The 57,671-nt window shown below is 55.2% G+C and carries 53 protein-coding genes (1 of these 53 only partly in view); 24 read left to right on the top strand and 29 right to left on the bottom strand.

The features are described from left to right. Nucleotides 1–252: 252 nt before the first annotated feature. The 5 genes from ptsP to N909_RS23990 all read left to right on the top strand — a co-directional run bounded on the left by ptsP (nt 253) and on the right by N909_RS23990 (nt 8,466). Nucleotides 253–2,736 carry a phosphoenolpyruvate--protein phosphotransferase gene (ptsP, locus tag N909_RS0116845; protein WP_029917228.1) on the top strand — a complete coding sequence of 828 codons (2,484 nt, stop codon included), beginning with the start codon at nt 253–255 and terminating at the stop codon, nt 2,734–2,736. Then, the gene (pfkB, locus tag N909_RS0116840; RefSeq protein WP_029917226.1) at nt 2,733–3,686 is read left to right on the top strand and encodes a 1-phosphofructokinase; all 954 of its coding nucleotides are present in this window, start codon (nt 2,733–2,735) and stop codon (nt 3,684–3,686) included. The genes ptsP and pfkB overlap by 4 nt, the downstream gene beginning before the upstream one ends. A 12-nt stretch (nt 3,687–3,698) precedes the next feature. Beyond that, complete coding sequence (locus N909_RS0116835; protein ID WP_029917224.1) at nt 3,699–5,486, top strand: PTS fructose-like transporter subunit IIB; 1,788 nt, start codon at nt 3,699–3,701, stop codon at nt 5,484–5,486. Nucleotides 5,487–5,658: 172 nt separating this feature from the next. Continuing rightward, nucleotides 5,659–7,056 (top strand): MATE family efflux transporter, encoded by a 1,398-nt coding sequence (locus tag N909_RS0116830; RefSeq protein WP_211253969.1) that lies wholly within the window; start codon nt 5,659–5,661, stop codon nt 7,054–7,056. 153 nt (nt 7,057–7,209) lie between these two features. After that, entirely contained in the window at nt 7,210–8,466 is a 1,257-nt protein-coding gene (locus N909_RS23990) for a GGDEF domain-containing protein (protein WP_162179133.1), read from the top strand. Nucleotides 8,467–8,603: 137 nt separating this feature from the next. On the opposite strand, the gene N909_RS0116820 is transcribed toward N909_RS23990, so the two are convergent. Beyond that, the gene (locus tag N909_RS0116820) at nt 8,604–9,878 is read right to left on the bottom strand and encodes an NRAMP family divalent metal transporter (RefSeq protein WP_029917216.1); all 1,275 of its coding nucleotides are present in this window, start codon (nt 9,876–9,878) and stop codon (nt 8,604–8,606) included. A 345-nt stretch (nt 9,879–10,223) separates the two neighbouring features. On the opposite strand from N909_RS0116820, the gene N909_RS0116815 reads away from it, so the two are divergent. The 3 genes from N909_RS0116815 (at nt 10,224) to N909_RS0116805 (ending at nt 12,876) form a co-directional block, all read left to right on the top strand. Further along, on the top strand, nt 10,224–11,195 hold the full coding sequence (locus N909_RS0116815) for a TAXI family TRAP transporter solute-binding subunit (RefSeq protein ID WP_029917214.1): 972 nt from the start codon (nt 10,224–10,226) through the stop codon (nt 11,193–11,195). A gap of 90 nt (nt 11,196–11,285) precedes the next feature. Then, a complete protein-coding gene (locus N909_RS0116810) occupies nt 11,286–11,867 on the top strand; it encodes an LOG family protein (protein ID WP_029917212.1) in 582 nt (193 codons plus the stop codon). Nucleotides 11,868–11,919: 52 nt separating this feature from the next. Further along, entirely contained in the window at nt 11,920–12,876 is a 957-nt protein-coding gene (locus tag N909_RS0116805; RefSeq protein ID WP_029917210.1) for a rhomboid family intramembrane serine protease, read from the top strand. 135 nt (nt 12,877–13,011) lie between these two features. On the opposite strand, the gene N909_RS0116800 is transcribed toward N909_RS0116805, so the two are convergent. Genes N909_RS0116800 through N909_RS0116790 form a run of 3 tightly spaced genes read right to left on the bottom strand, consistent with a single transcriptional unit; the run spans nt 13,012 to nt 16,115 of the window. Continuing rightward, nucleotides 13,012–13,869 (bottom strand): polyphosphate kinase 2 family protein, encoded by an 858-nt coding sequence (locus N909_RS0116800; protein WP_036683259.1) that lies wholly within the window; start codon nt 13,867–13,869, stop codon nt 13,012–13,014. Between the two features lie 36 nt (nt 13,870–13,905). After that, nucleotides 13,906–14,799, bottom strand: coding sequence for a universal stress protein (locus N909_RS0116795; protein WP_029917205.1), 894 nt, complete (start codon nt 14,797–14,799; stop codon nt 13,906–13,908). A 2-nt stretch (nt 14,800–14,801) separates the two neighbouring features. Next, nucleotides 14,802–16,115, bottom strand: a complete 1,314-nt coding sequence (locus N909_RS0116790) for an Nramp family divalent metal transporter (protein ID WP_245613613.1) — start codon at nt 16,113–16,115, stop codon at nt 14,802–14,804. A gap of 188 nt (nt 16,116–16,303) precedes the next feature. Between N909_RS0116790 and N909_RS0116785 the strand changes: the two genes are divergently transcribed. The 6 genes from N909_RS0116785 (at nt 16,304) to N909_RS0116760 (ending at nt 22,833) form a co-directional block, all read left to right on the top strand. Continuing rightward, nucleotides 16,304–17,851 (top strand): FMN-binding glutamate synthase family protein, encoded by a 1,548-nt coding sequence (locus N909_RS0116785; protein WP_084167752.1) that lies wholly within the window; start codon nt 16,304–16,306, stop codon nt 17,849–17,851. 90 nt (nt 17,852–17,941) lie between these two features. Then, a complete protein-coding gene (locus tag N909_RS0116780; RefSeq protein ID WP_029917199.1) occupies nt 17,942–18,625 on the top strand; it encodes a response regulator in 684 nt (227 codons plus the stop codon). Then, nucleotides 18,622–20,001: a sensor histidine kinase gene (locus tag N909_RS0116775; protein ID WP_051689851.1), complete on the top strand. Its 1,380-nt coding sequence runs from the start codon at nt 18,622–18,624 to the stop codon at nt 19,999–20,001. The genes N909_RS0116780 and N909_RS0116775 overlap by 4 nt, the downstream gene beginning before the upstream one ends. Nucleotides 20,002–20,236: 235 nt before the next feature. Beyond that, nucleotides 20,237–20,959 carry a glycosyltransferase family 2 protein gene (locus tag N909_RS0116770; protein WP_029917194.1) on the top strand — a complete coding sequence of 241 codons (723 nt, stop codon included), beginning with the start codon at nt 20,237–20,239 and terminating at the stop codon, nt 20,957–20,959. Then, entirely contained in the window at nt 20,946–21,242 is a 297-nt protein-coding gene (locus tag N909_RS0116765; RefSeq protein WP_029917193.1) for a lipid-A-disaccharide synthase N-terminal domain-containing protein, read from the top strand. The genes N909_RS0116770 and N909_RS0116765 overlap by 14 nt, the downstream gene beginning before the upstream one ends. Continuing rightward, complete coding sequence (locus tag N909_RS0116760) at nt 21,223–22,833, top strand: ArnT family glycosyltransferase (protein ID WP_029917191.1); 1,611 nt, start codon at nt 21,223–21,225, stop codon at nt 22,831–22,833. Before N909_RS0116765 ends, N909_RS0116760 begins: the two co-directional genes overlap by 20 nt. Before the next feature lie 127 nt (nt 22,834–22,960). Here N909_RS0116760 and N909_RS24825 read toward each other — a convergent pair whose 3' ends face one another. Continuing rightward, the gene (locus N909_RS24825; protein ID WP_084167750.1) at nt 22,961–23,521 is read right to left on the bottom strand and encodes a c-type cytochrome; all 561 of its coding nucleotides are present in this window, start codon (nt 23,519–23,521) and stop codon (nt 22,961–22,963) included. Between the two features lie 142 nt (nt 23,522–23,663). After that, nucleotides 23,664–24,635, bottom strand: a complete 972-nt coding sequence (locus N909_RS0116750) for a glutathione S-transferase family protein (RefSeq protein WP_029917186.1) — start codon at nt 24,633–24,635, stop codon at nt 23,664–23,666. A 159-nt stretch (nt 24,636–24,794) separates the two neighbouring features. Between N909_RS0116750 and N909_RS0116745 the strand changes: the two genes are divergently transcribed. The 3 genes from N909_RS0116745 (at nt 24,795) to N909_RS0116735 (ending at nt 26,204) form a co-directional block, all read left to right on the top strand. Continuing rightward, on the top strand, nt 24,795–25,397 hold the full coding sequence (locus N909_RS0116745; RefSeq protein WP_029917181.1) for an HD domain-containing protein: 603 nt from the start codon (nt 24,795–24,797) through the stop codon (nt 25,395–25,397). 256 nt (nt 25,398–25,653) lie between these two features. Continuing rightward, nucleotides 25,654–25,815 (top strand): hypothetical protein, encoded by a 162-nt coding sequence (locus N909_RS25780; protein WP_155005967.1) that lies wholly within the window; start codon nt 25,654–25,656, stop codon nt 25,813–25,815. A 116-nt stretch (nt 25,816–25,931) separates the two neighbouring features. Beyond that, on the top strand, nt 25,932–26,204 hold the full coding sequence (locus tag N909_RS0116735) for a sll1863 family stress response protein (RefSeq protein WP_029917180.1): 273 nt from the start codon (nt 25,932–25,934) through the stop codon (nt 26,202–26,204). A 30-nt stretch (nt 26,205–26,234) separates the two neighbouring features. Here N909_RS0116735 and N909_RS23985 read toward each other — a convergent pair whose 3' ends face one another. From N909_RS23985 to N909_RS0116705, 6 genes are all read right to left on the bottom strand, one after another. Then, nucleotides 26,235–27,053: a response regulator gene (locus N909_RS23985; RefSeq protein ID WP_084167749.1), complete on the bottom strand. Its 819-nt coding sequence runs from the start codon at nt 27,051–27,053 to the stop codon at nt 26,235–26,237. Continuing rightward, on the bottom strand, nt 27,038–29,023 hold the full coding sequence (locus tag N909_RS24820; protein WP_051689849.1) for a sensor histidine kinase: 1,986 nt from the start codon (nt 29,021–29,023) through the stop codon (nt 27,038–27,040). The genes N909_RS23985 and N909_RS24820 overlap by 16 nt, the downstream gene beginning before the upstream one ends. Nucleotides 29,024–29,246: 223 nt before the next feature. Next, nucleotides 29,247–30,119 (bottom strand): HDOD domain-containing protein, encoded by an 873-nt coding sequence (locus tag N909_RS0116720; RefSeq protein ID WP_051689848.1) that lies wholly within the window; start codon nt 30,117–30,119, stop codon nt 29,247–29,249. Nucleotides 30,120–30,263: 144 nt separating this feature from the next. Next, nucleotides 30,264–30,905 carry a nitrogen regulation protein NR(II) gene (locus N909_RS24815; RefSeq protein ID WP_051689847.1) on the bottom strand — a complete coding sequence of 214 codons (642 nt, stop codon included), beginning with the start codon at nt 30,903–30,905 and terminating at the stop codon, nt 30,264–30,266. Continuing rightward, nucleotides 30,883–32,013: a cobalamin B12-binding domain-containing protein gene (locus N909_RS0116710; protein ID WP_029917171.1), complete on the bottom strand. Its 1,131-nt coding sequence runs from the start codon at nt 32,011–32,013 to the stop codon at nt 30,883–30,885. The genes N909_RS24815 and N909_RS0116710 overlap by 23 nt, the downstream gene beginning before the upstream one ends. A gap of 43 nt (nt 32,014–32,056) precedes the next feature. Then, nucleotides 32,057–34,240 carry an EAL domain-containing protein gene (locus N909_RS0116705; protein WP_029917169.1) on the bottom strand — a complete coding sequence of 728 codons (2,184 nt, stop codon included), beginning with the start codon at nt 34,238–34,240 and terminating at the stop codon, nt 32,057–32,059. Between the two features lie 506 nt (nt 34,241–34,746). Here N909_RS0116705 and N909_RS0116700 point away from each other — a divergent pair. After that, nucleotides 34,747–36,165, top strand: a complete 1,419-nt coding sequence (locus tag N909_RS0116700) for a sigma-54-dependent transcriptional regulator (RefSeq protein ID WP_029917167.1) — start codon at nt 34,747–34,749, stop codon at nt 36,163–36,165. Nucleotides 36,166–36,185: 20 nt separating this feature from the next. Here N909_RS0116700 and N909_RS0116695 read toward each other — a convergent pair whose 3' ends face one another. Continuing rightward, complete coding sequence (locus N909_RS0116695) at nt 36,186–36,617, bottom strand: RpiB/LacA/LacB family sugar-phosphate isomerase (protein WP_029917166.1); 432 nt, start codon at nt 36,615–36,617, stop codon at nt 36,186–36,188. A 37-nt stretch (nt 36,618–36,654) separates the two neighbouring features. Continuing rightward, nucleotides 36,655–37,890: a cation:proton antiporter gene (locus tag N909_RS0116690; protein ID WP_029917164.1), complete on the bottom strand. Its 1,236-nt coding sequence runs from the start codon at nt 37,888–37,890 to the stop codon at nt 36,655–36,657. A 382-nt stretch (nt 37,891–38,272) separates the two neighbouring features. Here N909_RS0116690 and N909_RS25365 point away from each other — a divergent pair, with 382 nt between their 5' ends. The 3 genes from N909_RS25365 (at nt 38,273) to gabD (ending at nt 40,583) form a co-directional block, all read left to right on the top strand. Then, on the top strand, nt 38,273–38,629 hold the full coding sequence (locus N909_RS25365) for a SpoIIAA family protein (RefSeq protein WP_051689846.1): 357 nt from the start codon (nt 38,273–38,275) through the stop codon (nt 38,627–38,629). 25 nt (nt 38,630–38,654) lie between these two features. Continuing rightward, nucleotides 38,655–39,035: a hypothetical protein gene (locus N909_RS0116680; protein ID WP_029917160.1), complete on the top strand. Its 381-nt coding sequence runs from the start codon at nt 38,655–38,657 to the stop codon at nt 39,033–39,035. An 81-nt stretch (nt 39,036–39,116) separates the two neighbouring features. Continuing rightward, a complete protein-coding gene (gabD, locus tag N909_RS0116675) occupies nt 39,117–40,583 on the top strand; it encodes an NADP-dependent succinate-semialdehyde dehydrogenase (RefSeq protein WP_029917158.1) in 1,467 nt (488 codons plus the stop codon). Nucleotides 40,584–40,681: 98 nt separating this feature from the next. Here gabD and N909_RS0116670 read toward each other — a convergent pair whose 3' ends face one another. The 5 genes from N909_RS0116670 to N909_RS0116650 form a co-directional block, all read right to left on the bottom strand. Then, nucleotides 40,682–41,197, bottom strand: coding sequence for a ferritin-like domain-containing protein (locus tag N909_RS0116670; protein WP_029917155.1), 516 nt, complete (start codon nt 41,195–41,197; stop codon nt 40,682–40,684). 36 nt (nt 41,198–41,233) lie between these two features. Then, nucleotides 41,234–41,806, bottom strand: coding sequence for an isochorismatase family protein (locus N909_RS0116665; protein WP_029917153.1), 573 nt, complete (start codon nt 41,804–41,806; stop codon nt 41,234–41,236). A gap of 331 nt (nt 41,807–42,137) precedes the next feature. After that, on the bottom strand, nt 42,138–42,323 hold the full coding sequence (locus N909_RS0116660) for a 4Fe-4S binding protein (RefSeq protein ID WP_029917150.1): 186 nt from the start codon (nt 42,321–42,323) through the stop codon (nt 42,138–42,140). Nucleotides 42,324–42,791: 468 nt separating this feature from the next. After that, nucleotides 42,792–43,277 carry a PaaI family thioesterase gene (locus tag N909_RS0116655; protein WP_029917147.1) on the bottom strand — a complete coding sequence of 162 codons (486 nt, stop codon included), beginning with the start codon at nt 43,275–43,277 and terminating at the stop codon, nt 42,792–42,794. A gap of 38 nt (nt 43,278–43,315) precedes the next feature. Next, nucleotides 43,316–43,981, bottom strand: coding sequence for a response regulator (locus N909_RS0116650; protein ID WP_029917145.1), 666 nt, complete (start codon nt 43,979–43,981; stop codon nt 43,316–43,318). 216 nt (nt 43,982–44,197) lie between these two features. Between N909_RS0116650 and N909_RS25775 the strand changes: the two genes are divergently transcribed. Beyond that, the gene (locus N909_RS25775) at nt 44,198–44,374 is read left to right on the top strand and encodes a hypothetical protein (RefSeq protein ID WP_155005965.1); all 177 of its coding nucleotides are present in this window, start codon (nt 44,198–44,200) and stop codon (nt 44,372–44,374) included. 49 nt (nt 44,375–44,423) lie between these two features. Here N909_RS25775 and N909_RS0116640 read toward each other — a convergent pair whose 3' ends face one another. The 3 genes from N909_RS0116640 to N909_RS0116630 are packed head-to-tail and all read right to left on the bottom strand — an operon-like array spanning nt 44,424 to nt 47,817. Then, the gene (locus N909_RS0116640) at nt 44,424–45,170 is read right to left on the bottom strand and encodes a substrate-binding periplasmic protein (protein ID WP_051689845.1); all 747 of its coding nucleotides are present in this window, start codon (nt 45,168–45,170) and stop codon (nt 44,424–44,426) included. Beyond that, entirely contained in the window at nt 45,167–47,014 is a 1,848-nt protein-coding gene (locus N909_RS24805; RefSeq protein ID WP_051689844.1) for a hybrid sensor histidine kinase/response regulator, read from the bottom strand. Before N909_RS24805 ends, N909_RS0116640 begins: the two co-directional genes overlap by 4 nt. Further along, nucleotides 47,011–47,817 carry a substrate-binding periplasmic protein gene (locus N909_RS0116630; RefSeq protein ID WP_051689843.1) on the bottom strand — a complete coding sequence of 269 codons (807 nt, stop codon included), beginning with the start codon at nt 47,815–47,817 and terminating at the stop codon, nt 47,011–47,013. The genes N909_RS24805 and N909_RS0116630 overlap by 4 nt, the downstream gene beginning before the upstream one ends. A 263-nt stretch (nt 47,818–48,080) precedes the next feature. On the opposite strand from N909_RS0116630, the gene N909_RS0116625 reads away from it, so the two are divergent. Next, the gene (locus tag N909_RS0116625) at nt 48,081–49,319 is read left to right on the top strand and encodes an MgtC/SapB family protein (protein ID WP_051689842.1); all 1,239 of its coding nucleotides are present in this window, start codon (nt 48,081–48,083) and stop codon (nt 49,317–49,319) included. A gap of 344 nt (nt 49,320–49,663) precedes the next feature. Here N909_RS0116625 and N909_RS0116620 read toward each other — a convergent pair whose 3' ends face one another. Further along, entirely contained in the window at nt 49,664–50,245 is a 582-nt protein-coding gene (locus N909_RS0116620; RefSeq protein WP_029917136.1) for a DJ-1/PfpI family protein, read from the bottom strand. 502 nt (nt 50,246–50,747) lie between these two features. Further along, complete coding sequence (locus N909_RS0116615) at nt 50,748–51,461, bottom strand: aspartate/glutamate racemase family protein (protein ID WP_029917134.1); 714 nt, start codon at nt 51,459–51,461, stop codon at nt 50,748–50,750. A 131-nt stretch (nt 51,462–51,592) separates the two neighbouring features. Between N909_RS0116615 and N909_RS0116610 the strand changes: the two genes are divergently transcribed. Next, nucleotides 51,593–53,032 (top strand): aminotransferase-like domain-containing protein, encoded by a 1,440-nt coding sequence (locus N909_RS0116610; RefSeq protein WP_029917125.1) that lies wholly within the window; start codon nt 51,593–51,595, stop codon nt 53,030–53,032. A 21-nt stretch (nt 53,033–53,053) separates the two neighbouring features. On the opposite strand, the gene N909_RS0116605 is transcribed toward N909_RS0116610, so the two are convergent. The 5 genes from N909_RS0116605 to N909_RS0116585 form a co-directional block, all read right to left on the bottom strand. Further along, nucleotides 53,054–53,998 carry a proline racemase family protein gene (locus N909_RS0116605; RefSeq protein ID WP_036683945.1) on the bottom strand — a complete coding sequence of 315 codons (945 nt, stop codon included), beginning with the start codon at nt 53,996–53,998 and terminating at the stop codon, nt 53,054–53,056. 298 nt (nt 53,999–54,296) lie between these two features. Beyond that, on the bottom strand, nt 54,297–55,007 hold the full coding sequence (locus N909_RS0116600) for a FadR/GntR family transcriptional regulator (RefSeq protein WP_029917119.1): 711 nt from the start codon (nt 55,005–55,007) through the stop codon (nt 54,297–54,299). A gap of 50 nt (nt 55,008–55,057) precedes the next feature. Further along, a complete protein-coding gene (locus N909_RS0116595; RefSeq protein WP_084167791.1) occupies nt 55,058–56,329 on the bottom strand; it encodes a TRAP transporter large permease in 1,272 nt (423 codons plus the stop codon). Next, nucleotides 56,329–56,850 (bottom strand): TRAP transporter small permease, encoded by a 522-nt coding sequence (locus tag N909_RS0116590; RefSeq protein WP_029917114.1) that lies wholly within the window; start codon nt 56,848–56,850, stop codon nt 56,329–56,331. Before N909_RS0116590 ends, N909_RS0116595 begins: the two co-directional genes overlap by 1 nt. A gap of 97 nt (nt 56,851–56,947) precedes the next feature. Beyond that, a protein-coding gene (locus N909_RS0116585; protein WP_029917111.1) for a TRAP transporter substrate-binding protein crosses the window boundary here: on the bottom strand, nt 56,948–57,671 show its 3' portion. 323 nt of this gene lie beyond the right edge of the window; the window shows 724 of its 1,047 coding nt (coding positions 324–1,047); its start codon lies beyond the right edge, outside the window; the stop codon is at nt 56,948–56,950.

The following is a 57,671-nucleotide window of genomic DNA, read 5'->3' as shown; positions in this document are numbered from 1 at the left end:
CAGCAGCTCCCGGTGGCGGAAGGCGTTGTCACCCCAATTCTCTCATGCTGCTAAGGTTCGGTGACCACGGCTGGCCATATAGATTGGCATAGAAGGCTTGGTCAGGGGTTGCCATTTCACTATAAAAGTAACCGATATCAAGCAATAATCTGTTATTTATCAGCTATAATTTAGTGGAACGATATTTTGTTTGACACAGAAAATGTAATCGATTACATTTTCTGTGTCAAACCCTTTCAGGAGGAAGCTCTTATGAAACTTGACCGGCAAACCATTGTCCTTGGCGCCAGGATCGTCGATAAGCGCGCCGCGATCGAAGCCGTTGGCAAAATTCTGGTTGAAAACGGCTTCATCCAACCGGGCTATATCAACAGCATGCAAAAACGGGAAGAGGTGGCAAACACCTTTCTCGGTAACGGCATTGCAATTCCCCATGGCTTGCCGGAAGATCGTGAACTGATTAACCGGACCGGTATCGCGGTATTACAAATTCCGTCCGGAGTGACCTGGAACCCGGGCGAAACAGCCTCCCTGGTGATAGGTATTGCGGCCAAATCAGATGAACACATCGGCATCCTCACCAACCTGACCCGGATTCTGGATGATCCGCAAACAACCGCCCGTCTGGCCCAGACCACCGATCCGGCAAGCATTATCGACGTGCTGTCCGGCCCGGCCGCCAGCGACCAGCCAACCGTGCCGGAAATCAACCTGGAAGGTTTTTCCTCGGTTGTCGTTCAAGTCAGCGGCGAACATGGTCTGCATGCCCGCCCGGCGACGGCTTTTGTCGAGACGGCAAAACAGTTCGCGGCCGACATCATCGTGGTCCACGGTGACCGCTCCGGGAACGGAAAAAGCCTGGTGGACCTGCTCAAACTGGGCGTCTCCAGTGGACACAGCATCCAGATCCATGCCCGCGGGGAAGACGCAGCCGCCGCGCTGGCGGCACTTCAGGCAGCGGTTGCAGCTGGGCTCGGTGAAGAGCATGAGCCTTCCACTCCGGACGCGGCGCTCAATCATGGCTGGCAGCCGCAAAATGTCGCCGCAACCATCCCCGGGATCAAGGCATCGCCGGGGTTGGCCATCGGCCCGGTCCGCCAGTATGTTCATGAACGTATCGTTGTCGATAAGAACAGCAATGACCCCGAGGCGGAAAAGAAACGACTCCGCCAGGCGGTCGCCGCCGCCAAAGAAAACCTCCAACAACTGTATGACGAAGTACGCGCCAAAACCGGCGCGGCCAAAGCGGCGATTTTCAAGGCCCATCTGGCGTTTCTGGACGACCCTGAACTGCAGCTCGAAGTCCGTGACCGGATTGATGCCGGCAGGAGTGCCGGTTCAGCCTGGCAACAGGCGATTGATGAACGCATCAGGGATCTTGAACAACATGAGGATCCGGTGCTGGCCGGCCGGGCCATGGACCTGCAGGATGTCGGCAGGCGGGTCTTGAAACATATCGCCGGAGTCATTCAGGAACAGCCATTTATTCCGACCGAGCCGGTGATTCTGGTCGCCGAAGACCTGACCCCGTCGGATACCGCAGCGCTTGATCCCGCACTCATTCTGGGATTGTGTACAGCCGGCGGCGGTCCCACCTCTCATTCCGCGATCATCGCCCGTTCCCTCGGCATTCCGGCAATGGTTTCCGCAGGTCCTGCCGTGCTCAAAATCAGCGACCAGACCCTGGCCATCCTTGATGGCGACAGCGGTACCCTCTACCTGGAGCCGAGTGAAGAGGACCGCAACACCGCCGCTCAGGCCAGACAAGAACTCGATTCGCTGCGGGACGAGGAATTCCGCCGCCGCTTTGAGCCGGCCCTGACCCTGGATGGTCAGCGCATTGAAGTCGTCGCCAACATCGGCACCGCCGCAGAAGCTGAGCAGGCCGTCAAAGCCGGCGGCGAAGGAGTCGGCCTGCTACGCACCGAATTTATGTTTCTGGGGCGGGACGCACCGCCCGATGAAGAAGAACAGTTCAAAAATTATACGGCCATGCTGGCCAGCCTCAACGGTCTGCCGATGATTGTCCGAACCCTCGATATCGGCGGCGACAAGGAAGTCCCCTATCTTGACCTGCCGGCCGAGGACAATCCGTTTTTGGGAGAACGCGGCATTCGCCTCTGCCTGAAGCGCCCCGACCTGTTTTCAGCCCAGCTCAGGGCGATTTATCGAGCCTCCCTGCACGGCCCCTTAAAGATCATGTTGCCGATGGTCTCCACCCTTGAAGAATTGGCGGCAGCCAAACAGCTGGCCGAGCAAGCCCGGCTGGCAGTGGGTGCCGAACCGGTCGAGATCGGCATTATGGTCGAGGTCCCTTCCGTCGCGGTCATGGCCGATGCTTTTGCCACGCAGGTCGATTTTTTCTCGGTCGGCACCAACGACCTGACCCAGTACGTGCTGGCGATGGATCGCCTCCATCCGACCCTGGCCGCCAAGGCTGACAGCCTGCACCCGGCGGTATTGAGAATGATCGATATGGTCGTCAAAGCAGCGGATCAGGCCGGGATCTGGGTCGGCGTCTGCGGCGGCCTGGCCGGAGAGCCGCTGGGAGCGGTCATCCTTGCCGGACTGGGGGTTCGGGAACTGAGCATGGTGGTTCCCAGCATTGCCGCCATCAAGGCCCGGCTGCGCAATATCACCCTGGAAGACGCCCGCGCCCTGGCCCGCCAGGCCCTCGCCTGCCCCGATCTTGAACAGGTCCGCAAACTGCAGCTCCCCACAGGAGAACAGCGATGAATGCCCAAGCGACCACCCTGGTCACCGTCACTTTGAATCCGGCCATCGACCTGTCCTGCACTGTTGCCGACTTTACTCCCGGACAGGTCAACCGCGTTAGCGCGTCGCAATCGGATGCCGGGGGAAAAGGGGTCAACATCGCCAGGCTACTGCGCCAGTTTGCGCTGCCGGTCACCGCGACCGGTTTCCTCGGCCAGGCGAATCCGCATCTGTTCCAAAAATTGTTTAGCGAAAGCGGGATCAACGATGCCTTTGTCCGCGTGCCGGGGGAGACCCGCACCGGGATCAAGATCCTTGATCCGCTCAGCCAGGAGACCACGGACATCAATTTCCCCGGTTTTTCACCGACAGCAGACCATCTGCAAGAACTGCACAACGTCCTGGAACGACTGGCGGCAACAGCGGCGACGGTCATTATCGCCGGCAGTGTTCCGGGAGCCATGGAGCCGGCGACAATCGCGCAGCTGGTCCAAACGGTCAAAGCACAAGGAGTGCCGGTCTATGTCGACACCAGCGGCCCGGCCCTGCAGCAGGCCATCGGCGCAGGACCGACCCTGATCAAACCCAATCAGGAAGAATTGTCAGCCTTCCTCGGTCGCCCCTTGACCACGCAGCGAGAGATCGTTGCAGAAGCGCGCCGCCTGATCGAGCAGGGAATCACCACGATTGTGGTCTCCCTCGGGGCGGCGGGGGCGTTGTTCGTGCAGCGCGACCAGGCCTATATGGCTGTCCCGCCCCGGGTCAAGGTGATCAGTACCGTCGGCGCCGGCGATGCCATGGTCGGCAGTTTGGCCGCAGGCTTCCGCCAGGGACTGTCGCTGCATGACTGCGCTCGCCTGGCCACTGCGGTCTCTGCTGCGGTGGTCACGCAAGCCGGACCGGGTCTGGCATCCTTGGCCGCGGCGAAAGCTATCGAAGATCAGGTCGAAATCCATCGGTTAACTTTCTAAAGGGAGGAGAAAATGGGGAGAATAGTTGCGGTAACGGCATGCCCGACCGGAGTTGCCCATACCATCATGGCCGCCGAGGCCCTGAAAAAGGTCGGTGCCGCCATGGGGCACCAGATCGAGGTTGAAACCCAGGGCGCCGAGGGCGCAAAGGATATTCTGACTGCGGAGGCCATCAACGCCGCAGAGGTGGTCATCATTGCCGCGGATATCCATGTGGAGCAAAGCCGGTTTGCGGGAAAACCCCTCTTCACCATCAGCACCAGCAAGGCGATTCGCGACACCAGAGAAGTCATCGAAGCTGCAGCGGCCCTGGCCGGGGGCGCAGTCGTCCCGCCTGCCCCGCCAGCCGGCAGGGAAGCGGCCACCAAACCGGAACAAAGAGCCGCCGGCAAATATATCATCGGGGTCACCTCCTGCCCGACCGGAATCGCCCACACCTTCATGGCGGCGGAAGCCCTCAAAAAAGCGGCCGAAGAACTTGGTTATGAAGTCAAAATCGAAACCCAGGGGTCGGTTGGCGCAAAAAACGTCCTCAGCGCAGCCGATATCGAGCGCGCCGATGCGGTGATCATCGCCGCCGACGCATTTGTCGATAAAAGCCGGTTTGCCGCCAAACCGCTCTATGAGACCTCCACCAAGGAAGCCCTCCACCACGGCCGCCAGGTGATTGAAGCCGGGCTGGCCGCGCAACCGGAGGCAAGCTCCAGTCTCTCCGGCCAGGTCGAGGAGTTGAAGAAAGAACGCTCGGCCGCACGCAGCGGTCCGTACCGCCACCTGATGACCGGGGTTTCCTATATGCTGCCGGTGGTCGTGGCCGGCGGGCTGTTGATCGCCCTGGCTTTCGCCTTTGGCGGGATATATGCCGGCGATCAGAAAGGGACGCTGGGCTGGGCCCTGATGCAGATCGGCGGCGCTACCGCTTTCGCCCTGTTTGTTCCGGTGCTGGCCGGGTTTATCGCTTATTCCATCGCCGAACGGCCGGGGATCACTCCGGGCCTGGTCGGCGGGATGCTCGCCAGCACTGTCGGAGCCGGGTTCCTGGGCGGAATCCTGGCCGGTTTTCTGGCCGGCTACCTGACCCGCTATCTCAATAATGCAATCAAACTGCCGCAAAACCTGCAGGGTCTCAAACCGGTCCTGATCCTGCCGTTTTTGTCAACGTTGCTGGTCGGCCTGTTGATGATCTATGTCATCGGCCCGCCGGTAAAGATCGCCCTGACCGCGTTGACGGACTGGCTGCAGGCCATGCAATCAACCAGCGCCCTGGTGCTGGGCCTGATCCTCGGCGGGATGATGGCTTTTGACATGGGCGGACCGGTCAACAAAGCGGCCTATACCTTTTCCGTGGGGCTGCTCTCCAGTCAGATTTACGGGCCGATGGCCGCCACCATGGCGGCAGGGATGACCCCGCCCCTGGGTCTGGCGCTGGCCGCCACGCTGTTCAAAAGCCGCTTTACTTTGGAAGAGCAAGAAGCCAGTAAAGCCGCTTTTGTTCTCGGCATCTCCTTCATCACCGAAGGGGCCATCCCCTTTGCCGCGCGCGATCCGCTGCGGGTGATCCCCAGTATCATGGCCGGTTCTGCGGTGACCGGGGCACTGTCCATGCTGTTCGGGTCAACCCTGATGGTCCCGCACGGAGGGATTTTTGTCCTGCTGATTCCCAATGCGGTCACCCACCTGCTGCTGTATGCCGCGTCCATTGTCATCGGCACTCTGGTCACAACAGCAGCGCTATACCTGGTCAAACGACCCCTGACCACAGCGCAAACACCGGCCGTCGCGATCCAGGTCGCCGAATAAAACGACTCGGCAGGGCAACGCCAGGTGGAATCCACACCAGCGCCTGACGTTGCCCTGCCCCCGGTGGAGAAAAAGCTCGCTTAAAAGGCATTGCCCGAGCTATGCTGCCGCAGGTAAAATTCTGCCCGGCGGCTGCCCGTAACGTTGCACGCGTTTCCGGGTCGGCAGGTTTATGTCGGTCATTTCCAGCCGCCAGAGCGCTTCTTGTACCCGACCGGACACCATGATATTTCAACGCCGTTTTCTCCCCGCTATTTTTGCCATCGCCGTACCGATGGTGCTCTCCAATGTGACCATTCCCCTGCTCGGTCTGGTTGATACCGCCGTGGTCGGCCATTTGCCGGACAGCGTCTATCTGGCCGGGGTGGCCCTGGGTTCATCAATCATCACCTTTCTGTTCTGGATCGTCGGTTTTCTGCGCATGTCGACAACCGGTTCAGTTGCCCAGGCCCTGGGCCGCGACAATGATCGGGAAGCAATCCAGGTCTGGCGCCACTCGGTGCTGCTCGGTCTGTTCCTGTCCGTACTGCTGATTCTGCTGCAACAGCCGATCTGGCAGACCGCAATGGCGCTAGCCGATCCGGAACCAGCCGTCGCCGCCCAGGCCCAAAGTTACTTTCAGATCCGTATCTGGGGAGCGCCAGCGGCCTTGATCAACCTGGCGACCCTGGGCTGCCTGCTCGGGATGCGCAGGGCCAAAGCGCCGATGATCCTGTTGATCCTGACCAACCTGATCAATATCGTTTTCGACCTGTTCTTTGTCCTTGGCCTTGGTTGGAATGTTGCCGGGGTTGCCGCCGCCTCATTGCTGGCCGATTGTTGTGGAACCATGGGCGGCCTGTGGATCCTCGCGCGCCTGTGGCGGGAACGGGGCATACTGCTGTTTGAACATAAAACCCTGCGAAAAAGCATTGAAGCGCGAAGTTTCAGAGCCCTGCTGGGGTTGAACCTGGACATATTCCTGCGCACCCTGGCTCTGCAAATCTGCTTTACCTTTATGACTTTTCAGGGTGCGCGGTTAGGGAACGAAATTCTGGCGGCCAACATGGTACTGCTTAATTTCCTGCTGCTGGTGTCCTTTGCTCTTGACGGCTTTGCCTATGCCATCGAAGCCCTCGCCGGGGAAGCCATCGGCGCCAGCGATCGCCAGCGTTTTGACCAGCTGGTCACCACCGTCCTGCTGGTCTCTTTCGCGATCAGCCTCCTGTTCTGTCTGCTCTTCACCTGGCAGGGAAACCGCATCATCGCCCTGTTGACCGATATCGATACGGTTCGCAGCACAGCAGCCCGCTACCTGCCCTGGTTGAACTGGCTACCGGCCATCGCGGTCTGGAGTTATATTTTCGATGGGATTTACATCGGGGCGACCGAGGGACGGATCATGCGCAACAGCATGCTGCTGTGCGCTTTCGGGGTTTTCTTCCCCTGCTGGTGGTTGAGCCGTGGCTGGGGAAATCATGCTCTGTGGCTAAGCCTGACCGCTTTTATGCTGGCTCGCGGGCTGAGTCTGGGCTGGCATTGCCTGCACCACCGAGACGCCTGGTTTACGGAGCGGAAAACCACCTGTTAGCAGACACAAACCACGACCAGCTCGCCTAATCCGGTAGCAAGCCAAGAAAAATTTGCCTTCTGCTATTTGACCTATATAATAAGATTTTCCACATAATCATTTAATTTATTTTTTATCTCCGCACATCATCGGAACGCGATGAATAAAGCCTTCATGAGTCAAAAATTCGCCAACCAAATCCAAAAATTCTTCCCTTACGTCTACCGAGCCTATCGGAAAGAGTTTGCGCTCCGCAAATTTCATCGCAACAATGTCATGATTGTTGTTCTGTCGTTATTCCTGTTTTTCGAACAACTTGTGTACGCCTTCCAGGTCAGCGCGCCGGGCAGCAACCGGCAAATGGTTTATGTGCAATCCGCCTTGGCCATGCTGTTTTTTGTCTTTCTCAGCCTCTTTTATCAGTTCAGGAAACCGCAGGCGCTCAATTACTTTCACCGCTTTTATGAAATCAGCCTGTGCCTGGTCGGCATGATCGTGGCCCTGATTCGCTTTATGTTCATTGAATATGACAGCACCGTGGTCCACCTGCCGACCATATACATTGCGGTGATCTACGGGTCGGCGGTCATCTTTATCTTTTCCTTGCGGCAAAGTTTTGCCCTCTATTCACTGCTCAGCCTGAGCACCATCATTTTGCTGCCGCGAGTCCACCCCGAAATTGTTGTAAGCTGTTATATCTGGGATATCGGCTCCAACAGCATCATCGCTTTTCTGGTATCAGCCCTCCATTACCGCAACTTCACCAAAGAGTTCATCAGCAACAAGATTATCGCCGACAAGAACAAAACCCTGCTGGCCAAAAACAAAGAGATCGAACGGATCAACCAGGAACTGCAGAATCAGGCGGAAAGAGACGAACTGACCGGGCTGTTCAACCGGCGTAAAATCAATCAGCTCCTCCGCGATTTGCACAAAAGAGCCCTGCGCTATGAAAAAGATTTCGCCGTTATTCTGCTCGATATCGATTATTTTAAAACCATTAATGACAGCTTCGGCCATGCCACCGGCGACCGGGTCCTGAAAAGCATCGCCAATATTCTGCACGGCAGTCTCCGCGAGGTTGACAGCTGCGGTCGCTGGGGTGGAGAGGAGTTTATTGTCATCTGCCCCGATATCGACTGCAGCGGGGCGCAACCGCTTGCCGAAAGGCTGCGCCAGGCCATCGGCACCTGCAGTTTTTATGAAAGCCAACAGGTGACGGCCAGTTTCGGCATCGCCTGTCAGTCCAACTATTCCACCTTGACCCAGTTACTCAATGCGGCGGATATGTGCCTGTACGAAGCGAAAAATAAAGGCCGCAACCGGGTGATTACCGATTCGGCCAGCAGGAGCTTAAGTTTTCCCTTCAACAATAGGACAGGCTGGAATATCAGGGCCGCAGCCAAGACGGTGCCGAGAGATCGCCACTAACGACGGTGCGCAACGGCAAGACCGCCCCCGCGGCTTCGGTCATGTGAAGCCGCAGGGGAAAATCGTTACGCAACAGCGCCAGGACCAGCCCCCGGCTAACCGCTTGGGGCCCCCCACCCCGGCCAGTCAAAACTGATTTACATTAACCATTTCCACCACACAAACAAGGCCAGGAAACCGAACAGATAAATCAGCCCCAGGTAACTGAGTGCGACCAGGGCCTTATTGGGGCGCAGCTCGGCAGGCATGTCGGCCGTTTGCACCAGGTGATGGTTGAGCCAGGCAAAAAACGGAGTGGTCATGAACGCCATGGTCATGGCAAAGCCGAGCATCGGCAACAGGGCGCTTTTAAAGAACAGCAGAATGGCCACACAGGCAACGGCAACCAGGCCGACCCAGGTGGCAAAAGACCGTTCCGAATACTCATCATGATTACGCAACAGTTGCAGCCCTTCGGCCAGGGCCCGTGAATAACCGTCAACCACGGTGATGGTGGAGCCGAAAATACAGAAAAAAGCGATCAGGGCGATCATGTAGCGGGACCATTCGCCGATGGTGCCGGCATACATACTGACCAGCTGATGGGAAAACCCGATTCCGCCTTTGGCCAGTTCCTGGCCGCCACCGTGCAGAACCAAGGCGCCCAGGGCCAGAAAGAACAGAGCCAGGATGGCGGTTGTCCAATAACCAAGATTGAAATCAAACAGGGCGGATTTAGACGTGACGTCCTGCTCGGCGCGTTGTTTGGCCAGCCATAACGAGGTCAGACAGGAGATTTCGATGGGCGCCGGCATCCACCCCATGGTGACCACCAGAAACCCGACCGAAGCCAGGGTCCAGGGTGAAGGAGAGACATAATCGGCCGGCGCGACCGGACCGTTGTGCCAGGCAATCGCCACCGCAGCGACGGTGGAAATGGCCAGCACCACCATAATAAACTTGGAGATCCGGTTGAGCATGGCAAAATGCCCGGCCAGTACAATCAACAGCGAGGCAGCCAGAACAATCAGGCTTAATACGGACAGCGGCAGATTTCCGGGCAGAAAATATCCCAACAAAGCGGCAGAGAACAGGGTCAGCGCCGAGGTATTCACCACTGCGGAAAAAATATTCAGGAAAAAGGCCAGGCCGATATAACCTTTACCCATCTGGGCGTAACCATTCTGCAGGGTTTTCCCGGTGGCCATCGTATAACTGATCCCGGCCCTGAAAAAAGGATACTTGAACAGATTGACGAATAGAATCAATAACGCCAAAGACCAGCCGAATTTTGCCCCGGCCTGAGTTGAAGCAACCAGATGACTGCCGCCGATCGCTGCAGTTGCCGTGAGGATCCCCGGGCCTAAGGTTCTGACCAATTTGAGCAGCTGATCCCACGGGGAAAGAGAGTTTTCTGTGAGTGTTGTTTCCAAAATCCAATCCTTTTCTTCAGCTTCGAGTCATAGCAACACCCCCGCCGCAGCTGGAGCAAACAGCGGGGAATCCATATCTTTCATGAGCATAATAAACGGCCGGGAGGCTATCCCGACAGAGAGATAAATAAACCATTAAATCAAAAGAAGGATTTTATATCACATAAGGAACGAGAGAACCAGCTCGGAACCCGCGGAATTAAACCGCTTCGCCCGATTTAACGGCCGCTTGCCGGAAAAATGGTGCTGGATATGATTATTTGATGGATTCACCGGTTGGGAAACGGCAAGATTCGGCATTTTTAAAAGAGCATTAACAACCTGCACGGAATTACCCGTCCCGACATGAAGAAAAAAACTTTACTGATCGGCCTGGCCGGTATTTTAGGAATCCTGATGCTGGTGATTTCCCAGGCGGATCGTCACCAGCAAAGTCCAGTCCTCCGCTTGAGCGGAGGACCGGACGGCAGCACTTCGCAACGCTTTGTCGAAGACCTTGCCGGTCTGCTCCATCGGGGGCTGTCCCCGGCCCGCGTCAAAGCCCTGCCTTCGGCAGGATCGCGGGCGAATCTCGCTGAACTGCAAAGAGGCGAAATCGACCTCGCTCTGGCCGGAACGGAAGACACCTACCGCGACCTGAACAACCCTTCCGGGAAAGCGGGCGGCAGCACCAACCTGGCCCTGCTGGCGCAGTTGTCCGGGACCTATGCCCAGTTGCTGGTTCCGCAGAGCAGCCCTCTCAAGGTTCCCGGCGACCTCTGCGGCAAGCGCATCGCCATCGGCAATCCGGGCTCCGACTCGGCAGTGACAGCCAAGCGCTACCTGCAAGCGATGCAGCTATGGGCGCGGATCACTCCTATTTACGTCGGCTATGAACTGGCTTTGCAGGAATTGGTCAACGGCAGCGTGGCAGCGGTCTGGATGGTTTCCGGCGTGCCCAACGAAGCAGTCCAGAAGCTCCAGTATTCCTTTCCGTTACGGCTGATCAGCCCGTGGCCAGAGCCTTCCGCGACCGAGCAGGAGTTGGCCTTTTATCAGGATTTTCCGTTTTACGAACAGGCCATTGTACCGGCCCTGAGCTTTCCGGAACAGACAGAGCCGCTCCGAACCATCGGTGTGCCAGTCTTGTTGCTGGCCGACAGCAATCTTGCTGAAGAGACGACCTTCCGGATTCTCAACCTGCTGTTTACTCCCCACTCCGACACTCCCGCACGACAGCGGTCGGCCCTCCACCAACTCCAGCTCACCAATGCGCTGCCAAATATCACCATCCCGCTACACCCGGGTGCACTGCGCTTTCTCAAGGAATATTTCTAGCCGCTCATCCGTGGGTCACTATGTTAAGATGGATATCCGGTAACAGATCATCGTTGACGGTACATTCCTTCTGCCCCACGGAAATAGATCATGAACAGAATATGCGTTTATTGCGGCTCAAATCCCGGCAGGTCGGCCAGCTATGAAGCGGCCGCAAAGCAACTGGCAGCAACCCTGGCGCAACAGGGTATCGGCCTGGTTTACGGTGGAGCGAGCGTTGGCATCATGGGGATTCTCGCTACTGAAATGCTGGCGCAAGGGGGCGAAGTCATCGGTGTCATCCCCAGGCTGCTGGTTGACAAGGAGGTCGCCCACCCCGGCTTGACCGAGTTGAAAATCGTCCAATCCATGCATCAGCGAAAAGCACAAATGGCGGAACTGGCCGATGGCTTCATCGCCCTGCCGGGAGGCCTCGGAACCCTGGAGGAGCTGTTCGAAATGCTGACCTGGAGCGTCCTTGGCCTGCACAGCAAACCCTGTGCACTGTTAAATGTTGATGGCTATTACGACCTGCTGTGTGCGTTTCTTGAGCACGCCCGGACTGAGCAATTCGTTAAACCTGAGCATCATGCCATGCTGCTCAGCGCGAACGATGCGCAGACCCTGGTGGCCCAAATGGCCGGCTATCGGACTCCCGCCTGCGGCCGCCCCCGCGACGCCGAGGCCCGCTGATGGGGAGATTCCAACAGCCCGAACCGCCCTCGCCCTGCGCCGGGCTGCGCTGATGGAAACCATGCCCGAAGAACAGAATATCAACATTGAACAGCCGGAATGGCGCCCGGTCCCACCGGAACTTAAGGAGGGTTTGTCAACCGCCGGACTCTCCAAAGCACGCTTGCGCAGCTGGCTGCTGGTCCTGGAGGCGCGGGGGATTCCCTGTCGGGGAGAACAGTACGCTGCGGGCTGGTTGCTGCTGGTTCCGGTCAGCCATTACCGGCAGGCCTGTCGGGAGTTGAGTGAGTACGAGCAGGAGAACAGAAACTGGCCGCCAGCACCGCCGGTTGCGCGCAGACTTCACGAGAATACGGCGTCGACCATCTGGGTACTGATTCTGCTGGCGGTTTTTCATAACCTGGTCGTTCAACACGGCAACCCCTTCGGATCCGCCTCGTTGAATTGGCTCGACGCGGGTAACGCTGACGCCCTGAAAATCAGCCAGGGGCAATGGTGGCGTGCGGTCACCGCCCTGACCCTCCATTCCGGGCCGCTGCACCTGGCCGGGAACATTATCGTCGGCGGCTTGTTCAGCGTCCGTCTGTGCTGGCTGCTTGGCTCCGGCAGCGCCTGGTTCCTGATTCTGTGCAGCGGAACCTTTGGCAACCTGATCAATGCCCTGCTGCAAGCACCCGACCATCGTTCCATCGGTGCATCAACGGCCGTCTTCGGCGCAGTGGGGCTGCTCGCGACCATCAATATGCTGTATCATCGCCTGGGGCTGTGGCGCCGCTGGCCGTTGCCCCTGGCAGCAGCCTTGGGCCTGCTGGGCCTGCTCGGCAGCAGCGGGGAGAACACCGACCTGGGTGCCCATCTGTTCGGCTTTGGTTGCGGTATCGTTCTCGGCCTGCTGTGGGGCAAATTGTTCCCCCCGCAACTGACCGCCAACCGGCTGTTGAGCTATGTCCTGGCGGTGGTCTCGGTCGGCCTGCTCAGCGGCAGCTGGTGGCTGGCCCTAAACCACTAACCCGCTCCTGCCTTGGCAGGTTGTCGAAAAAATCCAACCTGTTTTTTAAAGAACAGCGGGGAACGAAGCTTTTTTGCCCACCTTACAAAATCAACCCGTAAAAAAACTCGTAGCCTTTGCGTGCCCGCTCAACAGCTAAGCATCAGCCCGCTTTTTCTCGTTGCTGACGATATCGTGATATTTTTGACGGATTTCAGCGATATCGACCGTCGGTTCGGGAAACTTCATTCGTAGCGATTCCATATATTCACTGATGATCCTGGATACCGCCAGGTTGCGGAACCACTTATGGTTCGACGGGATGATAAACCAGGGCGCGTGCGCTGTGCTGCAACGACTCAGCGCCGCCTCATAGGCCTTGCTGTAAGCATCCCAAAAAGGGCGTTCCGCATAGTCGCCGGTGCTGATCTTCCAGTGCCGGGCCGGGTCATCGATGCGCTTTTTGAAGCGCTCCAGTTGTTCATCCGGGTCGATATGCAGATAAAACTTGAGAATATGGATGCCATTGTCAGAAAGCATTTTTTCAAAATCGTTGATCTGCTGGTAACGCTGGGACCAGATTTTTTTCGGGACCAGGTTATGAACCCGGACCACCAGCACATCTTCGTAATGGGACCGGTTGAAAATGGCGACATGCCCTTTGGGCGGCATGGCCTGATGATAACGCCAGAGAAAATCATGCGCGGCCTCTTCAGCCGACGGGACTTTGAATCCGGTCACCGTACAGCCCTGCGGATTCATGGCGCTCAGCACATGATTGATCGTGCCGTCTTTGCCTGCGGCATCCCGCCCCTGCAGACAGATCAACAGCGAACGCCCCCCTTCCGCATACATCAGATATTGCTGTTCTCTCATCTTGTTGATGTGAGTTTCAAGCTCTTTTTGAACCTTCTTGTCCCCACCGTGGTGATATTTATCCTTGAACCCGGCGTCGACTTTGCTCAAATCAACCTTGCTGCCCGGTTTGACCCGGAACTTCTCCAGATACTTCATCGCTGCTCCTTCCTTTGCTTGCGGCCGCGAACCGGTTCAGAGCGGTACCAGCAAAATGGCCTTGCTCGTTTTTCCTTGAACCCGGGCGGCGATGCTGTTGGCCCAGAAGGCTTCGCTGCCGAACTTGCCATGGGTCGCCATGATGATCAGGTCGGCTTCGGTTTTGCGTGCTGTCCGGGCAATGGTCGGGGCCACTTTGCCATAAGCGATTTCGGCCCCGGCTTCAAGCCCCAGCTGCTTCAACTCCGCCAGACGCTGCTCAAGATAGTGCTGCTGGGACTCCATGGCCTGCTGTTGCAATGCCCAGGTCGAGCCCGGCAAATAGCGCGATACCGTCGCCCGCTCCCCCCACAGCTCGGAAGGGCGAACCACGACCGAAAGCAGGAACAGGGTCCCGTTAGTGGCCAGAGCCAGGTCTTTGGCGATGGCGAAAGTCCGTTCATGCTGGGTCTGACCGTCCAACGGCACCAGCAAACGTCGCAACGCCAACGGCCGATCCGGGATCGTTGCGGCGGGCACCAGCAGCAACGGGGTCTTGCCGAAACTGACCACCTGTTGGGGCAGACTGCCCCGGATCAGATGCTCAAAGCGCTTCGGTCCATGGGAACTCATCACGATCAGGTCCGGCGCCACCTCCTGCTCGTGGGCGACAATCCCTCTGGCAACATCGGTGACCGCTTCTTCATGAACATGACAATGAAGCTGCAGATCCTCGATATCAAGGCGACGGCACAAGTCCTTCAGGTACTCTTCCGCCTCTTCCCGTTCGGCCAGATGACGTTCACCATGAATATTTGCCGGAGGATTTTCTTCGAGCAGATGCAGCAGGGTGACTTCGGCGGAAAACAGGCGTGCCAGGCTGATGGCGACCGCACAGGCATTTTCCGCCAGAGAAGAGCCGTCCAATGGGACAATAATATGCTTGAACATGGTCAGGATCCCCAAACTGTCTGATAAATCAGGTAAAAATTCAATGCGATGATCAACCCGGCGATCACAGCGGCCGCCAGGGTGGTGATCCGCCAGTTCACTAGATCCCCCATCAGGTCGGTACGCCGGGTGAAGATCACCAGCGGGATAACGGCAAAAGGCAGCCCGAAGCTGAGCACCACCTGGCTGATCACCAGGGTTCGGGTCGGATCAAGACCGATATAGATCACCACCAGCGACGGCAGAATGGTGATCAGCCGCCGCAGCCAGACCGGAATGTGCCGTTGCAGAAAGCCCTGCATGATCACCTGGCCGGCCATGGTGCCGACCGTGGTGGAGGCCAGCCCCGCGGCGAGCAGGGAAATGGCGAATACCCAGCCCGCAGCCCGGCCGAGCAGGGGTTCAAGGGTCCGGTACGCCTCCTCGATGGAAGCAACATGACTGAACCCCTGTTGGTGAAAGGTGGCGGCAGCCATCAGCAGCATGGCCGCGTTGACGAACCCGGCAATCCCCATGGCAATGGTGACATCGATAAGCTGATAATAAAACAGCTGGCGTTTCTGCTTTGCCCCGGTGGCCATGATCCTGGATTGAGTCAGCGACGAATGTAGGAAAATAACATGGGGCATCACTGTTGCCCCAAGAATCCCGGTTGCCAAGAGGACACTCTGAGGACCGGAAAAACCAGGAACAACAGCATGATAGGCCACCTTTGCCCAGTCCGGTTTATCCAGATAGGTTTCAATCAGGTAGCAGAGCGCAATCACCCCGAGTAAGGCGGTAATAACCGCCTCAAGGGGACGGAACCCACGGGCCTGCAAGGCCAGGATGAGAAAGGTGACTACCGCAGTGATCAGGCCGGAAGTCCATAGCGAAAAACCAAACAAAAGATTGAAGCCGACCGCGGCACCGATAAATTCAGCCAGATCGGTGGCAATGGCTACCAACTCCATGATCAGCCACATCCCCCAGACCACCGGGGCCGGAAAATGATCGCGACACAACTCGGCCAGGTTCCGACCGGTGGCGATCCCCAGTTTGGCGGAAAGGCTTTGAATCAACATCGCCATCAAATTGCTGGCGACAATCACCCACAGCAGGGTATAACCGAACTTGGCTCCACCTTCGATGTTGGTGGCAAAGTTACCGGGGTCGACATAAGCGATACTGGCAATAAAGGCCGGGCCGAGAAACGGCAGCAGACGGGCCAAACCGGTCTTGGGTCCGGCCCCGCTGAGGACCTTGTCGGCCAGCAACCTGGTCTTGTCATCATTGCTGCCGCGTTGGGCACCAGCGGAATCAGAAGCAATCATCATGGAGACTTTATCCATTAAAAAAGAGCCGTTGAGAGGATCGACAAAACATCGAAAACATGCTTCACTTTAGCTCAATTGCCGGGGCTGTCAAACTGTTCCTGCGTCCCGGCCCGGTGCTTGCGGACGGATCACTCCGTCGTGACCAGGCAAGGAAGGTAACCACCATGCATACAGATCATGAGTCAACGATGCTGAATCAATTTTGGCTGTTCAGAATACACGGCCGCCGCTTTCTGCTCGCCAGCGCCGCGCTGCTGGTGTTGATCGGCCTGGCCGGCTGGTTGTGGCGACCGGCCCTGTGGCTGTATCTCGCAGCGGCTCCGGTCATCCTGATCGGCCTGTGGGATCTCTATTTTTCAACCAATACCATTTTGCGCAATTTTCCCTTTTTCGGCCATTTCCGCTATCTGGCCATGCGTATTTACCCGGAGATTCACCAGTATTTTGTCGAAAACGACATCGACGGCAGACCGTTTAACAAAATTCAGCGCAGCATGGTCAACAAACGGGCGGATCAACGCATGGAAACCCATCCGTTCGGAACGGAATACAATGTCTACCAGGAAGGCTATGAGTGGTCGCCGCATTCCATCTATCCCAAAGCTGTGCCGGCCCAGGCTCCGCGGGTGAAAGTGGGCGGTTCCCAATGTCGACAGCCCTATAGTGCGGCAGTCCTGAATATCTCGGCAATGAGCTTCGGCAGTTTGAGCGCGGCAGCGGTCCGGGCCCTGAATCGTGGTGCCAAGGTCGGTGGGTTTTATCACAATACCGGGGAAGGCGGTCTCTCCCCTTACCACGAGGATGCCGGGGCAGACCTGGTCTGGGAAATCGGTTCCGGCTACTTCGGCTGCAGGAATAAAGATGGCGGTTTTGACCCGGATCTGTTTCAGCAGACCGCGCGCAAGGCAGCGGTCAAGATGATTGAGATCAAACTCTCGCAAGGGGCCAAGCCCGGTCACGGCGGGGTGCTCCCCGCCCCCAAGAATACCCCCGAAATCGCCCGGATCAGAAACGTCGAACCCTATACCAAAGTCGTCTCCCCGGCCTTTCACAAAGAATTTTCCGATGCCGCCGGCCTGTTAGGGTTTGTCGATCGCCTGCGCGAACTGAGCGACGGGAAACCGGTCGGGTTCAAACTGTGCATCGGCTCGCGGCAGGAATTTGCAGACATCTGCCAGGCGATGCTGGACACCGGCCTGCGCCCCGATTTTATCACCGTCGATGGCAGTGAGGGTGGAACCGGTGCGGCTCCGCCGGAATTTTCCGATTCCATGGGCATGCCCCTGGAAGAAGCGCTGGTCTTTGTCAGCGACACCCTCCATCGTTACGGGCTCAGAAAAGAGCTGCGCATCATCGCCTCGGGCAAGATCATCAGCGCTTTTGACATGATCAAAGCCTTTGCCCTGGGCGCGGACATCTGCAACAGTGCCCGGGGGATGATGTTTGCCCTCGGCTGCATCCAGGCCCTCAAATGCGATACGGACGAATGCCCGACCGGGATTACCACCCATAATCCGAACCTGACCCGCGGGCTGATCGTGCCGGAAAAAGCCAGACGTGTCGCCAATTTCCAGAGTGAAACCATCCAGGCCGCCCTGGAACTGTTGGCGGCCATGGGCTGCGAACAGTTCGGCGATCTGACCCGACAGCATATTTTCAAACGGATCAACGCCGAAACGGTCCGCTCCTTTGCCGAAATCTATCCTGCAAAGGACAGCCTGGCTACGCCTGGATAGGACGGTTTCCGCCGAGCCCCCTGCCCCCCCACCCGGGCTGGGGGAGAGCTTAGGCCGGCCCCAAGACCGCCGAAAACAGCGGGAGAACAGATGAGAATATTGGTTATTGAAGATGACAGCGGGACGGCTCAGTTCATTAAAAAGGGCTTCGCCCAGGCCGGCTACGCCGTCGATCATGCGGCAGATGGCATTGACGGCCTGTTCATGGCGGAAAATAACGACTATGACGCGCTGGTTGTCGATGTCATGCTGCCCGGCGTCGATGGCCTCAGTGTGGTTAAAAGACTCAGAGGTCGTCACAACAACACCCCCATCATCATATTGAGTGCAAAAAAAACTCTGGATGACAGAATCCGCGGTCTGCATAGCGGCAGCGACGATTATCTGGTCAAGCCGTTTGCGTTCTCGGAATTGCTGGCCCGGACCCAGGCCCTGCTGCGCAGGGTCCAGGCCATCACGGACCCGACCAACCTGACCATCGAGGGTCTGCAGCTGGATATTCTGAAGCGTAAGGTCTTCCGGGACAATGAACCCATTGAGCTGCAGCATCGGGAATTTGCCCTGCTGGAATACCTGATGCGCAACTGCGGCCGGGTCGTCTCCAAAACCATGATCATGGAGCATGTCTGGGACTACAACTTTGACCCGGAAACCAACGTCGTTGAGGCCCGGATCTGCCGTTTGCGCAACAAAATCGACCGCAGCCAGCCGGTGAAATACATCCATACGGTCAGGGGTGCCGGCTATATCCTGGAAGCACGGAGAAAGGGGTGATCCATTCTCTCAAAGCCCGGTTGACCCTCTGGTATACCCTGCTGCTGGCGGTCACCTCGCTGATCTTCTTCTTCGTTATCTACCTGGTGCTGGTGCGCAACCTGAATGATCATCTGGACAATGACCTCCATGATGACGCCAAAGAGATCGCTCTGCTCTTTGAACGCTTCGGTTTTGAAAGGGCAACCCAGGAGATTGCCCTGGAAGTCCAGGGTGAAGACCGGCAGGTGCGCTTTTACCGGATCTTTTCCCCGGCAGCTCAGCTCATCAGCGCAACCGATCTCAGCGCCTGGCAGCACCTCGCCGCCCAACCGGAATACCGCCCCGAACCGGACCAGATGATTTTCTTTTCCCTGCCGGTGACAGGCCATCACTATCCGGTCAGATCCGTCTTCTATGGTATGAAAAACGGTTATTTCCTGCAGGTGGGCATAGAACCCGTCGACAATGAAAGCCTGTTCAGCCTGTTTCGGGAAACTTTTGCCGTCGCTTTTATCTCACTGGTGGCGGTGGGTGCAATCTGCGGGTTTCTGATTTTATTGGTGGCGCTGAAAGGATTGACCGGTCTGCAAGCATCCTTTGAACGCGTCGGCTACGGCGAATTCTCCCATTTGCCGATCTCGGGCCGAGAGCCGGCAGAGATAAAGACGTTGATTCAGACCTTCAACAGCATGCAGCAACGCATTCAAACCCTGATCGCCGAGCTGAAAAACGTCACCAATAATATTGCCCACGATTTACGCAGCCCGATCACACGGATTCGGGGGATGGCGGAAACAACCCTGACCGGCCCGCAAACCCTGGAAGACTATCAAGAGACCACGGGCAGCATTATCGAGGATTGCGACACCCTGGTCGGGATGATCAACACCATGTTGGAAATTGCCGAATCCGATGCCGGAGTAACGCGAATTGCTCAGGTGATCGTCGATATCTCCGGGATGATCCATGACGCCGCCGATATTTTCCTGCCGGTGGCCGAGGATAAAGGCGTCGAATTGCTGGTCAGGTGCCCCCCCTATCCGGTTTATACGACGGGCGACAAGGTCAAGCTGCAAAGGGCACTGGCCAACCTGGTGGATAATGCCCTGAAATATACCCCACCGGACGGCTGCGTCACGCTGGCCCTTGATCAGCAGGACAGCGCGTTGATCATCACCCTGTGCGATACCGGCATCGGCATTGCTGAAGGGGAGCTGGAGCATATTTTCGACCGCTTCTACCGCTGCGATCCCAGCCGCTCAACCCCGGGCAACGGCCTCGGCCTGGCCCTGGTCAGAGCCATCGTCCGGTTACACCGGGGGCAGATCGAAGTCAGCAGTACCCTCGGCAAAGGCAGCTGCTTTAAGCTCACTCTTCCTGCTGCTCAGGAATAAGCAGCACTGCACAATCATTGCGCGGCAGAATAATCCCTTCCCAAAAAGCATCTGACACGGCAAATCGACAGCGCCCACGCCGGCGAAAGCTAACCAAAAAATCATCTTCCGGTCATGTTGGAGAAATTTTCCATTGTGTATAGTTTTTGTTTGGTAAAATTAAACAGAACTCTTGTCGCATCGGTGAATCTGTTGCCTTCGACAGATTTCAGCCCCAGAAAAAGGAAGATTGCCGATGGTTAACAAAGTTTCCTTTGTCATCCCGGTCTACAACGAAGAACAAAACCTCGCGGCCCTGGTCACTGAAATTTTCCAGGTCATGGAAAAACTCTCATACCCCTTCGAAATTCTTTTTGTCGATGACGGCAGCATTGATCGCAGCCTGCAGATTCTCAAGGAGTTGGCCGCGACCCGCTCCCAAATCAAATATCTGAGCCTGGCCCAGCGCTGCGGCCAGTCCGCAGCACTGGGCTGCGGCTTTCAGGCAGCCAGCGGCGATGTGATTGTGACCATGGATGCCGATCTCCAGAACGATCCCGCTGACTTGGAGCACATGTTCAAATTTTATGGCGATTATGACATGGTCACCGGCTGGCGGTTCAATCGCCAGGACAGCTGGTCAAAAAAAATCGGCAGCAAAATCGGCAACCGCTTTCGCAATTGGTTGACTCACGAACAGATTCATGACACCGGCTGTTCACTGAAAATCATGCGCGCGGACATGCTCAAACAGATCCGCCTGTTTAAAGGCCTGCACCGTTTTCTGCCCACCCTGATGCGGCTGGAAGGTGCACGGGTGATTGAGGTCAAAGTCAACCATCGCCCACGGCGCCATGGCGAATCAAAATATTCCAACTGGCGGCGGGGAATTGAAGGCTTTAACGATGTCCTGGCGGTACGCTGGATGATCAAACGTTCGACCCCCGTGCAGATCAAGGAACGTCATGTCGAAAACTGAACTGGGCATTCTCATCCTCGGCTTCTCCGGCCAGACCCTTTTTTTCATGCGTTTTTTCGTCCAGTGGCTGACCTCGGAAAAGTTGCACCGCAGCGTCATCCCGGTGTCCTTCTGGTATTTCAGCATCGGGGGCAGTTCCCTGCTGTTGATTTATGCCATCATCCGTAAGGATGTGGTGTTTATCGTCGGCCAGGCAACCGGGTTCACCATTTACCTGCGTAACCTCTATTTCATCGCCAAAGAACGTCGCGAGAAAGAAGAACATGGCGCCTCAACCCCTTAAATCCAAGAGCTTCCTACTGGCTTGCTTTTCGGCCCTGCTCCTGCTCCCGGCCGGGGCAATGCCGTTGATGGAAACAACCGAGGCCCGTTATGCGGAGATTGCCCGCGAAATGATCGTGTCCGGCAATTATCTGGAACCGTATTTCAATGCCATCAAGCATTTTCACAAACCACCACTGACCTATTGGCTGGTTGCCGCCGGACTGAAAACTTTTGGATTCAACAATTTCGGTGCCCGTTTTTTTGGGATTCTCGCTGCAATAGCCGCGGTGATTTACGTCTATCGTTGCGCCTGTTTGTTTCTGGACAAAGACAGGGGCGCCCTGACCGCCACCATCATGTTCGCATCGTCACTGTTGTTCCTGACCGTAGCGCGCCTGGCCTCCACAGAGATCTACCTGGTGGCTTGCGTGGTAGCCGCCCAGTTCTACCTGTTGCGCCAGATTTACGGGCAACCCGGCCGGAGCAACGCCCTCTGGTTCGGTCTCTGGCTGGGGCTGGGCTTTATGATCAAAGGACCGATCATTTTTCTGTTTACCCTGCTGCCGGGACTGGTCGGCAAACTGACGGACAAGCGCCACCGTGCCATCTTCAGCTGGCGGCAAACCTTTGCAGCATGCGGAATATTTTGCGCCGTGGCGCTCCCCTGGTATCTGCTGGTGGTCGCAAAGAATCCCGGGCTGCTGGCCTATTTCTTGAAAGTTCAGACTGTCGATCGGGTGGTCACCGACCGTTTTCGCCGTTATGAACCGCCGTGGTATTTTTTCTACATTTTTACGGCCACCTTTTTCCCTTATATCCTGTTTTTCGGCAAAGGCCTGTGGCGCTGGAAAAATCTCAGCAGTGAACTGAAAACCCTGCTCCTGTATGTCGCCCTGCCGATGTTGGTTTTCACCATCGCCAAAGGCAAACATGCGACCTATATCCTGCCCTTTTACGGCACCTGCGCCATTCTCACGGCCGCCATGCTGAAGCGCGATGCCATGCCACGCCTGCGCGATGCCACCGCCGCGATCCTGCTCGTTTTCGCAGTTGCTCCGGCGGTGGCAGGAATGGCCTATGCACCGCTGCGCTCAAGCCTGGTTCCTCTGCTCGGCAGCGGGCTGCTTTTGCTGGCGCTCTGGTGGATGGTCTGGAAATCCCGCCAGCAGGAAACGTTCTGGGCCGCAACGGCACTGCTCATGCTCCTGTTCAGCACGGTCGCCATTGTCTGCGTCGGCATCGCCGGGCCGAATATGCGTGGCTATCAGCAGATGGCGGCGGCAATGAACCGGATCGACCCGCAAAGAAAGCTGACCACCCTGATCTATCACGGTTTTTTGCCTTCCGTTTCCTTTTATCGCAATCAACTGGCAGTCATGTCCTTTTCCGACCAGCGGGAGACCCAGTTCCAACCCGAAACGAGCTATCGTCCCTGGTATGTCACCACGGAAAGCGAACTGACGCCGATCCTGGCGGAAAACCCGAAACTCTTCGTGATTGTCCGCAAACAGGAGATCGAAGATTTTACCACGCAGCATGCTTACCGCTGCAATGTGGTTTTCCAGCAGCGCAAACATTCGGCGTACCTCTGCGAGGCGAACGCGCCGTAACCGGAGGCGCAGTTCCCCGCTCCGAAAATCGCTTCCGGCACAATCCGCAGAACAGCTTCGATGGCCAACAAAAAAGGAGTTCTCCGCCGGGAGAACTCCTTTTTGCTGTTTTGAAAATCGACGCCGCTTATTTGCTTTGCTCCACCATATACTCCACGGCAGACTTCACTTCACTGTCGGTCAATTGGCTGTGGCCGCCCCGTGGCGGCATATTGCCGATGCCATTGATGGCGTTCTGGACCAGCTTATCGACGCCAACATCCTTCACCAAAGCGCTCCAGGCTGCCGCATCCCCTGTTTTGGGTGCCCCCATGACCCCACTGCCGTGACAACCACTGCAATTTTGGGTGTAGATTGCCTGCCCGGAGGCAGAAGACATTTTGTCCTGGACTCCGGCGAGCAGCGTTTGAGCCTCTGTTTTCATCTGCCCGGCCTTGGCTTCGACCTGATCCATCCCGGCTGCAACCTGTTCTTTGGCGGTTTCTGTCGCTACCGCAACTTTCTCTTTGGCCTGCGCAGCCATTTCGCCAACTTTCTCTGTCGCCTGCTGCACTGCCTGTGACGCCGGCTCAGTCTGTTCCTTAGCCGCGGGAGCTGCCGCCTGGTCCTTCCCGCCATTATCATCTTTACTGCAGCCCGTCACATAAAAACAGCTGAAAAGCGCACACAACAGCATTAACGATCTCATTGGATACTCCTTTTGAAAAATAATAAAATTTGGCAATCCCGAGCCTGTCCGGGGATCTCATTAAAATTTAGCAGAGGATTTACGGAAAACAATTGCCCCTGATACAATATCCGTCACAACGCCCCAGCCTTCGAAGAAGCGGTCAGGAGAAACGGTTTCTGTCGTGTGGCCGTAAAAAATCAAGTTCCGGGCCTTTGGGAATGATCCCGGTCGGATTGATAGTTTTATGGCTGCCGTAATAGTGGGTTTTGATATGGGAAAAATTCACGGTCTCGGCAACACCGGGCTGTTGAAACAGATCGCGCAGATAGTTGGAAAGGTTCGGATAATCTTCAATCCGTTTGCGGTTGACCTTAAAGTGGCCGTGATAAACCGCGTCAAATCTGATCAGGGTGGTAAACAGCCGCCAGTCCGCCTCGGTCAGCTGTGAGCCGGCCAGAAACCGCTGCCGGTCCAAGCGGTTCTCCAACCAGTCCAGGGTATCGAACAGCGCATCAAACGCCTCTTCATAGGCCTGCTGGGTCGTGGCAAAGCCGGCCCGGTAGACACCGTTATTGACTGTTTGATAGATCCGTTCATTGAGCCGGTCGATCTCCCCTTGCAGGGCGACAGGATAATAATCGGTCTGGACCGCGGTCAAATGATTGAAGGCACGGTTCAACATTCGAATGATCTCGGCGGACTCATTGTTGACAATAGTCTTGCGCTGTTTATCCCAGAGCACTGGAACCGTGACCCGCCCGCTCATGTTGTCGGCAACGGTCAGATAAAGTTCATAGAGATACCTGATCCCACTCACCGGACCATGCTCCGCGTCCCCCAGTTCCCAGCCGTTTTCGAGCATCAGCGGGTCTACCACGGTGACCCCGATCACCCCCTGCAACCGTTTTATGCTTCTGAAAATCAACGTTCGGTGGGCCCAAGGGCAGGCCAGGGAGACATACAGGTGATAGCGGTCGGGTTCGGCGGCAAATCCGCCCTCGCCACTCGGCCCGACACTGCCGTCAACAGTGACCCAATTGCGAAATTGTGACTCCTGCCGCACGAAGCGGCCACCATTTTCATCCGTATCATACCAGCGGTCCTGCCACTGACCATTGACCAACAACCCCATATCAAAAGTTCCTTTGCTGAAAAGTTCAAAATCCTCCAACTCCTTTCAGCATAGCCGGAAGCTGCGCTGCTGTAAAACCCCCACTGCCCGCTCCCCATAGGAAACCGGCTATACTGGAGAGGTAACCACCACACAAGTTTTCTCAAGGGAAAGAGATTAATGGCGAACGGATATTTACAGCCGCGGCTGCAACAGGCCCTGGAATTAGCCTTTCAACTCCATGGCCGGGATACCCGCAAAGGCAGTCAGGTTCCGGTCATGGCACATCTGCTGGGGGTCTGTGCCCTGGTCCAGCAGGACGGCGGCAACGAGGATGAAGCGATCGCCGCACTGCTCCACGACTGCCTTGAGGACAAACCGGAACAGATCACTCGGGAGGAGATCCGCAGCAGGTTCGGGGGCCGGGTACTGCAACTTGTCAGTGTCGCCACCGACACCCCGACAGACTATCGTGGCGGCCGCAAACCACCCTGGTTGAAAAGAAAGAAACAATACTTAAGGACTATCGAAGCAGCGGAACCAAGCCTGTTGCGGGTCACCATCGCTGATAAAATCGATAATCTGCGCGCCATTATTGCGGACTATGAGCGACTGGGAGAACCACTGTGGGAGAGGTTCAGCGCCGGCCGGGAACTGCAGCGCTGGTATTTTTCCAATGCGTATCAGGCCTTCCGGCAGGCGGGCTACACAGGTCGTCTCCTGGATGAAATGGGCCGCTTGTTACAGCTTCTGGAACAGCTGATCACAGCGGAAGTCCCCTGAGCAGGCCGGGAGCGTCCGGCAACGCAGCATGCTGCAAAACAGCCGGTTTAGCGCTAAACTTATAGTAGCAAACAGCCCGCAAAGTCCAAGGATGGGCAGACAAAGATCATGCCGGGTGACCGGCGCTTAATTGTGGCGGGCGGGGCAAGGTAATCTTCCCAACCGTACTTGAAAAGTCACAGGATGGACTTTTTCAGCAACCAGAGGACCAGCACGGCCGGCAAAACCAACGGCCTGTCAGCAAAGGAGCATTATCATGTCAAAAGAGTACCATGATCGATTTTCCGCTGCAGAAGAAGAACTCTCGGAAAAATCCGCCTTCATCTGTGAAAGCTGCAATAAAACATACCGGAAAGATGAAGCGGAAAGCCGCAACCAGACCTGCTGTGGCAAGCCACTGAAAAAAATCGATAAATAGTCTGCACTGTGTCGAAAAAAACAATATGCAGAAGGCTCAACCCATAACGCGAGATTCTTCGCCGCTGCCAGCAGCGGCGAAGAACCCGGTAAAGAATCAACAGGAAAGAGGGACCGATGAACAGCAAAGAGGCCTATTTGAATAAATTGGAAGGGCAACTCAACGAATGGAATGCCCAGATCAACCTGCTGCTCAGCCGAGCCAGGGAAACCGGTGCCAGCGACAGTGAAGCCATAACCTATCTGCAACAGAAAAAAACGCTGGCCCAGACGAAACTCGAGAAACTTAAAAATGCCGGGGAGCAGGACTGGCAGAGCCTCCAGGAGGAGATTGATGACGCCTGGTCAAACCTGGGCGTCGCCATTAAAACGGCCCTGGCAAAACTTTGAGCTGAGCTCAGCAAGCGACCGCTCGGATGCCTAAAACTGCTCGGGAACCAGCATCAGCGCAGTCCCCCGGGAATAACGATTTTCGATGCGTCGGGCAATCGTTTTAAAGCGGCGGTCACCGATCTTCACCTCCGCGCAATGTTCTTGGTGCGACCCATGATCGATCAACGCGTTGACTTCAGCAGGGAAGACCTCCCGGCTGTCACATCCCAGGGGGTTGACCTTAAGTAACGGGCAAAGGCTGCTGGCAGATTCGTTCATCTGCACGATTATTCTTTCAGCATCAATGCAAAAAACCGCCACGGGCAGGACATCGAGCACTCCTTGCGCAACTTGAAGAACCTGATTGCGGAGCGCCAGATCTTCGGTCCGTCGTTCCACGACCGCTTCCAGGTTATTATTCAATTCCAGGAGTTGGGCATTCTTTTGCAGGAGTTCTTCATTCAGGGTACGCACCTGCAGCTGCAACTCCTGGTGGCGCAGAGCCGAAGCAATTTCGTTTTTCAGGTTCTCATCGTTCCAGGGTTTGCCAATAAAACGATAAATATGGCCCTGATTGATGGCGTCAACGACGACCGCGATATCCGCATAACCGGACAGAACCATCCGCATGATATCGGGCCAACGCCGATAAACCCTGGTCAGAAATTCAATACCATCCATCTGCGGCATACGATAATCGGCAACGACCAGCCGGATATCGGCCGTATTTTCAAGAATGCGCAGCCCTTCCTCCCCTGACTCGGCGGAGAGTATTTCATACTGGGGTTCATCCACCAACAGGCGCCGCACCGCTTTCAGGATATTGGCTTCATCATCCACCAGGAGCAGTTTTATCGGTTCCTGCATAAGTCATCTCCGTTCACAGCCAGAGGAAGTTCGATAGTAAATGTCGTTCCCTTGTTCAATGTGCTCTCAACTTTAATGTCTCCATGATGTTTTTTGATAATGTCATAGCTGATGCTCAAGCCCAGCCCGGTTCCCTTGCCAATCTCTTTGGTGGTAAAAAACGGTTCAAAGATCCTGGCAAGGTTTTCTTCGGCAATACCTGAACCGTTATCCTGAATGGAAACTTTGATCAGGCCATGGTCCAAGCGGCTGCAGATTTTGATATGCCCCTTGCTCTCCATGGCGTGAATCGCATTGATCAACAGGTTCAAAAACACCTGGTTCAGCTGCTGCGGGTAACAGTCTATCAATGGCAGATCAGCCAGGTCTTTCTCAACCGTTGCCTTGTATTTGATTTCGTTCCAGGCGATAGCCAGGGTACTTTCAACACATTCGTTCACATCGAATTTCTGCAGTTCCAGCTTATCCATCCGGGAAAAACTGCTCAGGTTACGAACGATTTTCCGGATCCGTTCAACCCCCTCGCGCGACTCTTCGATCAAATCCTCGATATCAGCCAGGACAAAATCGATTTTCAGCTTCTTTGCCACCTCATCCAGGTCCCGGCCGGACGTCTCGTCTGCAGACTGGCAGTCCCATTCTTTGAGAAACTTACGGTACGCGGTTATTTTTTCAAGATGTTTACTCAAGGCTCTTAAATTACTGCCGATAAACCCGATCGGGTTATTGATTTCATGGGCGACACCAGCCGCCAGTTGGCCTACTGAGGCCATTTTCTCCTGTTGCACGATCTGCGCCTGCGTCGACTTTAACTGCTGATAGGCCGCTTCCAACTCCTCGGCAATTTTATTTTTTTTGATCAACATCTTGGCGCCGCGCGAATACAGCCCGGAAATAACGCTGGCCAAGGTGCCGAATTCGGCATGGCGAGTCAGTGCATCCAGCTTGTGCACATTGTTTCGGTAACCCGCTTCCAAATCGTTGCTGGCTTCTGTCGGGATCATCAGCTCGGCAGTCGTTTTTTCCAGCAGGACCAATCCCTGCATACTTTTATGCACCATGAGCAGACCGATCCCGGCCGCCACCAGACTGCCGATCCCGGCAAACAGCAACAACGAAGTTTTTCCGGTCTGCAATGGTGCCAAGGCTTCCGCAACCGGTTCCTGGCTGGCGACAATCCAATCGGTTCCCGCAACGGGATAAAAGGCAACAAACATGGCTATGCCACGCGAATTGACGGTTTCGGTCACCCCTTGAAAACCGTCCAGGGCCGCATCGAGCATCTGATTGTCCCCGGCCATGACATCACGCTTGAACAGGCGCTCTTGGTTGGGGTGGATCAGCAAGCGACGGCTATGATCAATAATATAGGAATAGCCTGAACGGCCGATCCGTTTACGCAGGTTGGCGGCCAAAGAGCCATCGGCGGTCAGCAGGCCGATCCCGCCGAGAACTCCCAGGGGCTCGCCGGCGGGGTTTTCCAGATAGGTGGCAAACAGCAGCCCGGGACGAGAATTCACACCCAGAACAGCTGGTTTTCCGGCCACACAGGAGTGCGTGGTCATCACCTCGGAGAAGAAATCCGCCTGCGAAAAATCCGCGCCTTTATGTTCCAGGAGCACCGGATAGCTGGCTTGTAATATTCCCTGCCGATCAACAAAGAAAAATCCTCCGTCAAAGGAGGGGAGATTCATGGCCAGCCCTTCCAGGAGCTGTTCTGGGGGAACCGAACCGGCCTGCCGACGAAAGTTTTCGGAAAAAACAAATCCGGACTGGACAATCATCTCCCGCTGGCTGGAGAGATAGGCTTCGACAAAATGAGCATTGTTCTGGGCGACGGCATCGACAGTCTGGAAGACGGACTGCTTGAAATTTTTTTCAAAGTGCTCGAGAAAAAAAAAGCCGCTGCCGCCTAACGAGACAACCACTGTGATCACCAGGATCAGCATGGTCTTGGTCCGTAAAGTCATCGCTATCGTCCATTCTCAAAAAATTTTCTTCAGCAGTTCAAGCACGGAGAGGAAAACGGCACTCCCCTCCACTTTACAAAATCAATCGTTTAGCAGGCGTAACAGCCTCCGGAGCCCATGGACGGACGAGCTTGAAAAAGGCCAGGGATGGACTTTTTCAACACCCTATGAGAGGACCACTATTGATTTTGATCGGCTCCGGCCATTTCTGGAAGCGGCCTGTTCAATTGAAGAATGCCGCTTTACTGCCAACGAAAATGACCTTGAACTCTCTGAGCAGCTCCGCTAATCGCTCACCATCAAGATTCAAGTGCTGTGCTCCGGGGAGTGCTTCGAAATCGAACAGCTGGGGCATACCGAACACCCCGAAGGCAGCCGGAACCAGATTGGTGATGTTGATCAGACAAATCATTTTGATGGTTTCAGGATCTTCAATCCCTACCAGCGCGGCATCTGAATGATGTAAGGTCACCAGGGAAAGCAGTCGGCTCAGCTGCCAGCGCTCCAGGGCAGCGGCACCGATCTCCGCATGATTGGCCCCGAATACCTCTTTCTCCTTGGCCAGGGTCTGGGAGCTCTCCTCCGTCACCAATTCCGCGACCAGCTCATGCCCGCCCTGGGTACTGAGCACAACTTTACCGATATGCCGAAACAGACCGGCGAGAAAAGCTTCTTCCGGGTCGACCAGACTGAGTTTATCTGCGACAAATCGGCTGGCCAGGGCACAGATCAAACTGTCTTCCCAAAGCATTTTTTCAACGGGGCCGAAGGATCGGTGCATGCCATGCATGCTGGCAGCCAGGACCAGGTTACGCAAGGTCTTCTCCCCCAGGATGACAATCGCTTTGGACAGACTAGTCACCTGACGGGACATGCTGTAAAAGGAGGAATTGGCGATTTTCAGCACCCGGGCCATGACCACGGGGTCCCTGGAAACGACTTCGGCCAGCTTTTCCGCAGAAGAATCCTGGGAATTGATCAACTTAATGGTCGCCATGGCGACCTCTGGCATCACCGGCAAATTGTCTAAATCATAAGAGATATTCTGAAAAGTCATAATGTCCCGGTTCCCTTCGCCTGCGGATTCTGGGTGCATAACATTGCGCTCCCCCTGCTCTCGACTGATGAGATGCTGACTTTCGCTAGCGGACTTAGGAGCCACTCCGTGCGTTCCGCCATCGCCTTGTCGGCCATTCTTTCGACTGTTCAACCCGTTGTTCCCCGCCTGAACCCGGCATCCTCATTCATCCTCGTCGCCAGACTGCCCATAGCGCTGTTTCATACATTCCGGACAGATGCCGTGACTGAATTGAACCCCGGCATGTTTCTCGATGTAACTTTCCAGGTTCCTCCAGTAGCCGCCGTCATCCCGAATCTCTTTGCAATGCATGCAAATGGGGATGATCCCCTTAAGAGCCTTTATCTCTTGCCGGGCCTCGCGCAGTGCCCTGTTTTTACGAGTCAACTCCCGGGTCAGGGCAACCATCTCCGCATTCAGGCAGGAGATCTTCTGCAGAATATCATTGTCCGGGACGAGCAAGTGATCGCTGAACAGCAGATAAGTGCCGCCGCTCTGCGTCAGATAGCATTCCAGAGAGACAACCTGCTGTTCCCCGCTGATAAAATTCAAGCGGAGCGGTTGCGCAAGGCTCAGAATATTCGCGTGTAACAACGAGCGGCTTTCAGGCAGCAGGACCGCCTGCAAGGGCTGGCCGACAAGATCCTCAGCCGCCAGTAACCGGCAGAACCCCTGATTGCAATGTTCAATGGTGAATTCGCAATCCAACAGCACCAGGCACAGGTAGCGCGATCCGCTGACACATTCGCCGACAAACTCCAGCACACCATCAGGGTAGCTGTTATGTTTGATCGTTCGTTCCATCTGCGCACCATTGTCGTGAAATTACCCTGGCCATAGCAAAGCTGCCTGCCAACCCATCGGCACCGATCCGCCGCGCAAGGTCCGGATTCCCAGTCAGGGCATACCCCCCGACCAGAACTTTCAGTTGACCAAGGCTTTTCTCCTGTCGCAGCACCGCGATCGTTTGCTCAGCTTGCTTCAGGTGACAGGGCAGAGTGATGGACAACGCCAACAACTCAGGCTGTAAGCTTTTCAGTTTCCGGAGGAGATCCTGCTGGGTCAGATTTCCTCCTGAATAATGGACATTCCAACCGTCTCCGGCCAGGATATCGGCGACCATCAGGGGCCCCAACTGATGCTGCTCATGTTCCACGGTCGCCACCACCGCGGTTCCTCGTTCCTGCGTCAACCGGTCTTTCGGCAAGCTGATCGAAGCCAGTACCCGACCGACGATTGCCGTGGCAAGGTGTTCCTGAGCCGGAGAGATTTCCGCTTCTTCCCAAAGCCGGCCGATGTCGGACATGACCGCACAGAGAACCTGCTGATAAAAATCCAGCAGGGTGTCACAAGAGCAAATCGAAGCATCCGCAAGAGTCAGGCAGCCCTGATGATTCCCGGCCAGCAGGGCCGCCTGAAATTTGTGTCTGATGACTCCCCAGGTCTCTTCTGTAGACTGATCAACCGCACGGTCGACGCCCGGCTGCTGGCTGCTCAACTGACCATGCCGGGTTTCTATCCAGGCAAAAATCGGCAAAATCTCACGCACAACATCTGCCGCCAGGTATTTTTCTACGGCATCGCTCCAGCCCTTGAGTTCAAGGGGAAAATAACCATATGCATACTGGTGGGCGTGATAGGCCCGGTAGAGCCAGGACAGGTTTTGAAGGAGCAGGGAACAATCCCCAAAGGCGAACAGCATCGCCAGAAACTGCCCATGATAGTGAAGATTCCGCCGCATGGTCTGGAGAGGATGGTAACCGATCAAACGATTGATCTCGGGGTGAGCGGACAACGCATCATCGACCCTTCTCAACAGCTGCGGCAGGCCCTGTTCGAAAGCCTCAACTGTCGTCCTGGAGACCGGCAACAAGAACGGCGGGTCACTGATGTCATGATCATTACGGGTCATATCCTCACCTGTAGAAACAGCCAGCGGAGAAAACCATTATATATTAACAGACTTCAATATGGAGATTTTTCTTATATTTCTTGAACCCTTCTTCCAAAGTCTCCTGCAGGACCTCTCTGTCCCAAGGCTTGGCAATAAATTTAAAGATCGCTCCACGGTTCACGTTTTCCGTTATCATATTGAAATTGAGACCGCCGGAAAGCGCAATCCTGACAATCTTCGGATAGATCTTTTTGACCCGCTCCAGAAAATCCACCCCATTGAGTCCCGGCAGCTGATAATCCGAGATCACCACCGCAACGGGTCTTTGCGCAAGAATGGACAGCCCCTGTTCCGCATCCAATGCTGTTTCCACTTCACAGCCGCTCAGACTCAGTTCGCGCCCCAGGCTATTCAAAATAGACGGTTCATCATCAACAATCAAAACCCGCCGTTCCCCCGCTTGATATTGTCCGACATTCAGATGGCGCGGATTGCGCAAAAAGCTCTCCAGCTCAGCCCCCGGAACCGGCCGTGAGTACAAAAAACCCTGGATCTCATCGCATCCCAAGCGTTGCAGGTATTTCAGCTGGTCCTTATCTTCCACCCCTTCGGCGATCACCTTCAGGTTCAGTGCATGGGCAATGGCTGTTGCCGCTTTGGTTATTTCGTTACTGCTGGGGTCGCAGGTTACATCCTGAATAAATGAACGATCAATTTTGATTTTATCAATAGGCAGCTGCCTGAGATAGCTGAGGCTGGAATAGCCGGTGCCGAAATCATCCAGCGAAATTGTCACGCCCATCTGCTTGAGTTCCCCGAGAATTTTGATCGCGGCATCAAGGTCTCCGATCACGGCGGTTTCCGTCACTTCCAGTTCAAGAGCCGCGCTGTCGATGCCGGTGCGCCGCAGCACATCCTGGATGAATTGGCAGAACGATGAATCTTTGAGCTGCTGCCCGGACACATTGATGGCCATCGGCGGCGGGGTCAGCCCTGCTTTCTGCCAGGCAGCATATTGCGCACAAGCGGTGGAAATGACCCACTTGCCAAGCTCATCAATAAGATCCATCCGTTCCGCAACAGGGATGAACAGCGCGGGACTCACCGCCCCGAGAAGCTGGTTGGTCCAGCGCAACAGGACCTCAACCCCGGTCATCCATCCGGTCCGCAGACACGCCTTGGGCTGATAATGCAGGCTGAACTCATTTCGCTGCAGCGCATGACTTAATTGCAACTGCATGGTGAAACGTTCCGTGTACTGGGCATTGAGGTGCTGATTGAAGAAATTCAAGGCCCCGCCCGGAGAATATTTTATTTCTCCAAGAGCCTTTTCTGCCTTTTCCAGCAGCGTTGTTGCGTCGCCACCGTCTTCAGGAAAAACGCTGATGCCGACCTTACAAGCCACGGAACAAGTCACCCCTGCCAGCGGAATGGGCTTGGAAACAGCCGTCTGCAGCCGATTCGCCAGATCGACAACCTGGTCCTGGCGGGCAAAATTGGCGGCTGCAATGATAAACTGAAAATGGCCGTTATAGGCGATCATATCGATCGCCCGGACCTCATACTTCAGTTTTTCCGAGATAATCTGCAAGAATGAGCAGAGCTCCTGATCAGACAACGCCTGGGCAGATGTTTTGTAAGGAACGATTTTCATATGATACAGGGCGACCAGTGCATAGTCCTGTGCCGCCCGCAGGATCGACTGACCCAGCCGACCGGCAAGGACGCTGCGGTCAGGGAGACCGGTCGTTTTATCGAAACGACTTTTTTCCACCAGCTTACGGCTTTCAATAGCCTCGGTCAGCTCGTCAACCCTGCGCACATACCCCCACAAAGAGCCGTTGTCGAGAAAGACCGGATCGGTATGGATGACAAGATAGCGATCCTTGCCGTTCAAACCTGTAAACCAGCCATTGATGAGATTCCGACAGGCAAGATCATTGACCCAATCCCGGCGCGAGACCGGAACTGTCGGCAGCCCCCCGTAAACAAGATCGCGGACAGGACTCAAAGTATCGTCTTGCCCCACCGCCTCAACGGCGGCAGGCACCTGCTCTTGTTGTAAACCGGTCAGTTGTGCGCAGGCACTATTCCAAAGAAGTAGCCGCTGTTGCCCATCGATAACAAAGGTGGGCATTGGACTGGTGGCGATGATCTGCTTGGCAAAAGCGAGCCATTCACGATGATTTTCACAATCAAAAAGGATCTGCGGTTCAGAAAAAAGCCTGTTGCTTGTCTTGGTCATTAAAACAGCCCCCTGCCGGCAGGTCTGCCAGTGTAAAAATTTAGTCATTTCCAATGCAATGAAGATGCCACATCAAGAGTCCACCAAAAGTCTACAATATCAGCTAATTATATTTTCTCAATTTGCCGCTCCCTCCCAGCCGCCTCTCCGAAAATTGCGGCTCCTCGCTGACAAAAATCCTTATTTCCCTAGTTTTATTGACTTTATCAAAAAGAGAAAGAAATCTTTCCCCTGCAAGGGATCTTGCACCGGCAGCAACCGCAATCCCGCTGACGAACGCCCCAATTGCGCAAAGAACTGTTCTTGGAACGACTACAAATATATGATATCTTTATATGTATTATTGGGGGGAATATGAGAAGCTCGGCTCTCCTGCTCGGTGATTTCCACAGCCTTCGTCTTCAGCCTGCCCGTCCTGCCCCCCAAAGAACACCCTGCTTGAAAAATTCACTGACCGGCGGAACGGCGCCCTGCAGAGCAAACGGATTTGCTGAAGAGGAGAGTTGATGAACGGGAATTATCCAGCCAACCCGGTCTTACTGGTTGATGACGAACCGGGCTATCTTCGGGTCCTGCAGGCTTTGCTGCAGGATGGCAAGATAGACCATACGGTCTGCTGCACCGACAGCCGCCAAGTCCTTGAGCTGATCGGAAAAAAGACCTTCAGCCTGGTCGTCCTGGACTTGATCATGCCCCACATTTCGGGATATGCCTTACTTTCCCATCTGGTTGAAAACCACCCGGAGATACCGGTCATTATTGTCACCGGCCTGGACCAGGTGGAAGCAGCGGTCAGCTGCATCAAAGCCGGCGCCCTTGATTATTTTGTCAAGACTGACGACCCGGAACGGCTCATTTCACGAATTAAACAGGCATTAGCCGCCAGCGAACTCAGACATGAGCTTGATAACCTGAAATCGAACCTGCTGGAGCCGGCGCTCCACTCGCCGCAGGCTTTTCGTCAGATCATCACCCGCAACCAGAGAATGCAAAATATTTTCAGCTATATAGAAGCGACCGGCAGCAGTTCGGAACCGGTCCTTATCAGCGGCGAAAGCGGAGTCGGCAAAGAGCTGGCCGCCCGCGCGGTGCATGCCGTCAGTCGCCCTGAGCAACCCTGGGTTGCCATTAATGTTGCCGGACTGGATGATGCGGTTTTTTCCGACACCCTCTTCGGTCATGTCCGGGGCAGCTTTACCGGCGCAGAAGCAGAACGGGCCGGAGTGATAGAAAAAGCGGGCAGAGGAACCCTGTTTTTTGATGAGATCGGCGACTTGAGCCTGCCGTCACAGATCAAATTGCTGCGGCTGATCCAGGAAGGTGAGTATTTTCCCCTGGGGAGTGACAGACCCAAATACTGCCAGGCCCGGTTCGTTTTTTCGACCAACACCGATTTGAACCAAAAAATAGCTGCGAAAGGATTTCGCAAAGATCTTTATTATCGCCTGCAGACTCATCAGATCATCATTCCGCCATTACGGGACAGAATCGACGACCTGCCGCTGCTGATTGCTCATTTCGCCCATGAAGCCGCGGACAAACTCGGCAAAAAAATACCACCATTGCCGGAAACTCTTGCCGCGGCCTGCGCAGGATATTCTTTTCCGGGGAATATCCGGGAATTACGGGGCATGGTTTATGACGCGGTCAGCCGCCATCAATTCGGCCCTCTAACTCTGCACCCAATACAGGGGGCAATCTCCGAAGAAACGAACCTGCAGCAGCAAAAGACGGAAGTTCAGTCGGCACCGGACGACGAAACCCGCATCCATTTCCCGGACGAGCTGCCGACCTTAAAAGAAGGTACGGAACAACTGATCGCAGAAGCCTTGAAACGCAGCCGGGGGAATCTGACCATGGCTGCACACCGACTCGGTATCACCAGACAGGCTCTGGGGCAAAGATTAAAGCGGAAAAACGGCTGAACGCCCGGGCTCCGGCAAATTCAGCCCTCGATCTTTTCGATCCTGCGCTGATGACGCTCTCCCTGAAATTGCGCCTGCAGCCAGGTATCAACGATCCACAACCCCTCCTGCACGCTGACCATGCGGGCGCCGATAGCGATCATATTGGCATTGTTATGTTCTTTGGCAAGGCGGGCGCTTTTCTCATTCCAGCATAGCGCACAGCGCACCCCGGGAACCTTATTGGCCACCATGGCCTCGCCGTTGCCGCTCCCGCCGATAACAATGCCCAGGTCATTTTGCCCCGTTGCTACACTCTGCGCCGCCGGGCGCATGAAATCCGGGTAATCCACCGGCACCTCGCTGTCAGTCCCGAAATCCTCCACGCCATAGCCCAAATTTTGCAGGTGGAGCAGCACTGCGGTCTTCAAGTGAAATCCGGCATGATCGGCAGCAACGGCAATCTTTTTCATCTTCACAAGAGCCCCTTTACTAAAATTGATGTTCGGTTTATGAACGAATAACTCTGCGCGCCACTCTTTCCAGCGTCAACCCCTGCACCAGAATGGAGAAGACCACAATCACATAGGTCATCACGATAATAATCTGTCGGGCCGGTCCATGAGGGAGCGAGAGAGCCATAGCCACTGAAATCCCTCCCCGCAGTCCACCCCAGGTGATCAGGGTCACGGTGCCGGCAGGAACCGGGTATTTCCAGCGCAACAAATGGAGCACGCCACCGGCACTGATCCAGCGGGCCAGAAACGCCACCGGAATAACTGCCAGTCCGGCCAGCAGATGGATCACGCTGACCGGGATGACCAGGATCTCAAGACCAATCAGGACAAACAGCACCCCGTTGAGAATTTCATCGACCAGTTCCCAGAACGTATCGAGGTTTTTCCTGGTCGTCTCCGACATGGCGAAAGAGCGGCCGTGACTGCCGATCAACAATCCGGCGATGACGACCGCGAGAGGGCCAGAAATATGGAGGGTATCAGCCAAAGAATAGCCGCCCATGACCATGGCCAAGGTCAGGAGAATTTCAACCTGATAATTATCCACCTTTTTCAGCATGGCATAGGTCAACAGGCCCACCGCCAGGCCGAACAGGAGGCCGCCCGCGGTCTCCTGCACAAACAAGATGCCAACATCAGGGACTGACAGCGGCTGTTCTCCCTTGCTCAAAGCCAGCAGAACCGTGAACACCACCACCCCGAAACCGTCATTGAACAGCGATTCGCCGACAATTTTGGATTCCAGATCATGCGGCAGACCGAGCCGCCGGATCAGACCCAGGACCGCAACCGGGTCAGTCGGGGAAATCAGAGCCCCGAATAACAGACAGGACAAAAACGGCATGGCCACGCCCAGCCCGGTCAACACCAGCCAGGACAGCCCGCCAACGATAAAGGTGGAGGTCAGCACACCGGCGGTGGCCAGCGCGGCAATAATCCATCGTTGCTTGGTCAGGTCCCCCAAATCAAGGGGCAATGCCCCGGCAAACAATAAAAAGGCCAGCATGCCGTGCAGCAATGTTTCATCGAAATCGATCCGCTGCAACATCTGCGCGGCCTGATTGTCCAGATTCAACCCGAAGGAGGAGAGCAAGATAAGACCCAGCGACATGAGCAGGGAGATCAACATGACGCCGATGGTTGTCGGCAGGTGCAGACGGCGATAATTCAAATAACTGAACAAGGCTGTCATCACGATCAGAACGGCTGAAATCTGAAAAAAATTCATGCTGATGTCCTGCAGTACTGCGTTGTCGATTCATACCCGCGGTGGTCCGCGGCCCGGGATCAGGTCTTGAGCGGACATGCGGTGGCTGAATGTGCTTTTCATTTTACCATGAAAGGAGCCTGAAAACCTTCCGGTGGCGTTTGCCCCCCTCCGCACAGCCTTCGCCGGCGGGAAAAGATCAGCTCCACGGCTGCTATCCGAGCCAGAGATGATAGAATTAAAAAATCGGTGCCCAGCTGATCGGCTCCAGCACGTCGCGCTGCAAAGCTGCTGCCTGTGCCCCAAACAGTCCCCGACCGAGCTGGGTAAAGCCGCTAATAGACGGGGCGGTCCGCAGTCAGGCGCGCAACAACCGGACGAAAAGACACCGGAGGACAAACCCGTGTATGAACGCTTGAACAAAGGCGCCCCGGGCGCCGTCGCGTATCGTATTACCACCCCCTTGACCCGGACCGAAGCCGAACAGATTGCCGATGAGCTCGAAGGAACGATCTCCGAAGCAGGGAAAATCAGCATATTGATCGACCTGCAGGCTTTTCCTTACGCGGACCTGGGCAGTCTGTGGGAGGACCTCAAATTTGACGTCAAACACCTCAATGACATTCACCGCCTGGCTCTGGTCGGTGGGAGTCGCGTAGAACAATGGAGCGTACGGATTTTTGCCGGGCTGAGCTTGACCAGCTGCCGCTGTTTCCCGGAAGGCCGGGTGGAACAGGCCTGGGCCTGGCTCACCGAATAATTGCAGGGTTTCCGTTGCGAGGAACATGGTCGGAAAAGACAATATCCTGAACGTGCTGATTCAAACCGAAGAAAAGGAGAAGCGCTTCTTTGCTGCCTGGAAACGTGGCGTCGATCTTCTCGGCAGGCATCTGTTCGGCCCCAAAACACCGGCGACGGCTCAGCACAAAGATGACTTGCGGCCGGTAAGGACCCGGATCGAGAAAGAGATTGTCTCTATGAGCGGCGGGGAGGAACAGTTTATCAGTGCCATGGTCAGCTTTTATAACCCGGACTGGGGAGAAGACCTGGCCAGAAAGATCGATTGCCAAAAATCCGTATGCGGTCTGACCTATAATCTTGATCATGAGCAGGCGGAAATTCTTGCCGAACTGATGGTCAACTACCAGGGCTGGCCGGAATCCTGAGCGACGTGCAGCAACGCCGCTCTGGCAAGCAGCAGAGCGTTACCGATAACCAGCCTGAATTCTTAACCGGGAGATGAACTGATGTTAGATAACCGATTAACAGATCCAACCCTTTGGAAAAAGCAATGTTTTGTCGACGGGCAATGGATTGACGCGGACAGCGGAGCGACCCTGACCGTGACCGATCCGGCCAGCGGAGAACAGCTGGGAACCGTTCCCAAACTGGGCGCTGCGGAGACCCAGCGGGCGATAGCAGCGGCGGCCCGAGCCCTGCCGGACTGGCGGGCATTGACCGCACAGGAACGCTGCGGAAAACTGCGCCGCTGGTTTGAACTGCTGCTGGAAAATCAACAGGACCTGGCTAAAATCATGACCGCAGAACAGGGCAAACCGGTTGCCGAAGCCAGTGGGGAGATCGCTTATGCCGCGTCCTTCATCGAATGGTTTGCCGAGGAGGGCAAGCGGGTCTATGGCGATATCATCCCGCCCCATCAGGCTGACAAAAGAATCATGGTCCTCAAAGAGCCGATCGGCGTCTGTGCAGCCATTACGCCCTGGAACTTCCCGGCTGCGATGATCACCCGCAAAGCAGCGCCGGCCCTGGCCGTCGGTTGCACCATGGTGGTCAAACCGGCCAGCGCCACCCCTTATTCGGCCCTGGCCCTGGCCGAACTGGCCCGGCGCGCCGGCATTCCGGCCGGGGTTTTCAGCGTCGTCACCGGCTCCTCGGCAGCCATCGGCGGTGAACTGACCGCCAATCCGCTGGTACGCAAACTGACCTTCACGGGTTCGACCGAAGTCGGCAAACAACTGATTGCCGCATGCGCCGGAACGGTCAAAAAGGTCTCCATGGAACTGGGCGGCAATGCCCCGTTCATCGTCTTTGACGATGCCGACCTGGATGCCGCCGTGGCCGGGGCCATCGCATCCAAATACCGCAACAACGGCCAGACCTGCGTCTGCACCAATCGCTTTCTGGTTCAGGAAGGCGTCTACCAGGCTTTTGCCGACAAACTGGTCACTGCGGTCCTGAAGATGAAAGTCGGCAACGGTTTTGAGGACGGGAGCGAACTGGGGCCGCTGATCGATATGCATGCGGTTGAAACCGTCGAGCAGCATATCGCCGACGCGGTCAAGAAAGGGGCCCACCTGCTCACCGGCGGCAAGCGCCATGCCCTGGGCGGACAATTCTTTGAGCCGACGGTGTTGACCGATGCCAACCCGGACATGCTCATTGCTGGCGAAGAGACCTTCGGACCGGTCGCGCCGCTGTTCAAATTTAAAACCGAGGAAGAAGCGATCCGGCTCGCCAACGCTACGGAATTCGGCCTGGCCTCTTACTTCTATACCCGCGACCTGGCCCGCTCCTGGCGAGTTGGCGAAGCTCTCGAATACGGCATTGTCGGAGTCAATACCGGTTTGATTTCCACAACCGTCGCCCCCTTCGGCGGGGTCAAGGAATCCGGATTCGGCCGGGAGGGAAGTAAATACGGCCTTGAAGACTATCTGGCCATCAAATATATGTGCATTGGCGAAGTCAACTCCTGATTCGGGCTTGCCACCGCCAAACAGCCCGGCTCATGGATTTGAGCCGGGCTGTTTGGTGCAGAACTGATCAGCAAGTCAACGTACCGACCGCCTCTTTCTCAAATATCGACATCCCGACCAAACTGGCGAAACTCGTCGAGATTGCTGAACTCACCCCAGGCCAGGTATTGGTTGGGCGCATTGATGAAATGATAGATGTTTTCCATGACGTTAAAATGTTTGTGCTCTTCGGCCGCAATTCTTAGCAACAGCGCTTTGGTTCCTTCGTCCGCCTCTTTCTCTGCGCATTCCTCGTACAGTCGAAAACTGTCCGCTTCGATCTTCATGGCATGCTGGTAAGCATCCAGGTCCCCCTGCTGCACCTCCAGGGTGGCGGCCGTCTGCGGCAGCTGCTCAAAGACATTTTTGACATCGGCGATGATGGTCGTATCCGTCATGTGCGGGGCTTTCCCGGTCAACTTCCAACGCTGAAAAATTTCGTAGTGCTTCTGTTCGTCCAGGACCAGGCGCTGAAATATGTTTTTCAGGCCGGGGTGTTTGGCCTGATTGGCCAACTGCTGATAATAGCTCTTGCCGTCCTCTTCCATCTGCATTGCGAAATCCAAAATTTTCATAAATCCTCCTTTGGCTGATCCCGAATCAGTTCAGAATCAGTGCTCACTGAGAATATGTACTCCGGCCTGACGCATCTGTTGCAGCGCACGGGCACCGTTTTCCAGACTGACCGCTCTGGTTGCCGGTTCGATCAGCACCATCTCGAACCCTTCTTTAACACCATCCATGACTGTGGCCAGGACACAGACATCCTGCGCCAGGCCGGCGGTAAAAATTCTCCGCACCCCGGCCTTATGCAGCCAGAAGGCCAGGCCGGTCTGATCGAATGCCGAATTCTGATCCTGGTCGAAACGGGTTCCCTTGGTCACTATGACCGCCTCTTCAGGAACCAGCAGGTCGGGGTGGAAAGCGGCGCCGGCACTGTCCTGCACGCAGTGCACCGGCCACATCCCGCCATTTTCCTGATAGCTCAGATGACACTGCGGATGCCAGTCGCGGCTCAGGTAAACAGGAACCCCATTGGCCTGCGCCCGTGCCGTCCAGGCATTGACGATCGGCACCACCTGATCGCCCCCGGCAATGGGCAGCGCCCCGCCCGGACAAAAATCCTTCTGCACATCGACAATCAGCAGCAGGTCGCCGGTTGTTAATTGATCGATATCTCCCATGCAACTCTCTCCCTAACTCGTTGTCATCCGGAAACGGCCCTTTTCCACCGTGGCGGTGTCAATCTGCGGGCTTATTTGTGCGGTGTAAAGAACTACGCCTCCGCATAACCCCTTGATGTCCTTGCCACAACAAAAAATTTCTCGTTTCCAATCTGAAAACTTATGCGTTGGCTTCCGGAGTTTCCGGATGCCAACTAACTAGTGTTGGCAAAACCCGCCCGGGGGCTTTGCCAAGCGCGGTGGGAATTGCCCCACCTGGTCAACTCAACGGACAATCAGTCTTGCTGTTGATCGCCCATCCGCGATCAACAAACGTTACGTCAACAGGCTGCTAACGATCGGCGGTCTTTTCCCACTGGATGGCGTCAACCGGGCAGACTGAATCACATTCGCCGCAGTCGGTGCAGACCGCCTGGTCAATCTGATAAGGCTCTCCTTCGCTGATGGCACTGACCGGGCAGACCGGTTCACAGGTGCCGCAAAGAATACATTCATCGACAATATAATGTGTCCCCATTGCTTGAGTCTCCTTGAGTAGGTTGTTGAAAAAGCTGGCCCGGGGCTTTTCCAAGCATGATGGAGAAAAGCACAAGCTTTCCCCACCACACAAAATCAAAGAATTACTGATCGTCACGAAGGCTCTCGTTTAAACAGCTTTGCAGTACACTCGGGACTATCCCCAGGGTCATCGGGGGCTGTCCCAAAAGTTTGCGAGCCAGGAAACGGTAGCGGTTAGCACCGCAAAGACCTGGGACAGCCCCCATGCGGGGACAGTCCCGGTTTTGCTGCCATCGACTCTTAAACTTAGCGCCATTTCGGATCGTCACTGATTTTGCCTGCCCATCGTTGGGCTTTTCAGGCTGGCTTCAACAACCTGTAAACAAAAAGATCCAGACCTGATTGGATGATAGCAGGATACCGCTGCAGATAACAGTTCCAGCCTCCTGTTATTGCTTGCTGCACAGAAAACACAGCAGCGGCGGAGTTAATCGCCCTGGGGATTTTTCCCCTTGATGGCAATACACAGGCACTCGGCCTCGGCAAAGACCAGTTCACCCGCGCAGATTCGCCCCAATACGGTGATTTTACGCCCTTCAACGGTCGTCACCCGGCTGGCGACAGTCGCAACTTCTCCCAGGGGCAAAGGGTTGCGGAAGCTGACATTGAGATTGCCGACCACAACCGGATAACCGGCGGTCCAGGCCGCCAGGCCGAGGACTTCATCAAGCACGGCGGCCATGGCGCCACCGTGCGCATGCCCCGGCGGACCTTCGGTTTCAGGGCCGAACCAGACTCTGGCGCGCAGTTCGCCCGCCGGATTTTTAAAGTAACGAACCCGGTAGCGGTTCCCCTCTGGTTCAGCAGATACGAAACGCAACGATGCCCCGACCAGCGCCGGAGCATCAAAAGCCACCCAGTCGGCAGCGCCGTCCAGGTTGACCGCAGCAGTGGATATTGGCTCGTTTTGCATAAAGCTCTCCCGCTTGACACCCGCAGGGTCTGAATTAATCAAGTTTCGTCGATATCGACAATTCCCAATCTGATGGCATAGTGCAGAATTTCCACACTGTTTTTAAACCCGAGTTTATGCTTTATCGCGGCCCGATGCTTGGCCACGGTTTTCGGACTGATGGTCAGGAGCGTTGCAAGCTCATCGGTCTGTTTGCCCAATGCCAGCAGCCTGAATACCTGCTTTTCGCGGTCCGTCAACGCCAGGTATTGAGCCAGTTGGTCATCACCATCGTCCCGATGGTTCAGGTAAAATTTGATAATTTCCGGATTCAGGCAGGGGCTGAGTGCATAACCGCCGCGCTGAACTTCACGAATGCCTGCAATCAATTCCTCCAGCGGGCTCTGTTTCAAGATATAACCCCTGGCCCCGGCCTTAAGCGCATGAAAAACAGAGGCTTCGTCGTCTCTGGCAGTATACACGACAATGGCAAGCTCCGGCATTTCCGCCAAAAGCAGGCGAATGGCTTCAGTGCCGCCGAGCGTCGGGAAAGCCAGATCCATGACCACTATATCAACCTTCACCTGTTGCAGCAGTTTCAGGCCCGCCAGCGCACTGCCCGCCCTGGCGCAGATACTGATATCGGTGCAGTCCGCCAGAAAATGTTCCAGCCCCTTTTCCACCACAGGCTGCTGATCCACGATCATAAGTCTGACGGCGCTCATCTGCACCTCCGGAAGGAAGAGCCGTTGTTGCGGCGGGCGCTGCCGCCTGGCGAACGTGGTCAAATTTTATCAGCAAATCCAGGTTTGACAATTTTAGCGGACTGAAAATGGTAGAAAATATCTACCCCCGAGAGGAGCAACCTGCTCATTGTGCAAAGACCGCCTGCTGCTACACTGATAAATAAAGGTAACCAACGCAAGCAGAAAGGAGCAGCCATGTCAGATCAATACAAAGACCAATTCTCTGAGGCTATCGAAGAAGAAGCTGAACATTCGGCGTTTCTCTGTACCGCATGTAACACCAAATACCCGAAGGCGGAAGCCAAGAAAAAAGATATGACCTGCTGCGGACGGACCATGACGGAACTGCTGAAGGAAAGCTTCGGGCCCTGATTGCTCCCGTCAGTTCTTTGCGACTGGACGCTCATGGGATCCCGCGAGGTTATTTCGTGGTGGGCGAGCCGAGGGTTTGAACGGCGATGCGTTGCCAGCTGCCATCCTCTTTCATCCGCCGCAGTGCGGCAGCCAGCGGCTTGATGAGGGCGGCATGTTTTTTATGCAGATAGAGGAACATCGGCCGCACGGCCAGCGGGGGTAAGCATTCCACCATGTCGTTATGATGGTATTCCTTGAGCAGGTGATAGCCGGCATAGCGTTCATAGAGGGCGAATTTTATCCGTCCGGCGCTGAGTAGATCCAGCAACTGAGCGGGCGAGGCAACCCGGGTGATCTTGGCCGTGGCCGGTACACGCTCTTCGTAAATTTTCCAGCCGATAATAATCCCGACATCCTCCCCCGCGAGTCGCTGCCAGCTCATCCGCTCATGTGCTGGTTTGCGGACGAAGGCGACAAAATTGTAGTCAATCACCGGTTCGGAAACGGCAATAAGGTTCGGATATTGCTCACTCAACCCCCCGATTCTGGGGATCTCGCCGTCGCTGTAGCCATCATCTGCCATCTGCAGTGCCCGTTCTGCCGGCAATCTGATCAATTCAACCTGAATGTCAATGCGGGCAAACAGTTCCTTGACCAACAGGTCAAAAAAACCATCCTGCGCCAGCGTGGAAAACGGCGGTTTGATTGACGTATTGACCCGGATCGTTTCCAGACTGAAAGCCGGTCCAGCAAGGCACCCAACCAATAACCAGGCCAGAATCAGAACCTTTCCTCTGCGCTCAATGCTTTTCACGCCAGACCTCCGCTCTTCCCGCTCAGCCCCTGGTGGACGGCCTCGGCAAGGGATTCGATGGTGAACGGTTTGCGTAAGACCCGGGATATCGCCCCGGCCGACAAATCTGCGGCTTCGGCTTTGTCGGCAAATCCTGTCCAGAGCAAGATCGGCCAATTCAGATTCCGACTTCTGAGCTTTTTCGCCAGATCAAGGCCGCCCATTCCCGGCATGGTCAGATCGGTAATGAGCAGATCTATCGCCATGTCAGCGGCTGACAAATCCTGGTAGGCTTGGTTTGGGTCATTGTAGACCGCGACACGATACCCCAGATTAACCAGTATCTCGCGCCCCAACTCGGCCACCGGCAACTCGTCATCGACAATGACAATCGATTGACCGCCCCCCGTTAAGGTCGTGGCGGGGGGAATCTTCTTTTCCACACAAAGATCGGTCTCCGGCAGGTAAACGTAAAAGCAGGCCCCCTCCCCCGCCTCGCCAGCCAGGTCGATAACTCCGCCATGAGCGCGGATAATGCCATGCGCTACCGCCAGGCCCATGCCGGTGCCTTCACCGACTTTTTTGGTCGAAAAGAACGGCTCGAAAACCCGCTTGCGAATCTCTTCCGGGATGCCGGGTCCGGTGTCCCGGATCGTCAGGCAGGCATAGCGTCCAGGGGCCAGGTCCAAGCGCGCTGCAGCCGCGCCAGCAAGTTTTTTGCGGGCCAGGGCGATGGTCAGGTGTCCGCCGTTTTCCCGCATGGCATGCCCGGCGTTGGCCGTCAGGTTCATGACGACCTGATGTAATTGCGTGGCATCGCCAAGAACCCGGATCTCGTCATCCAGGAAAATGGCAATATCCACGCTGGTTGGCAATGAAGCACGCAATAACGGGGTATCCTCCCTGATAATCTCAGCTAAGTTCAACGCTTCCCGAACCGGTTCCGCACGGCGGCTGAATAACAGGATCTGACCAATCAGTTTTTTAGCCCGATCTCCCGCCTGGATAATCTGCTGCTGGTATTGCTGCAACTTCGAGCCCGGTTCGCAACGGGTGTAACTCAACTGGGCGAACCCCAGCACTGCGGACAGGATATTATTGAAATCATGGGCGATCCCGCCAGCCAGGGTCCCCAGGGCCTCCATTTTCTGGGCTTGGGTCAAGCGTTGTTCCAGTTGCTGGCGCTGCTCAAGATCATCTTTTAGCTGGGCCGTCATCCCGTTGATGGCATCGACCAGGTGATCTATTTCATCATCCCGGTAGCGGTTTTCCGGCACCTTCAGTGTACTGAGTCGATCAATATTGTTCAGGTCGATGGCGCGGGCGTAGGACTCCACCTGCTGCAGCCGATTAACGACCTGGCGGTGGAACAGGAAAAAAAGGATAATGGCAACACCGAAAACGCTGATGCCATTGGCCAGTAACAATTCCGGGAAATCCCTGAGAATGGAGACGGAAAAAGGCTCATAATGAGCCTGCAGGTAAATCGTGCCGATATCCACCTGGTTCCGGGTCGTTGGCTCCCGATGCGCAATGTCACTGGCGTGTTCCAGAAAAGGAACCTCGTCGCGTAGGCCGAACTTGAAGCAGCGAGCAGCAGAGCGATCACATATTTCCGCATAGGTGATCACCTTGCTGGTCTGGTTTTCAACAATGGTCTGCACCATGTCCCAGTCATACAGCCAGACCGCTTCGCGGATGGAGTTCATCGCGCCGTTTTCAAAGCTGATAAATTCCTGTTGAATCTGCTGCTTCTGCCTTTCCAACCGCAGGTACCCCTGATAGAAACTGACCGTCAGAACAATCAAGGAACAGGTCAGCAACATACTGAGCAGCAATTTGTTCTTCAGCTTGGCGCTTTTCAATGATTCCCCCTGTCAAGATGGCTATCCCGCTGTTGGGGAAAAGAAAAATGCGGAACAGGAAAGCCCCATTGCCGATAAACCGGTTCCAGTTGACCGCTGCGGTACAGTCTCTCAAGGCCCAGTTCGAATTCTTCTTGCAGTTTCCGGCCTCTCTCGCTGTCGGCAAAGACCGGGTAATACCGGCGCTGACCGACAACTTCAAGCCCGAACCGCTGTGCGTCGAAATCCAGCTTTGCCAGTTGCAAAGATTCGTTGATCAACTGCCGATCGTCGATATAGTAATCGGCGCGCCCCAGAATCACCATCATCAGGGCGGATTCGCCGCTGCGCACCTCCCTGACATTGACCGCGACCGGAAAATCGGCTTGCGAATAGTAACCTTCCCGCCAGACCACCTGTTTCCCCGTCAAACTGTCAAGCCCCTCCCAGAAAGGGTTTTTCGCTTTCAGAAAAAAGGCGAAATAAGCATTTTCATAGAGCGGATAAGCGGCCAAATGCAGAGGTGGAACCTCTTTTGTTTCACAAAGTTTGATGTCAGCGCGACCGGCGGCCACCAGGTTGTTGGCCTGAACGGTCGGTACATAAAGATGTTTCACGGAGAAGCGGGCACCGTAGATCAAGCGGATGAGGTCATGATAAAGACCGTGGCCATCTTTATTGGTAAATCCGTTCCAAGCCGGGCCGGCGGTGATCAGAACCCCACGCTGTTCTTCCGCAACGACGGACAGCGGAACAAACAAAGACAACCCGATGAGCAGCAGGAGAGATAAAGACCGGGACAATGTAACGCCGTATGCTTTCATCAGAGCAAGGCCTCATGCAGGCAATGATAACGGGCACAAACATTAAACATGACAAATCTAACTGATCTTAGGAACGAAGTAAATTGATTTTTCACGCCCTTTTCCTTCCCAGCGATTCATGACAATGCCTCGACATTGAGCCCGCGACACGCTCTTTCAGGCAACCTGTTCCTCGAAACAGGTTTCATTTGCTATGCTTTAACAGGATGAAGAGCACGTCCCATGACGCCTCAGCAATGGTTCGGAAACAGTGGGGAAGAATTATGGAAGCGGCATCGTTGCAACTGCTCGAGAATTATCTGCTGGCCATCCTGCTGGGGGCGCTGATGGGCCTGGAGCGGGAACGCAAGGATACCCGGCTGGCCGGGCTGCGGACCTTTATCCTGACCACATTGTTCGGCACGATTTGCAGTCAGATCTCGACAAACATAGTCAACAGCTGGATATTGTTTGGCGGCATCATGGCTGTGACGGTCCAGTCCGCCATGGTTCATTTTTTACGTTTTCGGGCAGATATCGCCGCCGGTCTGACTACCTCCGTGGCCTTGCTGATCGCTTATGGGATCGGTGTCCTGATCCCCTTGGGACAGTCCCTGGAAGCCATTGCCCTGAGCCTGATCACCACCGTGATTCTGTACTTCAAACCCCAGCTGCAGGAGTTTTCACGCAAACTTTCGGAGCGGGATATCTTTGCCATTTTCCAGTTCGGGCTGATTGCTTTCATTATCCTGCCGATCCTGCCGAACCGTGGTTATGGTCCATATCATGCCCTGAATCCTGCCAATATCTGGCTGATGGTGGTCATGATCAGCGCCCTGAACCTGATCGGCTATGTCACCCTCAAACTGGTCGGCCAACGCTGGGGTGGCCCGGTCCTCGGGATTCTCGGCGGACTGGTCTCCAGCACCGCCACGACCCTGTCCTTCAGCCGTCATTCGCGCAGCAACAACGAGCTGTCCATGATCGGAGCCCTGATCGTATCGGTTGCCTCAGCGGTGGTCCTGATCCGGATCGCCTTTCTGGTCGGGATCATTCACCTGCAGTTGCTGACACAGCTGGCCATACCGTTGGTGATGATGTTCCTGGCCGGCCAGGTGCCGGCCTTTCTGATCTGGCGCCAGAGCAGCCATCAGGAAACGCCATTACCAGTCATCCGCAACCCCGTTGAAATGCGCCAGGCTTTATGGTTTGGCTTGCTCTATGCGATCATCCTGTTGGCGGTGTCGGCGGGAAAAGATTTTCTCGGCGAAGGCGGGGTCTATATTGTCGCCCTGGTCTCCGGTCTCACGGATGTCGACGCCATCACCCTGACCAATGCCAGGCTGGTTGAAACCGGCACCCTGGCCGAATCCCAGGCCGCCATCAGCATTCTGCTCGCCTATGTCTCCAACCTGGCATTCAAACTGGCCATGGTCGGCGTCCTCGGCACCCGTAAAATGCTGCTCTGGACCATGTTCTGCTTCATCTGCCTGGCTGCTCCGGCCCTGCTGATCCTGCTCTGATCGCGCACCATAACCGGACCGTTGTAAACTCGCAGGCGGTTACCACCAGCACGTGTCCGCGAGAGTTGGGAACGACTCAACCACTATGCACTGAATGTGCATAGGTTTTAACGGGACTGAAAGTCCCTAAAATAGCCCCCTCTTCCCTCGTGGGAGAGGGTTGGGGTGAGGGGGGAAACAGCTCAAGCATTTCCACCCCCACCCTAACCTTCCCCCATCAAGGGGGAAGGAATCAATTCATAGAACCTAGCTTTGGACTAGCGCTCTGGAATAATAAATAAAAAACCGGCCCGAGAACAGATCAAGGACCGGTCGCAAAACCATATGCGCTTAAGCCAATATGTTTACAGTTCGATTTTGGCTCCCATCACTTCAAGGAATTTAGCCAGCCATTCCGGATGGGCGGGCCAGGCCGGAGAAGTGACCAGTTTGCCGTCGACATAAGCCTTGTCCACCGGAATATCCGCGTAGGTGCCGCCAGCACTGGCCACATCCGGAGCCACGGCCGGATAGCAGGAGCAGGTCTTGTTCTTCAGCACGTCGGCAGCGGCCAGCACCTGGGCACCGTGGCAGACCGCCGCAATCGGCTTATCCGCCGCCGCAAAATGCTTAACGATCTTGATCACGTCCGGATTGAGACGGATATATTCCGGAGCCCGGCCGCCCGGGATCACCAGGGCGTCATAAGCGTCGGCCCGGACTTCGGCGAAGGTGGCATTCAGAGCAAAGTTATGGCCGGGCTTTTCACTGTAGGTCTGATCCCCCTCGAAATCGTGAATGGCGGTACGCACGGAATCGCCAGCCTTCTTATCCGGGCAGACCGCATGAACCGTATAACCGACCATCTGCAACGCCTGAAAAGGAACCATGACCTCGTAATCTTCAACAAAATCACCAACCAGCATCAAGATTTTCTTCGCTGCCATTATAAACTCCTTTGTTATCATTGAAGGGAACATCGCCAGCCGCTTTAAGCTGCGTCAGCTGCCCTTCAATAGTAGCAGAGTTTACTGGTGGAGCAATTTCCGGCGCCGGCGTTTTTCAGCCGCTTATCGAGCACGACCAGGCTGTTGAAAAACAGCCTGCCGAGCCCATGGATGGGCGATCAAAATCAATGACGCCTCGGAATGGCGCTAGTTTAAGGGGCGATGGCAGCAAAACCGGTACTGTCCCCGCCCGGGGGCTGTCCCTGGTCTTTGCGGTGCGGACCGCGACAGTTTCATGGCTCGCAAACTCTTGGGACAGCCCCCGATGACCCTGGGGACAGTCCCGAGTTTACTGCAAAGTTGCTTAAACTAGCGCCATTCAGGACACCACCCTTTTCTCCACCGGGCTTGAAAAAGGCCAGGGATGGGCTTTTTCAACAACCTGCGACTGGCCACCGCCGGACAAAGTGTCTGTCATAGCGATAAAATCAGCCCGTTCAACTCAGCTGACAACGGCTTCAAGCTCGGCAAACGCAGCCTCCAGCGCGGCTTCGGCATGCAGGGCCGTGGTGCTGAACAGAGGCAGCTCGGTATCGCTCTGGCGCACCAGCAGGGGGATTTCCGTACAGCCCAGCACAACCCCTTGTGCGCCCTGCTGCCTCATCCCTTCGATTATTTCCAGATAGCGCTGACGGGAAGAATCCGTGAAGATCCCCCGGCACAGCTCATCAAAAATCACCCGATGCACAAATTCACGCTCCGCCGCAGCCGGAATCACCACCTCAAGGCCGAACTTGTCCTGCAACCGTTGGCGGTAGAAACCCTCCTCCATGGTGTAACGTGCTCCGAGCAGCCCGATTTTGCCCAATCCTTGGGCCTGGATGGCCCGACCGGTGGCATCGGCGATATGCAGCAGCGGGACCTGTAGCGATGCTTCAATGGCCGGGGCGACCTTGTGCATCAGGTTGGTACAGATCAGGATCAACTCGGCGCCGTTCTGCTCAAGGCCCTGGGCTGCGGCCGCCAGAACACGCCCCGCTTCATCCCAGCGACCCGAGGTCTGCAGCTGTTCAATCTCGGCAAAATCAACACTGTGCAAAAGGATTTTCGCCGAATGCAACCCTCCGCAACGCGCCCTGACCCCTTCGTTGAGTAACTGATAATAAAGAATGGTGGATTCCCAGCTCATGCCGCCTAACAGGCCGATGGTCTTCATCTTGATCTCCTTGGTGTCTACAGAACAGAACTCAAATAAAAATAGGGATTGTGTAGACAGAGTAAACCGCATAATCTGTTCTCAAAACAGATACAGTTTTTTAAAAACTAAACCATAACAGATCAAACAGAATGGGAACGACCTTGGAACAGGATCTTTTTCGCTACCGTCGGGTTGAAAAACACCTCTTGACGCTGATCGAGAGCGGCGCCCTGAAAAAGGAAGAGAAACTCCCGTCCCTGCGTCAGCTCAGCCGCCAACTGCAGGTCAGCATTTCGACGGTCAGCCAGGCTTATCTGGAACTGGAAAAAAAAGGGGTGATCAGCTCCCGTGAACGCTCCGGTTTTTTTGTCACCGCCACGGCCCGGGAACTTCCCCAGCCGGTCAGCCGTCCGCAGTTGCCGATGATTCCGACGTTCGGCCAGCGCAGCGATCTGATCCAGACCGTGCTGGAGGCCCTCGGCAACCACAGTTTGCTCCCCTTCGGCGTGGTCTCTCCGGCGGAAGAACTGCTCCCCGGCAAGACCCTGACCCGCCTGCTGACCACGGCCCTGCGCGCCGATCCGGCCAAAGCCTTGAACTATACCGGTGTTCACGGCGACCTGGAACTGCGTCGGCAGATCGCCATGCGTGCCCTGGACGCCGGCATCGCCACCAGCGCCGAAGAGATTCTCATCACCAGCGGTGCCCTGGAAGGGATCGCCATCGCCCTGCGTCTGCTGACCCGACCGGGCGACAATGTGCTGATTCAGTCGCCCAGCTATTTCTGTTTTTTGCAGTTACTCGAAAACTGCGGCCTGCGCGCCATCGAAATCCCCTCGTCGGCAACCGGCATCGACCCCGCTGACATTCGCCGGGCCATCAATCGGTTTGATATCCGTGCCGTCATCATGGTTCCTAATTTCAACAACCCGGACGGCAGTCTGACGCCGGATGAGGTCAAAAAAGAGATTGTCGGAATTCTGGCCCGGCGCAACATTCCGCTGGTGGAAGACGATGTCTACGGGGAACTTTCCTTTGCCGGGCGGCGACCGGCGACTTGCAAAAGCTTTGATGAACAGGGGCTGGTGATCCTGGCCTCATCCTTTTCCAAAACCGTGGCACCGGGCTACCGGGTCGGCTGGATGATCCCCGGCCGCTTTTACGACAAGGCGGTCGAGCTGAAAACCACCACCAATATCTGCACCGCCTCACCCAACCAGATGGCGCTGGCCGCGTTCTTGCGCGAGGGGTATTATGAGCGCCACCTGCGCCGCTTGCGCAGGGCCATTGAAACCCAGGTGGAAACCGTGCTGCTGGGACTGAAACGCGATTTCCCACCCGCCACCCGTGCCGCCCACCCGGCCGGAGGCGCCGCGGTCTGGGTCGAACTGCCGCAAGGGATTGACGCGGTGGAGTATTTTTATCGGGCCCGGGCCATGGGGATCAGCCTGGCGCCGGGGCCGATATTTTCCACCCAGGACCGCTACAACAACTTCATCCGCTTAAGCTGCAACGGTATCTGGAACGAGCGGTTGGAACAGGGCCTCGCCCGACTCGGGGAGCTGGCCCGGGAGTTGAGCAGCGTCTGAGTTTCCGCAAAACAGTCCAGATCAAAATATGCCGAAGCAAAAAGGGTCTGCCTCGTTAAAAACAAGGGTATTTTCTCCGGTGACAAAAGCCATCCCTTTAATGCTTGGATAAATGTGCCCGTCTTCAATGCGAACATGACCTTCAAAGATACTGCCAGTGATGCTTTCCTGCCGCCAGCCTTGTCCCGGAACAAGTTTTTTATCCGCCACAAGGCAAGCAAGCTTGGCACTGGTTCCTGTCCCACAGGGTGAGCGGTCATAAGCGCCACCGGGGCAAAGGACAAAATTCCGACTGTCGGCAACCTTTGTCGAAGGGGTTCCAAACAGTTCGATATGATCGATGGGCTGACCTCCTGCGCCGGTGATCCCCGCTGCGTTCAGTGCAAAGCGGATGCTTTCAGCGCAATCCGTTAATACATCAATATTTTGGGCACTGATATTCTGTCCATGATCCGCGGTCAGAAAAAACCAGTTTCCACCCCAGGCAATATCGCCAGAGATGGTTCCGTATTCCCCGGCATTGATAGAAATTCCTTGTTTAAACCTGTAGCTGACGACATTGTTCACCGTTACTTCGCCGGAGTCATGAAGAATGGTATTGACGTTCCCGACCGGAGTCTCAATAACATGCTGCCCTGGGGTTATCCGTCCGAGATAGGCAAGGCTACTCACAAGCCCGATCGTACCATGCCCACACATCCCTAAATATCCAATATTATTAAAAAAGACAACACCTGCGGTATTCGATGGGTTTTGCGGCTTACAGAGCAAGGCCCCAACAATCTCTGCAGAACCACGGGGCTCATTCACAATCCCGGCCCGCCAATGATCATATTTATTGCGGAAGACTTCTCTGCGTTCGGCCATATCGCCCTCCCCAAGATCAGGGCCTCCGGTGATAACCAGGCGAGTGGGTTCACCACCGGTGTGGGAATCTATGACATCGATTTTTGTCACTTGTTTTATTGTCACTGTTCAAACCTCATAATTAAATACAGCATGCTCACACCGCCACCACCAAGCAGGTTTGATAACCGGAGACGCACCACGCTCTGGCGAACCAGAGGTGCTGCTTCGGGTTGCTACGGGTTTTATCGTCAATCTTGTTTGGCAGCGACGGAAGCTATCAACGCGGATTTGGACTGCAACGGAGTCGAAAAAAGCCCTCCCCCAAAAAACGTTTGCAGGAGACCAACGTCACACAGAAATCAGGCTTTCAAAAATTATCAATATCGACTCTCGCAACAGGCGGGATTCCTCCAGATTATGACAACCTCTCATCCAACAATGTTTTTAATATAATCTCTTTGGTGATAGCTAAATGCTCACGCATACATCGTTGGGCACGCCCTCCTTCACCTGCAATAATGAAGTTGAGAACCTGCCTGGCGGTCACAATGGCATTGCGGATATTTTCGGAAGAGGCGGTCTGGAAAATGACCGAAGTCTTTTGATTGACCATGAGATGAATAATTTTTAGCAGTTCACCGAGCAGGGGATTTTTCCCGGCCCGCGCAATTTCGACATGAAAAGCAATGTCTTCAGTCAGATAGAGATATTCTTCACCGTAGCTATTTTCAAGTCTTTCGAAGACTTCCTGAAGAACCACAATCTGTTCTTCACTAATGACTTCCGCCGCCTTCTGCACCGCATGGCACTCCAAAACCTCACGAATTTCCATAAGATTGTACACACTGGCATGGCGGAAAAGGCTACAGACATCGGCTTCCTTCAGAGCCTTTTCTTCGGGAGGAGGATTCTTGATGAAGGTTCCTTTCCCTTGAATAACGACCACTTTGTCCATGACCGCAAGGGCATTTATTGCTTCACGGATCGTCGATATTCCAACTCCGTACTTGCCAGCCAATTCCCGGTAATTCGGTAATTGGTCATCAGGCTTGAGCTGATGGTTCTCTATTTCCTTTAAAATTCGTTTTACAACCTTTTCTGGGGCGGAATCGGTTTTAATTTTCATAGCAATTCACCAGATCATCTCATCATCTGAAATATCGTCGTTGATAATCGTCAGTGACCAAAAATCACTTTCGGAATGAAAGTCGTCACGACAGGACAATAGCTTACCAGGGCCAACACTAATAAATTCATCAAAATAAATGGAAAAATTGCCCAGCATACCTTTTCGAAAGCTTCCCCCGAAATGACCGAAGCAGCAAACAGACAACAGCCAACCGGGGGCGTTGCCAGTCCGGTAATCAAATTGACGCATGTCATGACCCCGGCCTGGAGAGGATCAAGGCCAATCTGGATATACAGAGGGATGAGAATAGGAGTCACCAGAATGACCGCTGGAGCATAATCCATGAACATCCCTAACAACAATAACGCCAAGTTAACCAGAATCAACACCTGCCAAGGGGACGATGTGATATCCAATATCGCTTCTGCCAACTTCATTGGGACTTGCTCCATCGCAAGGACCCAGCCGAACAAAGCCGCCGCTGCAACAATAATCATAATGGCGCCGCTCTCTATCGCACTGTCCCTCATAGCAGACAGAATCTGCCTCAGACCCAGGTTACGGTAAACCACCAACCCGACGAAAAGAGAATAAAAAACAGCAATGGCGGCAGCTTCGGTCGGGGTACAAAAGCCCGTCGCAATCCCCCCGACAATAATAACGGGAAGCATTAATCCCCAACTCACCTCTTTAAAGCACTTCAGCGCCTGTCTGGCTGTATAGCGTTGCTCTCTTTTCGGAAAATCGTATTTTTTCGCATAATAAAAAACCACAAACATCTGGAAAACGCCGACCAATATGCCAGGAATGATCCCGGCTAAAAACAGGTCGCCGATCGAAACATTACTGATCGCCCCGTAAAGGATGAAAGCCAAACTGGGGGGAATGATTGGCCCCATGGTCGAAGACGCAGCGGTCACCGCAGCACTGAAATCTTTTGGATACCCTTTTTTGACCATTGAAGGAATCAGTACTGAACCGACTGCGGTCGTATCCGAAATTGCCGCTCCGGTACAGCCACCGAAAAACATACTGACGAGGATATTGACATGGGCCAGCCCTCCCCTTAGGCGACCGACCAGCATGTCGGAAAATTCGATCAATGATTCCGTGGTTCCAGTCAGGTTCATCAATTTTCCTGCCAGAACAAACAATGGCACCGAAAGAAAAACAAAGGCATCCGTCGCTCTAAACAGTTTTATCGGTATCAATAAAATAGACAGATCCGGGTTGAACGCCAGATAGGTTAGAGAGCCCGCTAATAAAGACAACACAACCGGGATACCCAGCGAGAGAAACACAAAAAAGCTGGCGATCATTATGGCAACAGACATGGTATATCCTCTCTTGCCAGTTTTTTCTCACCCTCCTGACAAAGACTAACAATATTCTCAATCATGAAAATCAGCATAAACAATCCAGACAGGGGAATAGCGAGATACATCCAGCTCATCGACAAAAACCGCATGTAAGCAGCTGAGACGTCCCAAACTTTGATGGTTTGCAGGATCCCCGAGATGATCAGAAAGAGCGAGAGCAGAGCGATCAGGATACATGCCAGTATTTTTATATATTTTTGCCATGTCCTGGGCGCCAGGTTGATGATCAGTTCAATCTTGGCGTGAGAATTGTCTCTCAACGCCGTCGCCGTTCCCATAAAGGTTAGCCAGACAAACGCGTAGCGCGCGACTTCCGAAGACCAACCCAGCGAGTACCCCCAGAAAAAACGTAACACAATATTTGCAAACACCACCGGCGTCAGAATAATCATTGCCACCAGGCATACCAATCGAGACACACGCCAGGCAAAATCTGCAGCAGACGTCAACATTTTTCTCATGATCGTTCCGTTCACAGAAATCTGAAAATAGGTCTATCAAATGAAATATTGGAGCAGAAAGCCAAGACCGCTCCCCCTTGCGGCCTTGTTATGACAATTAGAGTAATTCTTGTGGAATCCCGGCCTCAGGAGCAGCTCCGACCGGATTCAAAGCTTGAATTTCATCAAACCAGACTTTCCATTGCGGATATTTGGCGAACCACTTGTCATAGACCGGCTGAGCAGCCTTAATGAACGGTGCCATATCGGGATAGGTCACTGTTTTACCTTGTTTTTCAAGAGCCTTGAGGACTTTTTCATCATTCAAATGGCTCCATTCCACCTGCATCGCAAGGGTCTCTCTTGCTGCCCCCAGAATGATATCCTGCTGTTCTTTGGTCAGCGATTCCATCTTTTTAGGAGAGATAAGGAAGACAAACCCAGACCAATAGTGGAACGTCATGGCGACAGAATCCTGGGCCTCGAAGAACCGGGTTGTATAGCTTAAATAGGGAGCATTGTCCTGGCCTTCAACAGCATTCATTTTAAGGGCGGTATACAGTTCCCCCCAATCGATGGGGGTCGGTGCTGCTTCAAAGGCTTTATACATATCGAGAAAAATCGGGTTCATCATACAGCGAATCTTGAACCCTTTCATATCGGCAAAACTATGAATCGGTTTTTTGCTGGTGATACAGGTTCCGGTGCCGTCTTCGGACAGACCGACAGCTTTCACGCCAATCTGTTTTTCCAATTCGTCCAGGATTTGCCGAACGGGGTAGCTTTGCAGCCCAGCTGTGAGGTGCTGATAGTTTTTAAACAAAAAAGGCAGGTTGATAAAT

This window comes from Pelobacter seleniigenes DSM 18267, assembly GCF_000711225.1.
In the GTDB taxonomy this organism is placed as follows: domain Bacteria; phylum Desulfobacterota; class Desulfuromonadia; order Desulfuromonadales; family Geopsychrobacteraceae; genus Seleniibacterium; species Seleniibacterium seleniigenes.
Note: the sequence above shows the minus strand (reverse complement) of the source record. Positions and strands in the feature narration are given on the sequence as shown.

Coding starts and splice junctions, on each gene's coding strand:
- N909_RS0116710 (WP_029917171.1), bottom strand. CDS start 32,013: ATGACCCGTAATGATCATGACATCAGTGACCCGCCGTTCTTGTTGCCG.
- N909_RS25775 (WP_155005965.1), top strand. CDS start 44,198: ATGTCAGATCAATACAAAGACCAATTCTCTGAGGCTATCGAAGAAGAA.
- N909_RS0116705 (WP_029917169.1), bottom strand. CDS start 34,240: ATGACCAAGACAAGCAACAGGCTTTTTTCTGAACCGCAGATCCTTTTT.
- N909_RS0116630 (WP_051689843.1), bottom strand. CDS start 47,817: ATGAAAGCATACGGCGTTACATTGTCCCGGTCTTTATCTCTCCTGCTG.
- N909_RS0116665 (WP_029917153.1), bottom strand. CDS start 41,806: ATGGGAGATATCGATCAATTAACAACCGGCGACCTGCTGCTGATTGTC.
- N909_RS0116620 (WP_029917136.1), bottom strand. CDS start 50,245: ATGGCAGCGAAGAAAATCTTGATGCTGGTTGGTGATTTTGTTGAAGAT.
- N909_RS0116590 (WP_029917114.1), bottom strand. CDS start 56,850: ATGAGAAAAATGTTGACGTCTGCTGCAGATTTTGCCTGGCGTGTGTCT.
- N909_RS0116670 (WP_029917155.1), bottom strand. CDS start 41,197: ATGAAAATTTTGGATTTCGCAATGCAGATGGAAGAGGACGGCAAGAGC.
- gabD (WP_029917158.1), top strand. CDS start 39,117: ATGTTAGATAACCGATTAACAGATCCAACCCTTTGGAAAAAGCAATGT.
- N909_RS0116800 (WP_036683259.1), bottom strand. CDS start 13,869: ATGAAGTATCTGGAGAAGTTCCGGGTCAAACCGGGCAGCAAGGTTGAT.
- N909_RS23985 (WP_084167749.1), bottom strand. CDS start 27,053: ATGCAGGAACCGATAAAACTGCTCCTGGTGGATGATGAAGCCAATATC.
- N909_RS0116690 (WP_029917164.1), bottom strand. CDS start 37,890: ATGAATTTTTTTCAGATTTCAGCCGTTCTGATCGTGATGACAGCCTTG.
- N909_RS0116700 (WP_029917167.1), top strand. CDS start 34,747: ATGAACGGGAATTATCCAGCCAACCCGGTCTTACTGGTTGATGACGAA.
- N909_RS0116830 (WP_211253969.1), top strand. CDS start 5,659: ATGTCGGTCATTTCCAGCCGCCAGAGCGCTTCTTGTACCCGACCGGAC.
- N909_RS0116650 (WP_029917145.1), bottom strand. CDS start 43,981: ATGAGCGCCGTCAGACTTATGATCGTGGATCAGCAGCCTGTGGTGGAA.
- N909_RS0116785 (WP_084167752.1), top strand. CDS start 16,304: ATGCTGAATCAATTTTGGCTGTTCAGAATACACGGCCGCCGCTTTCTG.
- N909_RS0116765 (WP_029917193.1), top strand. CDS start 20,946: ATGTCGAAAACTGAACTGGGCATTCTCATCCTCGGCTTCTCCGGCCAG.
- ptsP (WP_029917228.1), top strand. CDS start 253: ATGAAACTTGACCGGCAAACCATTGTCCTTGGCGCCAGGATCGTCGAT.
- N909_RS24820 (WP_051689849.1), bottom strand. CDS start 29,023: ATGACTTTACGGACCAAGACCATGCTGATCCTGGTGATCACAGTGGTT.
- N909_RS0116600 (WP_029917119.1), bottom strand. CDS start 55,007: ATGAAAATTAAAACCGATTCCGCCCCAGAAAAGGTTGTAAAACGAATT.
- N909_RS25780 (WP_155005967.1), top strand. CDS start 25,654: ATGTCAAAAGAGTACCATGATCGATTTTCCGCTGCAGAAGAAGAACTC.
- N909_RS0116735 (WP_029917180.1), top strand. CDS start 25,932: ATGAACAGCAAAGAGGCCTATTTGAATAAATTGGAAGGGCAACTCAAC.
- N909_RS0116655 (WP_029917147.1), bottom strand. CDS start 43,277: ATGCAAAACGAGCCAATATCCACTGCTGCGGTCAACCTGGACGGCGCT.
- N909_RS0116750 (WP_029917186.1), bottom strand. CDS start 24,635: ATGGGGTTGTTGGTCAATGGTCAGTGGCAGGACCGCTGGTATGATACG.
- pfkB (WP_029917226.1), top strand. CDS start 2,733: ATGAATGCCCAAGCGACCACCCTGGTCACCGTCACTTTGAATCCGGCC.
- N909_RS0116815 (WP_029917214.1), top strand. CDS start 10,224: ATGAAGAAAAAAACTTTACTGATCGGCCTGGCCGGTATTTTAGGAATC.
- N909_RS0116810 (WP_029917212.1), top strand. CDS start 11,286: ATGAACAGAATATGCGTTTATTGCGGCTCAAATCCCGGCAGGTCGGCC.
- N909_RS0116795 (WP_029917205.1), bottom strand. CDS start 14,799: ATGTTCAAGCATATTATTGTCCCATTGGACGGCTCTTCTCTGGCGGAA.
- N909_RS0116680 (WP_029917160.1), top strand. CDS start 38,655: ATGGTCGGAAAAGACAATATCCTGAACGTGCTGATTCAAACCGAAGAA.
- N909_RS0116780 (WP_029917199.1), top strand. CDS start 17,942: ATGAGAATATTGGTTATTGAAGATGACAGCGGGACGGCTCAGTTCATT.
- N909_RS23990 (WP_162179133.1), top strand. CDS start 7,210: ATGAGTCAAAAATTCGCCAACCAAATCCAAAAATTCTTCCCTTACGTC.
- N909_RS0116660 (WP_029917150.1), bottom strand. CDS start 42,323: ATGGGGACACATTATATTGTCGATGAATGTATTCTTTGCGGCACCTGT.
- N909_RS0116770 (WP_029917194.1), top strand. CDS start 20,237: ATGGTTAACAAAGTTTCCTTTGTCATCCCGGTCTACAACGAAGAACAA.
- N909_RS0116695 (WP_029917166.1), bottom strand. CDS start 36,617: ATGAAAAAGATTGCCGTTGCTGCCGATCATGCCGGATTTCACTTGAAG.
- N909_RS0116790 (WP_245613613.1), bottom strand. CDS start 16,115: ATGATGATTGCTTCTGATTCCGCTGGTGCCCAACGCGGCAGCAATGAT.
- N909_RS0116720 (WP_051689848.1), bottom strand. CDS start 30,119: ATGCACCCAGAATCCGCAGGCGAAGGGAACCGGGACATTATGACTTTT.
- N909_RS0116625 (WP_051689842.1), top strand. CDS start 48,081: ATGGAAGCGGCATCGTTGCAACTGCTCGAGAATTATCTGCTGGCCATC.
- N909_RS0116760 (WP_029917191.1), top strand. CDS start 21,223: ATGGCGCCTCAACCCCTTAAATCCAAGAGCTTCCTACTGGCTTGCTTT.
- N909_RS24815 (WP_051689847.1), bottom strand. CDS start 30,905: ATGGAACGAACGATCAAACATAACAGCTACCCTGATGGTGTGCTGGAG.
- N909_RS0116595 (WP_084167791.1), bottom strand. CDS start 56,329: ATGATCGCCAGCTTTTTTGTGTTTCTCTCGCTGGGTATCCCGGTTGTG.
- N909_RS0116610 (WP_029917125.1), top strand. CDS start 51,593: ATGGGAACGACCTTGGAACAGGATCTTTTTCGCTACCGTCGGGTTGAA.
- N909_RS0116615 (WP_029917134.1), bottom strand. CDS start 51,461: ATGAAGACCATCGGCCTGTTAGGCGGCATGAGCTGGGAATCCACCATT.
- N909_RS0116835 (WP_029917224.1), top strand. CDS start 3,699: ATGGGGAGAATAGTTGCGGTAACGGCATGCCCGACCGGAGTTGCCCAT.
- N909_RS0116745 (WP_029917181.1), top strand. CDS start 24,795: ATGGCGAACGGATATTTACAGCCGCGGCTGCAACAGGCCCTGGAATTA.
- N909_RS24825 (WP_084167750.1), bottom strand. CDS start 23,521: ATGAGATCGTTAATGCTGTTGTGTGCGCTTTTCAGCTGTTTTTATGTG.
- N909_RS0116805 (WP_029917210.1), top strand. CDS start 11,920: ATGGAAACCATGCCCGAAGAACAGAATATCAACATTGAACAGCCGGAA.